Annotated in this window: 48 protein-coding genes and 4 pseudogenes; 25 read left to right on the top strand and 27 right to left on the bottom strand. The window is 59.2% G+C overall.

The window, feature by feature from the left end; genetic code table 11:
* Positions 1-149: 149 nt before the first annotated feature.
* Genes efeO (ACPZMI_RS09210) through efeU form a run of 4 tightly spaced genes read right to left on the bottom strand, consistent with a single transcriptional unit; the run spans position 150 to position 4359 of the window.
* Entirely contained in the window at positions 150-962 is an 813-nt protein-coding gene (gene efeO / locus ACPZMI_RS09210; RefSeq protein WP_426352077.1) for an iron uptake system protein EfeO, read from the bottom strand.
* 30 nt (positions 963-992) lie between these two features.
* Positions 993-2291 (bottom strand): iron uptake transporter deferrochelatase/peroxidase subunit, encoded by a 1299-nt coding sequence (efeB, locus tag ACPZMI_RS09215; protein WP_186664669.1) that lies wholly within the window; start codon positions 2289-2291, stop codon positions 993-995.
* A 17-nt stretch (positions 2292-2308) separates the two neighbouring features.
* The gene (efeO, locus tag ACPZMI_RS09220; RefSeq protein ID WP_186664671.1) at positions 2309-3517 is read right to left on the bottom strand and encodes an iron uptake system protein EfeO; all 1209 of its coding nucleotides are present in this window, start codon (positions 3515-3517) and stop codon (positions 2309-2311) included.
* Between the two features lie 2 nt (positions 3518-3519).
* Entirely contained in the window at positions 3520-4359 is an 840-nt protein-coding gene (gene efeU, locus ACPZMI_RS09225; protein ID WP_186719362.1) for an iron uptake transporter permease EfeU, read from the bottom strand.
* Positions 4360-4676: 317 nt separating this feature from the next.
* On the opposite strand from efeU, the pseudogene ACPZMI_RS09230 reads away from it, so the two are divergent.
* Positions 4677-4739 (top strand): annotated as a pseudogene (locus ACPZMI_RS09230) (hypothetical protein); the annotation flags it as partial.
* A gap of 113 nt (positions 4740-4852) precedes the next feature.
* Here ACPZMI_RS09230 and ACPZMI_RS09235 read toward each other — a convergent pair.
* Positions 4853-6223, bottom strand: coding sequence for a GntT/GntP/DsdX family permease (locus ACPZMI_RS09235; protein WP_426352078.1), 1371 nt, complete (start codon positions 6221-6223; stop codon positions 4853-4855).
* Between the two features lie 206 nt (positions 6224-6429).
* Here ACPZMI_RS09235 and ACPZMI_RS09240 point away from each other — a divergent pair, with 206 nt between their 5' ends.
* The 5 genes from ACPZMI_RS09240 to ACPZMI_RS09260 all read left to right on the top strand — a co-directional run bounded on the left by ACPZMI_RS09240 (position 6430) and on the right by ACPZMI_RS09260 (position 11925).
* Positions 6430-6942 carry a peroxiredoxin gene (locus tag ACPZMI_RS09240; RefSeq protein WP_426352079.1) on the top strand — a complete coding sequence of 171 codons (513 nt, stop codon included), beginning with the start codon at positions 6430-6432 and terminating at the stop codon, positions 6940-6942.
* A gap of 127 nt (positions 6943-7069) precedes the next feature.
* Positions 7070-7564 carry a hypothetical protein gene (locus ACPZMI_RS09245; RefSeq protein ID WP_186664679.1) on the top strand — a complete coding sequence of 165 codons (495 nt, stop codon included), beginning with the start codon at positions 7070-7072 and terminating at the stop codon, positions 7562-7564.
* Positions 7565-7921: 357 nt separating this feature from the next.
* A complete protein-coding gene (locus ACPZMI_RS09250; RefSeq protein ID WP_186664681.1) occupies positions 7922-8512 on the top strand; it encodes a fimbrial protein in 591 nt (196 codons plus the stop codon).
* A 52-nt stretch (positions 8513-8564) separates the two neighbouring features.
* A complete protein-coding gene (locus ACPZMI_RS09255; RefSeq protein ID WP_426352080.1) occupies positions 8565-9284 on the top strand; it encodes a fimbrial biogenesis chaperone in 720 nt (239 codons plus the stop codon).
* Between the two features lie 199 nt (positions 9285-9483).
* Positions 9484-11925 (top strand): fimbria/pilus outer membrane usher protein, encoded by a 2442-nt coding sequence (locus ACPZMI_RS09260; RefSeq protein ID WP_426352081.1) that lies wholly within the window; start codon positions 9484-9486, stop codon positions 11923-11925.
* A 237-nt stretch (positions 11926-12162) separates the two neighbouring features.
* On the opposite strand, the gene ACPZMI_RS09265 is transcribed toward ACPZMI_RS09260, so the two are convergent.
* The 6 genes from ACPZMI_RS09265 to ACPZMI_RS09290 all read right to left on the bottom strand — a co-directional run bounded on the left by ACPZMI_RS09265 (position 12163) and on the right by ACPZMI_RS09290 (position 22017).
* Positions 12163-13011: an EAL domain-containing protein gene (locus tag ACPZMI_RS09265; protein ID WP_186719358.1), complete on the bottom strand. Its 849-nt coding sequence runs from the start codon at positions 13009-13011 to the stop codon at positions 12163-12165.
* A 138-nt stretch (positions 13012-13149) separates the two neighbouring features.
* Complete coding sequence (locus ACPZMI_RS09270; RefSeq protein ID WP_426352082.1) at positions 13150-16407, bottom strand: ATP-binding protein; 3258 nt, start codon at positions 16405-16407, stop codon at positions 13150-13152.
* A complete protein-coding gene (locus ACPZMI_RS09275; protein ID WP_411384405.1) occupies positions 16367-16981 on the bottom strand; it encodes a response regulator in 615 nt (204 codons plus the stop codon). The genes ACPZMI_RS09270 and ACPZMI_RS09275 overlap by 41 nt, the downstream gene beginning before the upstream one ends.
* Positions 16982-17223: 242 nt before the next feature.
* The gene (locus ACPZMI_RS09280) at positions 17224-17691 is read right to left on the bottom strand and encodes a hypothetical protein (protein WP_426352083.1); all 468 of its coding nucleotides are present in this window, start codon (positions 17689-17691) and stop codon (positions 17224-17226) included.
* 69 nt (positions 17692-17760) lie between these two features.
* Entirely contained in the window at positions 17761-21402 is a 3642-nt protein-coding gene (locus tag ACPZMI_RS09285) for a transporter substrate-binding domain-containing protein (protein WP_426352084.1), read from the bottom strand.
* Positions 21403-22017: a response regulator transcription factor gene (locus tag ACPZMI_RS09290; protein WP_189657556.1), complete on the bottom strand. Its 615-nt coding sequence runs from the start codon at positions 22015-22017 to the stop codon at positions 21403-21405.
* A 354-nt stretch (positions 22018-22371) separates the two neighbouring features.
* Between ACPZMI_RS09290 and ACPZMI_RS09295 the strand changes: the two genes are divergently transcribed.
* The 5 genes from ACPZMI_RS09295 (at position 22372) to ACPZMI_RS09315 (ending at position 28297) form a co-directional block, all read left to right on the top strand.
* Positions 22372-23241: an EAL domain-containing protein gene (locus ACPZMI_RS09295; protein WP_426352085.1), complete on the top strand. Its 870-nt coding sequence runs from the start codon at positions 22372-22374 to the stop codon at positions 23239-23241.
* 111 nt (positions 23242-23352) lie between these two features.
* Positions 23353-23955, top strand: a complete 603-nt coding sequence (locus tag ACPZMI_RS09300; RefSeq protein WP_186664698.1) for a fimbrial protein — start codon at positions 23353-23355, stop codon at positions 23953-23955.
* Positions 23956-24007: 52 nt separating this feature from the next.
* Positions 24008-24703, top strand: a complete 696-nt coding sequence (locus tag ACPZMI_RS09305; RefSeq protein ID WP_426352086.1) for a fimbrial biogenesis chaperone — start codon at positions 24008-24010, stop codon at positions 24701-24703.
* Positions 24704-24707: 4 nt separating this feature from the next.
* Positions 24708-27215, top strand: coding sequence for a fimbria/pilus outer membrane usher protein (locus ACPZMI_RS09310; protein ID WP_426352087.1), 2508 nt, complete (start codon positions 24708-24710; stop codon positions 27213-27215).
* A 14-nt stretch (positions 27216-27229) separates the two neighbouring features.
* Positions 27230-28297: a fimbrial protein gene (locus tag ACPZMI_RS09315; protein WP_426352088.1), complete on the top strand. Its 1068-nt coding sequence runs from the start codon at positions 27230-27232 to the stop codon at positions 28295-28297.
* A gap of 335 nt (positions 28298-28632) precedes the next feature.
* Here the strand turns inward: ACPZMI_RS09315 and ACPZMI_RS09320 are convergent, their stop codons facing one another.
* From ACPZMI_RS09320 to ACPZMI_RS09335, 4 genes are all read right to left on the bottom strand, one after another.
* Entirely contained in the window at positions 28633-29616 is a 984-nt protein-coding gene (locus ACPZMI_RS09320) for a fimbrial protein (protein ID WP_426352089.1), read from the bottom strand.
* A gap of 383 nt (positions 29617-29999) precedes the next feature.
* Positions 30000-32198, bottom strand: coding sequence for a xanthine dehydrogenase family protein molybdopterin-binding subunit (locus ACPZMI_RS09325; protein ID WP_426352090.1), 2199 nt, complete (start codon positions 32196-32198; stop codon positions 30000-30002).
* On the bottom strand, positions 32195-33196 hold the full coding sequence (locus ACPZMI_RS09330) for an FAD binding domain-containing protein (protein ID WP_426352091.1): 1002 nt from the start codon (positions 33194-33196) through the stop codon (positions 32195-32197). The genes ACPZMI_RS09325 and ACPZMI_RS09330 overlap by 4 nt, the downstream gene beginning before the upstream one ends.
* Positions 33193-33720 (bottom strand): (2Fe-2S)-binding protein, encoded by a 528-nt coding sequence (locus ACPZMI_RS09335; RefSeq protein WP_426352092.1) that lies wholly within the window; start codon positions 33718-33720, stop codon positions 33193-33195. The genes ACPZMI_RS09330 and ACPZMI_RS09335 overlap by 4 nt, the downstream gene beginning before the upstream one ends.
* Positions 33721-33867: 147 nt before the next feature.
* On the opposite strand from ACPZMI_RS09335, the pseudogene ACPZMI_RS09340 reads away from it, so the two are divergent.
* From ACPZMI_RS09340 to ACPZMI_RS09355, 4 genes and pseudogenes are all read left to right on the top strand, one after another.
* Positions 33868-34014: pseudogene (locus tag ACPZMI_RS09340) on the top strand (MBL fold metallo-hydrolase); the annotation flags it as partial.
* 49 nt (positions 34015-34063) lie between these two features.
* Positions 34064-34621, top strand: a complete 558-nt coding sequence (locus tag ACPZMI_RS09345; RefSeq protein ID WP_288377503.1) for a nitroreductase family protein — start codon at positions 34064-34066, stop codon at positions 34619-34621.
* 51 nt (positions 34622-34672) lie between these two features.
* Positions 34673-34957 (top strand): hypothetical protein, encoded by a 285-nt coding sequence (locus ACPZMI_RS09350; RefSeq protein ID WP_426352093.1) that lies wholly within the window; start codon positions 34673-34675, stop codon positions 34955-34957.
* 32 nt (positions 34958-34989) lie between these two features.
* Positions 34990-35088: pseudogene (locus ACPZMI_RS09355) on the top strand (copper homeostasis membrane protein CopD); the annotation flags it as partial.
* A 70-nt stretch (positions 35089-35158) separates the two neighbouring features.
* On the opposite strand, the gene ACPZMI_RS09360 reads toward ACPZMI_RS09355, so the two are convergent.
* From ACPZMI_RS09360 to ACPZMI_RS09395, 8 genes and pseudogenes are all read right to left on the bottom strand, one after another.
* Positions 35159-37210: a TonB-dependent receptor gene (locus ACPZMI_RS09360; RefSeq protein ID WP_186709078.1), complete on the bottom strand. Its 2052-nt coding sequence runs from the start codon at positions 37208-37210 to the stop codon at positions 35159-35161.
* Positions 37211-37285: 75 nt separating this feature from the next.
* Positions 37286-37693 (bottom strand): DUF2946 family protein, encoded by a 408-nt coding sequence (locus ACPZMI_RS09365; protein ID WP_186664724.1) that lies wholly within the window; start codon positions 37691-37693, stop codon positions 37286-37288.
* A 33-nt stretch (positions 37694-37726) separates the two neighbouring features.
* Positions 37727-38103: pseudogene (locus ACPZMI_RS09370) on the bottom strand (DUF1543 domain-containing protein); the annotation flags it as partial.
* A gap of 70 nt (positions 38104-38173) precedes the next feature.
* Entirely contained in the window at positions 38174-39649 is a 1476-nt protein-coding gene (locus ACPZMI_RS09375) for a PepSY domain-containing protein (RefSeq protein ID WP_426352105.1), read from the bottom strand.
* A 5-nt stretch (positions 39650-39654) separates the two neighbouring features.
* Positions 39655-41808: a TonB-dependent receptor gene (locus tag ACPZMI_RS09380; RefSeq protein WP_426352094.1), complete on the bottom strand. Its 2154-nt coding sequence runs from the start codon at positions 41806-41808 to the stop codon at positions 39655-39657.
* Positions 41809-41879: 71 nt separating this feature from the next.
* Positions 41880-42269 (bottom strand): DUF2946 family protein, encoded by a 390-nt coding sequence (locus ACPZMI_RS09385; RefSeq protein WP_186709024.1) that lies wholly within the window; start codon positions 42267-42269, stop codon positions 41880-41882.
* Between the two features lie 297 nt (positions 42270-42566).
* On the bottom strand, positions 42567-42746 hold the full coding sequence (locus tag ACPZMI_RS09390; RefSeq protein WP_186664783.1) for a CsbD family protein: 180 nt from the start codon (positions 42744-42746) through the stop codon (positions 42567-42569).
* A 73-nt stretch (positions 42747-42819) separates the two neighbouring features.
* Positions 42820-43806, bottom strand: a complete 987-nt coding sequence (locus ACPZMI_RS09395) for a hypothetical protein (protein WP_186664786.1) — start codon at positions 43804-43806, stop codon at positions 42820-42822.
* Between the two features lie 197 nt (positions 43807-44003).
* Here ACPZMI_RS09395 and ACPZMI_RS09400 point away from each other — a divergent pair, with 197 nt between their 5' ends.
* Entirely contained in the window at positions 44004-45479 is a 1476-nt protein-coding gene (locus ACPZMI_RS09400; protein WP_411384401.1) for a PAS domain S-box protein, read from the top strand.
* Between the two features lie 977 nt (positions 45480-46456).
* Positions 46457-47167, top strand: a complete 711-nt coding sequence (locus ACPZMI_RS09405; RefSeq protein ID WP_426352095.1) for a hypothetical protein — start codon at positions 46457-46459, stop codon at positions 47165-47167.
* Between the two features lie 39 nt (positions 47168-47206).
* On the opposite strand, the gene ACPZMI_RS09410 is transcribed toward ACPZMI_RS09405, so the two are convergent.
* Both ACPZMI_RS09410 and ACPZMI_RS09415 read right to left on the bottom strand, forming a co-directional pair.
* On the bottom strand, positions 47207-47623 hold the full coding sequence (locus ACPZMI_RS09410) for a type IV pilus secretin PilQ (RefSeq protein ID WP_426352096.1): 417 nt from the start codon (positions 47621-47623) through the stop codon (positions 47207-47209).
* A 47-nt stretch (positions 47624-47670) separates the two neighbouring features.
* A complete protein-coding gene (locus ACPZMI_RS09415) occupies positions 47671-47976 on the bottom strand; it encodes a hypothetical protein (protein ID WP_426352097.1) in 306 nt (101 codons plus the stop codon).
* Positions 47977-48072: 96 nt separating this feature from the next.
* Here ACPZMI_RS09415 and ACPZMI_RS09420 point away from each other — a divergent pair, with 96 nt between their 5' ends.
* Both ACPZMI_RS09420 and ACPZMI_RS09425 read left to right on the top strand, forming a co-directional pair.
* On the top strand, positions 48073-48258 hold the full coding sequence (locus ACPZMI_RS09420; RefSeq protein ID WP_202885222.1) for a Rossmann-fold NAD(P)-binding domain-containing protein: 186 nt from the start codon (positions 48073-48075) through the stop codon (positions 48256-48258).
* Between the two features lie 28 nt (positions 48259-48286).
* On the top strand, positions 48287-48418 hold the full coding sequence (locus ACPZMI_RS09425) for a hypothetical protein (protein WP_426352098.1): 132 nt from the start codon (positions 48287-48289) through the stop codon (positions 48416-48418).
* Positions 48419-48534: 116 nt separating this feature from the next.
* Here the strand turns inward: ACPZMI_RS09425 and paaX are convergent, their stop codons facing one another.
* Together paaX and paaY are read right to left on the bottom strand one after the other, a co-directional pair.
* Complete coding sequence (gene paaX, locus ACPZMI_RS09430) at positions 48535-49458, bottom strand: phenylacetic acid degradation operon negative regulatory protein PaaX (protein ID WP_426352099.1); 924 nt, start codon at positions 49456-49458, stop codon at positions 48535-48537.
* Between the two features lie 77 nt (positions 49459-49535).
* Entirely contained in the window at positions 49536-50135 is a 600-nt protein-coding gene (gene paaY, locus ACPZMI_RS09435; protein WP_426352100.1) for a phenylacetic acid degradation protein PaaY, read from the bottom strand.
* A gap of 307 nt (positions 50136-50442) precedes the next feature.
* On the opposite strand from paaY, the gene paaF reads away from it, so the two are divergent.
* The 6 genes from paaF (at position 50443) to paaK (ending at position 56656) form a co-directional block, all read left to right on the top strand.
* Positions 50443-51216 carry a 2,3-dehydroadipyl-CoA hydratase PaaF gene (gene paaF / locus ACPZMI_RS09440; RefSeq protein WP_186664816.1) on the top strand — a complete coding sequence of 258 codons (774 nt, stop codon included), beginning with the start codon at positions 50443-50445 and terminating at the stop codon, positions 51214-51216.
* A 37-nt stretch (positions 51217-51253) separates the two neighbouring features.
* Positions 51254-52045 (top strand): 2-(1,2-epoxy-1,2-dihydrophenyl)acetyl-CoA isomerase PaaG, encoded by a 792-nt coding sequence (gene paaG / locus ACPZMI_RS09445; RefSeq protein WP_426352101.1) that lies wholly within the window; start codon positions 51254-51256, stop codon positions 52043-52045.
* Position 52046: 1 nt separating this feature from the next.
* Entirely contained in the window at positions 52047-53564 is a 1518-nt protein-coding gene (paaH, locus tag ACPZMI_RS09450) for a 3-hydroxyacyl-CoA dehydrogenase PaaH (RefSeq protein WP_426352102.1), read from the top strand.
* Positions 53557-54012: a hydroxyphenylacetyl-CoA thioesterase PaaI gene (gene paaI, locus ACPZMI_RS09455; protein ID WP_426352103.1), complete on the top strand. Its 456-nt coding sequence runs from the start codon at positions 53557-53559 to the stop codon at positions 54010-54012. Before paaH ends, paaI begins: the two co-directional genes overlap by 8 nt.
* Entirely contained in the window at positions 54005-55225 is a 1221-nt protein-coding gene (gene pcaF, locus ACPZMI_RS09460; protein ID WP_426352104.1) for a 3-oxoadipyl-CoA thiolase, read from the top strand. The genes paaI and pcaF overlap by 8 nt, the downstream gene beginning before the upstream one ends.
* 111 nt (positions 55226-55336) lie before the next feature.
* Complete coding sequence (gene paaK, locus ACPZMI_RS09465) at positions 55337-56656, top strand: phenylacetate--CoA ligase PaaK (protein WP_186664829.1); 1320 nt, start codon at positions 55337-55339, stop codon at positions 56654-56656.
* Positions 56657-56878 lie beyond the last annotated feature (222 nt).

Consider the following 56878-nt stretch of genomic DNA (forward strand, 5'->3'; position numbering starts at 1 on the left):
GGCGGGTTTTTAGAGGAAAAAAGGTGGAGAAAGGGGGAAGGCCGGGGGGAGTTTGAAATATATTTCATTCATTTGGTAGTTATGGCCGGTGCGAGGGGTTTTTTTGTTTGTGGGCGTGCCCGCGAACAGAACAACAGCGTTATTGAAGATCAGTTCAAACCCAACTTTCCGCGCAAGGTCGACAAGTCTTCAGCCAAGGTATTGACCGGCCCGACCATGGCCTTGCGATCACGCTCGGCCACCTTGTCGTAGGACTGGAACCCGCCATCCTTGGTCTTGTACTTGGCCAGCAGCGTGTTGACGGTGGCGAAGTTCTTGTCGACCTTGGCGACGAACGCCTTGTCCTGGGACTCCAGGTGGGTGCGGAACAGCTCGAAGATCTTCTGTGCGCCGTCGATGTTGCCCTGGAAGTCGTACAGGTCGGTGTGGCTGTAGCGATCCTCCTCACCCGAAACCTTGGTCGCGGCCACTTCTTCGAGCAATGCTGCCGCACCGCCGACGACTTTTTCTGGCGGGAAGGTCAGGGTGGCAATACGGCCCTGCAGGTCTTTCACGTCGGCGATCAGCTTGTTGGCAATCGGGCCTTGGCCGTCGGTGGTGTTCTTGTCGAACAGCGCGTACTCCAGGCGATGGAAACCGGTGAAGTCATCGGCCTCGACACCTTTTTCGTGATCGTCCACCCGCGAGTCGATGGCCGCGTCCAGGTCGCTGAACAGCTCGGCAATCGGCTCGACGGCTTCATAGTTGACCCGGGTCGTGGCATACAGCGCCTTGGCCTTGGCCAGGTCTCCCTTCTTCACCGCATTGGTGAACTGCTCGGTGTCGCTCACCAGCTGATCGACCTTCTCGGTGACATAGATCTTGTAGTCCGACACCGGCTGCACCAGGGTCAGCGGGTCAACCGCAGCATTGGCCAACAGCGGGGCAAGCGTGAGCAACAGGGCGAGGCGGGTCTTGTTCATGGCGATGTCCTGATCCGTTTCTGTGTCGTGTCATGCGGTTTTTATGGGTTTGGCAGCGTCGAGCAGCGAACGACCGATGAAATCGTGATCGTTCTTCACGCCGGGGAGGGCGAAGAAATACCCCCCTCCGACCGGCTTGATGTATTCCTCCAGCGGCTCGCCGTTGAGGCGGTTCTGGACGGTGATGAAGCCCTTCTCCAGGTCGGCCTGGTAGCAGATGAACAGCAGCCCCATATCCAGTTGCCCGTTCTTGTTCACACCACTGGAGTAGTTGAAGGGCCGGCGCAGGATCAGGTTGGGCTGGCTGGCCGCGGTGCGCGGATTGGCCAGGCGGATATGGGCGTCCAGGCGGGTCAGCTTGCCTTCCGGGTCCTTGGCGTAGTTGGGTACATCGGTTTCGCGCTGGCCGTCCATGGGTGCGCCGCTGGCCTTCTTGCGACCGAAGATCGACTCCTGCTCCTGCAACGGCGTGCGGTCCCAGCGCTCGACCAGATTGCGGATGATCCGCACCACCTGGTAGGTGCCATCGATCGCCCAGGCGGGCTCATCGCCACGCTGTACCCAGACCAGCTGGTTCATCAGCGCCGCGTCGCTGGAGTCGGGGTTGGCCGAGCCGTCACGAAAGCCCAGGAAGTTACGCGCACTTTGCTCGGGCTCTGCAGCCTTGCGCGGTGCCTGCGGCGGCACCGAGCCTTCCTGTTTCCAGCGTACGTAGAGCAGGTCAGGCAGGTTCTTGATGATGTCGCGCAGGGCGTGGATGTTAGTGTCCGGCGCGTTGGAGCAGAACTGCAACCCCAGGTCGCCATGGCAGCGCTCGGCTTCCAGCGCATCGTTGGGGAAGCCGAGCATGCGGCTCAGGCGCTTGGGCTTGGCACTGCTGAGGCCAAATCGCTCGTCGAACAGTGACTCGCCGACCGACACCGTGATGGTCAGGTTGTCTGGCGTGACTACCGGGCCGAGGATGCCCGAGTCCACAGGTGGCAGCTTCGGGTCGACCTGGGGGACTGGGCCGCCGGTCATCAGGAAGCGAATGCGCTGGTCCAGCGTGCGGAACAGGCGCTCGAGATCCTGCTGGTCCTGCGCCAGCACATCGAAGGAGACGAACATCCCGGCGGTAGGACGCGGCGTCACCACCCCCGGTTGATGCTCGCCGATCCAGGCGTTGCGCTCTTGCGTGCGGTCGCTGTGCGGGGCTTCGGTAACCTTGGCCGGTGAGGGGGCGGCCAACGCGTTGCCGGTGGCCATGGCGACGCCCGCGACACCAAGGCCAGCCAGCAGGCGGCGGCGCTCTTGGGATTGCGGGGCGTTACGGGTATCGCGGTCTGTCATCTGGGGCTCGCTTGTCTTTACTGGTCGGCCAGGCCAAGGGCCTGATCGATGGCCGCAATCGCATTGGCCAGTGCATCGGCATCGGCTGCGATCTGCTGTTTCTGCGCCTGCGGCACCTGGTCGTAGGGCATGTAGCCTTCGGCGCCGCGCAGGGCCTGCAGGTGCTGCTCGAACTGAGTCATGGCGCTATCGACTGCCGCCAACGGCTGGGAGCCGGTCCTGGCCAACAAGGGGCGCAGCAGATCGATCACTTTGCGCACACCTTCAAGGTTGGCGGCAAAGCCCTGCAGGTCGAGGTGGCTGTAGCGTTCCTCTTCGCCGCTGCTGCGGATCTGTGCAAGGTTGCGCAGGCTGCGCACGACCGCCTCGGTGAATTGCTGCGGCGCAATGGACTGGGCCAGCAGTTGCGTCTTGAGCTCGCCCAGGTCGGCCAGCAGCGCGTCGGCCACCGGTGTCAGCCCTTCGGTGGTGCGCTGTTGGAACAGGCTGTACTCGATGCGATGCAGGCCCGCAAACGCCGGATCCTGCTCACGCTGCTCGAAGTAATCGGCGCGGGCATTGATCCGGTTGTCCAGCTCAGCCAGCCGCTGGCTGGCGGGGGCGATGCGCTGGTAGATCACCCGCGCGGCGCCATAGGCGGCTTGCGCCTGCTGCAGGTCGCCGGCCTGAATCGCGTCCTTGAGCGCCTGGCCTGCCCGCACCAGGGCGCTGCTCTGGCTGGCCAGGTAGACACGGTATTCGGACAGCGGCCCGATAAAGGCGGTCAGTGCGGGCCGCGCCTTGGCGGCCGCTTCGGAGGCGGCGGTCGGGGTGACGGTCAAACTGCCACGCGGGTTGCTGAGCAGGCCGCAGGTGATCGCGTAGCGACCCGGCTGCAACGTGGCATTGATCACCTGTGACAAGCCCGGCGCGATGTTCTCGCGTTCTTCGATCACCAGCACGCCATCGAGGATCTCCCACTCCACGGCGCGCTGGGACTGGTTGACGATGCGGAAACTGTTGGGCCCGGCCGGGACGCTCAGGTCGTTCGGTTCGCACGCGTGATCGCGAATGGTGATCAGCGTTTCGTGCCCGGCGTTGGCCGCACGTCTGGCCTGGGCCTGGTGCGAGGCATAGAAGAACACCAGGCCCGCACCGACCATCAGCAGGGCACTGCCGGCAACCGCCAGGCGCAGTACACGGGGGGAGGGGGGCTTGCCGGCGGCGCCGGTCTCGTGACTGGTCATGCTTACCCTTGTTTCTGTGCAGCGTGGGAAGAAGGCTTGGCCGGCGCCGGCCAGAAGAACAGCACCAGCGCACCGACCAGATAGAGCAGGTAGGCCCCCAGGGTGCTCACTGTCGGGGTGTCCTGGTAACCGAACATCCCCGCCAGCACCGATCCGGTCGGGCCATCCATCGGCAGGCTGTGGCTGATATCGAAGACAACCCCCTGCAGCGCATTCCAGACCCCGGCCTCGTGCAGCGCCTGCACCGAGTTGGCGAGGATGCCCGCGGCCACCACGAGGATGAACAGGCCTGTCCAGCGGAAGAACTGCGCCAGGTTCAGGCGCAGGCTGCCGGAGTACAGCGCCACACCAACCAGGATCGCCACCACCAGCCCAAGCAATGCGCCCAGGGGCGCCGCAGGCCCTTCGCTCTGCTGGAATACCGCCAACAGGAAGAACACCGTCTCCAGGCCCTCGCGGGCGACGGCGAAGAACACCATGGCGATCAGCGCCCAGGCCTGGTGCTTCGAACCGCCGAGCGCGGCATCGAGCGAGACATGCAAATCATGCTTGATCGAGCGCGCCACTTTGCGCATCCACAGCACCATGGAGCTGAGGATCACCACCGCGACCAAGCCGACCAGCGCTTCGAAGAGTTCCTGCTGTTTCTGCGGGAACTCGCTGCTCATCAGCTCAAGGCCAGCGCCGACAAAAAGGGAGAGGGCTGCGGCGAGGAATACGCCGATCCACACGGCCGGCATCCACTGGCCACGGCCGGTCTGGCGCAGATAGCTGGCAATGATGCCGACAATCAGCGCGGCTTCGATGCCCTCGCGGAGCATGATTAGGAAGGGGACTAGCATGATTCTCCCGGGATGTCTGAAGGCATCGACCTCATGGCGAGGTCGCCGGGAAATCTACTTCAATGAGAATCATTAGCGCATGTGAATAATATTTTAACTTTTGCCATGTCCTCCCTGCCCAGGCTCGGGGAAATGGGCGTTGCAAGGCTGGAGTACAAATGTGCTCCGCCGCGATTGCCATGCTCAATGAAAGAACGCTGAGGGCGATTGACCACTTCCCTACCAGAATCGACCAGTTGAAAAGCGTGCGTCGCCAATCACCGCTGCTTGACCAGAGCCGCAAGGAAAATTCCGCCGAACACTCCTGACACCTGGGCATGTACGCGTTGATCCTCAACGAGCATGCCAGCGGGGCAGTGGACAGCAACCGGGTCATTCGCATGCTGCTCCTGCACGACATCGTGGAGATCGACGTCGGCGACTTCCCCATTCATGGAGGCTCGTCCAGAAGCGGAGGCTGCGCAGCCACTGTGGCTGCGCTGTCAGTAGCCGCTTACTGGAACCATTGCCACAGCAGCAGGGTGCCGACCAGCCCGACCACCGAGACGATGGTCTGCAGCACCGACCACACCCAGATCGTCTGCTTGAGCTGCAGCCCGAAGTACTCGCGCACCATCCAGAATCCGGCATCGTTGACATGACAGAAGAACACCGAGCCGGCACCGATGGCCAGTGCCACCAGCGAACTCTGGGTGGTCGCCAGGCCCGCCATCAATGGCGCGAGAATACCGGCAGTGGTGGTGGTCGCAACGGTGGCCGAGCCCGTCGCCTGGCGTAGCGCTACCGCGATCAGCCAGGCCAACAGTACGTACGACAGGTGCGCGCCGTTGGCCACCTTGCTGATGGTGTCGCTGATTCCGGCTTCGAGCAGGGTCTGTTTCAGCCCACCACCGGCGCCGATGGTCAACAACAGTACGGCGATCGGCGCCAGGCTCTTGCGCAGCACGCTGCCGACCTGGTCACGGGCCATGCCAATCGACCAGCCCAGGCAGATCACCGCAGCGATCACCGCCAGCCCCAGGGCAATCAGTGGCTCGCCAAGAAACTTGAGGGTCAGAGCCAGTGTACTTTGCGGTGCCAGGGCGATCTTGGCCAGCGTGCTGCCGAGCATCAGCAGCACTGGCAGCAGGATAATCAGCAGCGATACGGCAAAGCTCGGCTTGCGCCGGGTCTCGACCTTGGCGGTGAACAGCGCACCCAGTTCGGCGGGCTCCTGAACATCCAGGCGTTTCGACAGCCAGATGCCATACAGCGGGCCGGCGAGGATCACCGCCGGAACAGCGATGCACAGGCCCAGCAGCATGGTCATTCCCAGGTCTGCATGCAGGGCGCTGACCGCGATCAGCGGCCCCGGGTGGGGAGGCATCAAGGCGTGCAGGGTGGTCATCCCGGCCAGCGCGGGGATCGCCACCTTGAGCAGCGGCTGTCCAGACTGGCGGGCGATGACGAAGATCACCGGCACCATCAGCACCAGGCCAACCTCGAAGAACAGCGGCAAGCCGATGACCATCGCCACCAGCGCCATCACCCAGGGCAGCGCCTTGCCGCGGGCATGGCGCAACAGGGTAGAGGCAATACGATCGGCGGCCCCGGACTCGGCCATCAGCGCACCCAGCATCGCGCCCAGGGCAATGATGATCCCGGCCTCGCCCAGCAGGCTGCCGGCGCCCTTGCCGAAGGCCTTGGCCACTTCTTCTGGTGGCAGGGCCGCGCCCAGGCCCGCCACGAAGGTGCCGATCAGGATCGATAGGAAGGGTGGTAGCTTGGTGACGCTGATGAGCACGATGATGCTGGCAATGGCCGCCAGGCAACAGAGCACCAGGCGGGTGTCGTGGGAAAGCCACGTGGCATGAGAAAGATCCAACGGAAACCCCTTCTTGTAATGTCTTGTTACGTGTTTGGAAGGAATATACCCGATGGATTCATATAGACGACTAGCTGATCCGGTTTTTCAGGGCTGGAACACATGAAAGTTTTTTCAGAAACCGCGTAACTCTGCATCCTTGCCGCAAACCTGCTAAAACAGGCCGCCGCGCTCTGCGCAGCAGCCCCACCACCGAGGAGAGACCCATGATCAAGACCGGCGATTCACTGCCTGACATCACGCTGTACGGCTACAGCAACGGGGAGAGCGCCTGTGCGATCGGCCCGAATGCCTTTTCCATCCTCGAGCGCTGCAAGCAACGCAAACTCTTGATTTTCGCCTTGCCCGGGGCCTTCACACCCACTTGCTCCGAGCGTCACGTCCCCGGCTATGTCGCTGCGGCCGATGCGCTCTTTACTGCGGGTATCGACGAAATCCTCTGCGTTTCCGTCAACGATGCCTTCGTCATGAATGCCTGGGGAAACAGCCTGCAGGTGGGCGATGCGGTGAAGATGATCGGCGATGGCAATGGCGAATTCGCCAAAGCCCTGGGCTTGAGTCAGGACCTGACAGCCCGCGGCATGGGCCATCGTTCCCAGCGTTACGCGATGCTGGTCGAAGATGGCGTGGTCAGGCACCTCGCGGTCGAAGCGCCCGGCAAGTTCGAGGTCAGCGATGCCCAGAGCATGTTGAAGTGGGTTCAACAGCTCAGCGTTTAGCCGTTTGCGGCCCACACGTTCATGATGAGCGCCCTGCGCCAATTGCCGTAGGAACTTTCCTACATAAATAGCGCTCAGCCGTAGAGAAGATTCCCCTCGGCCATAGTGGCCTAATCGGGAGTGTTTTATGTGGGCACGTAATATTCAATTTGCATCGGCGATGCTTGCTGTCGCCTTGCTCAACGGCTGCGCCTCTATCATTGGTGACTCAAAGTATCCGGTTACTATTGCCAGTACTCCGCCGGAGGCATCTTTCGATATTGTGAACAGGTCGGGGCAGGTCATCTACAACGGCGTTACGCCTACGGTTGTCACCCTGCAGTCGGGTGAACGCTACTTCCGCGGTGAAACCTACACGCTGCGGTTCAAGAAAGAGGGATACCCTGACAGGCAGGTTGAGCTCGACTCGAGTGTCAGTGGATGGTACTGGGGGAACCTTCTGTTAGGGGGCGTCGTCGGTATGCTGATTGTCGACCCTATTACCGGAGCCATGTACAAGCTGCCAGATCGCGTCTCTACAGACATGGGAGCAAAAGTAAGCACCGCCCCTAACCCACTGCAGATATCGACAGTCGATGATTTGAGCCCCGAGCAGCGAGCCCAACTGGTACAGATCAAATAAGGACCTTTAGCTCGGTGCAGCGTCGTTCCTGTGCGGATTGGATGACGGTGCTCAGGGCTTGGGCTGGGCGGCGCTGATAGCGCTGGCCCTGCCCACCACCAATGGCCTGCGCGGAGAGATACTTGGACGTGGTCCAGCACTTGCGACGCATTGCACAGGGCCTGATTGATTGAAGGACGATCGGCAAATTCAGCGTTTGCCGAACACCTGGAGAACCGAAAATCAAAAACAAGATGCTTCTTCCGCCCGCCCAAGATGCCTCTTGTTCAGCTCTCGCCCCCACGATTCATACAATTTCCTTGCGCTAAATCAAGGCGCTATCTGCCTGATCCAACACTGCAAGGAAGTTTTATCCCAATGAAAGCAATTAAGTTTCTGATGCTCGCTTCGGCCGCGTGCGCTATCTCCAGCACCGCCATGGCAGCGGACGGCACCATCAACTTTACCGGGGAAATCGTCGCGGCTTCTTGCGTCGCTTCGGCCGGTGCGGGCTCCACCGTAGGTGGCGGTCCTGGCAAGCAGATCGTCGACGTGAACCTCGGCAAGGTGAGCATGGACGCCATCAACGGGGCAGGCGAAGGCAACATCGCTGCGGGCACCGCCATCAACCTCAACCTGGACTGTGGCAACACCGCCGCAGGCCTGACCACCATCAAATTCGGTTTCGATCCGATGTCCGGCTCGGGCGTAGATCCGAACAACAATAGCCTGCTGAAGATCACCGGCACCGCTGAAGGTGTGGGCATCGGCATGTTCGACGACAGCAACAAGCTGCTCAACATGTCCGGCAACGAGCAGTATTCCGCTCCGTTGATCGTAGAGGGTGAAGGCTCAGAGGCCAAGTACTCCGCCAACATGCGCCTGCGTGCTTCGTACGTGGGTAACGGCGCCAAGCTCAAGCCCGGCACAGCGAACGGCACCCTGCCGTTCACGCTGACCTACGAGTAATCGTTCCCAAGAGAGGGGGACGCATGCCCCCTCGCTTTTCTGCGAGTCACTGATGAATACCGGTCACTTTGTTCGAATCTATCTCTTTTTAATGCTGATGATGACCTCTGGCGTTTCTCTCGCCGGCATACAGGTCGGTGGTACCCGTGTGATCTTCCCTGCGTCGGATCATGAAGCCTCGCTTCAAGTTCGTAATGAGGGCACCGACGACATCATGATCCAGTCGTGGATCGAAGCTGGCCCGGAACAGGCCGATCGCGATATCCCGTTTGCGATCACACCTTCCCTGGCCCGACTGAGTCACCGCAAACAACAGATGTTGCGTATCTTCTATCAAGGCAAAGGGTTGCCCGAAGACCGTGAGTCGGTGCTCTGGGTGAGCGTGCAGGAAATTCCTCAAGTCAGCGAACTGGATAATACGCTGCAAGTTGCCTTTCGCCAGCGCTTGAAGTTGTTCTATCGCCCCAATGGCTTGCCAGGCACCGCTGACGAAGCGGCCAGCACCCTGAAATGGAACATTCTGAAGACAGCCGGCAAAACTATTTTGCTGGCAACCAACGATTCTGCCTTTCACGTGTCCTTCGCCAAAATCGCGATTGTTGCGGGCAACAAGGAGTACGCCGTCGAGCCAACCATGGTTGGCCCACACGATGCCCAGAGAATGACCATCAAGGACATGCCTGCAACAGCCGGTGGTGAGGCGACGATCGCCTGGGAGTCCATCAATGACTACGGCGCACTGATCGAGCACAAAGCCTCCATCAAGTTCTGACGCCGCCGCTGCGTACCTGCCTTTATTTCATCGCGTACTTCACATGGGGATTTCCCCGGGACGCTTCGTGCACAGGAAGTAGCGTTTTGACGGAATTCGACCTCATTCCATGAACATCAAAAAACACAACAGGAAGTCTCGGAAGGCGCACGCAAGAAAAATATCAGGCCACTACCTTTCGTGCCTGGCGGCTGCGGGCATGCTGGGGGCTTCCAGCGTCAGCGCTGCGCAATTCAACCCCATGTTTCTCAAAGACAAAGGCGCCAAAGTCGACCTGCGTTTCTTTGAGCAGTCCAATGGCGTGGTGCCTGGCGACTACAGCGTCGATATCTATCTGAACCAACGCCTTAACCGACGCGAGGATATTTCGTTTGCCGCAGACGAAGACGCCCCCAAGGCCGATGCACACCCGATCCTGAAAGTGGGCCTGCTGCGTGAGATGGGCATTGATATCGAACGCCTGCAACGAGAAGGCATCGTCTCGCAAGAGGCTACCGAGGACGATCCGGTCAATCTGCTGCGCCTGGAAGATGCTGCGGTAGAAATGGATGTCGCCAACTTGTCGCTGTCCATCAGTGTGCCGCAGGCGTATATCAAGCGCCGTTCGCGCGGGTACGTCGATCCTTCGCTGTGGGATGACGGTATCACCGCTGCGTTTAGCAACTATCAATTGAACCTCAACCGCAACAGTGGTGGCGGTATCCAAAGCGACTACGGCTATCTCGGCTTGCGCAGCGGCTTCAACCTGGGCCAATGGCGCCTGCGCAATCAATCGTCGATCAGCCAGAGTACAGGCACATCACGCAAATTCTCCAGCAACCGCACTTACCTGGAGCATGACGTCACTTCGATCAAAGGGCGTTTCGCCATCGGCCAGCTCTACAGCAATGGCGATATCTTCGACAGCAGTCGCTTCCGCGGTTTTCAGCTTGGCTCGGACATTGGCATGTTGCCCGACAACGAGACAGGCTATGCGCCGGTGGTGCGTGGTATTGCCGAAACCCATGCTACCGTCGAGGTGCGCCAGAACGGTTACGTGATCTACTCCACGACCGTCTCGCCGGGCGCCTTCGAGATTCACGATATCTACCCCGGCGGCTCCAATGGCGACCTGGAGGTCACCATCATCGAGTCCGATGGCCGTGAGCGCAAATACACCCAGGCGTATTCCTACCTGCCGGTGATGGTGCGCGAAGGGACGTTCCAGTACAGCTTGTCGCTGGGCAAATACGACAGTGAAGGCATGAAATCGCCCAAGCTGATGCAGGGTACGGCGGTCTATGGCGCCACCGACAACCTGACCACCTATGGGGGCATACTCAACTCTGATAGCTACAACGCCTTCAACGTTGGCCTGGGCCTCAATACCGGTCTCGGTGGCATGTCACTGGACATCACCAACAGTCAATCGCACCCCGATCACGGTGATGCGAAAACCGGTCAGAGTGCACGCTTTCTGTATTCCAAGACGCTCAGCAGTACCAATACCACGTTCACCATGGTGGGCTACCGCTACTCGACCTCGGGCTATCGCACCCTGAGCGAGCACATCCAGGAGTCGAGCGACGTCAACCAGGAGCGCTTTGTCAGCAGTCGCCCCAAAAGTCGACTGGACCTGAACATCAACCAGAATATCGGCCGTGGCTCGGTATTCGTCAGTGCTGGCGAGACTAATTACTGGAACCGCGCCGGTAGCACGCGGCGCCTGCAATTGGGTTACAGCGGCAACGTCGGTGATGTCAGCTACAGCATTACCGCGTCACATATTCAAGAGGCTGGCAGTTCACGCGAGTCCGACAATCAGTTGGCATTCGCCATCAGTATTCCGTTTGGCTCAAGTACACGGTCGCAGCGCGTGTACAGCAACTTCAGCCGTTCGAACAATGAGGGCGACAGCCTGCAAACCGGGGTTTCTGGATATCTCGACGATGCCGGAAAGCTCTCTTACGCCGCCCAGGCCGGTACCGCCGGCAGCGAACATTCCGGCAGTGTCGGGCTGGGCTGGGATGGGCCGAAGGCCAAAGTCTCGGGCAACTACGCCATGTCGGGTACGACTCGCCATCTGGACGTGTCGGCGACAGGCTCGGTGGTGGCCCATAGTGGCGGCGTGACCTTCGGACAGCCTGTGGGGGAAACCTTCGCCCTGGTGGAGGTGCCAGGAGTCAAGGGCGCCAGTGTAAACAATTCTTCCGCACGTACGGACAGTGCCGGCTACGCCATCGAAAGCTACGTGCAAGCCTACCGTTTCAACGACATCGGGCTCGACACCCAGACCTTGGGCACCGACGTGGATGTGCTTGATACCTCTACCCGGGTCGTGCCGCGCCGTGGGGCTGTGGTCAAGGCACGCTTCGAGGCTTCATCGGGGCGACGAGTACAGATTGACCTGAAGCTGAGCAACGGCAGGAAGCTACCATTCGGTGCCCGGGTCGAGGACGAGGGCGGGAAGTTGCTGGCCGTCGTCGACAACCTGTCCCGAGCACTTGTCTTTGGCATCAAGAATGAAGGCGACTTGAAAGTGAAGTGGGCGGACGGTGTTTGCCTGGCGCCTTACCGCTTGCCCCCTCAGGACAAAGCGCTGACCTACGACCAGATAAGTATCAATTGCAATGTGCAGGTTGATCAGGGAGTAAAGAGTTGAAACATGCATTTCAGATAATCGTGGCCATGCTTGCCATGACAACGAACAGTCCGGCGGTTGCTGATAATTCCGCCAAGTGCTATTGGTGTATTTAAGCAAGCCGCCGGTTTCAACGCTAACTATGCCCGCAAAGGCAACGAAAAGATGACGTCCGGCAGAGCGGACGCGGTGCTGAACGACATACTCAACCATAACTGACGCCAGGCAGGGCGCCTGGCGCCCTGCTCGGAACACGCTTCACGCTGCAAAGTCGTTGCCGTGCAGCGCAAGCCAACGCCGCAGGGCGTCAACCGACATGGGCCGCGCACGCAGATAGCCCTGACCAACCCCCACCCCCAGCTGCGCAAGGCAGCGACGCTGATCCTCGGTTTCTATCCCTTCCACTACCAGACGCAAGCCCAGTTCCTTGGCCAGACTCACGGTAGTGCGCACGATACTGCGCTGCCGCGGCGACTTGAGCAGCTCTCGAATGAGTTCGCCAGCCAGCTTGATTTCATCGAACGGCAGTTGGCATAGGCGCAACAACGAAGACTGACCCGTTCCGTAGTCATCGAGTGACAAGCGTACGCCGAGTTGGCGAAGACGTATGGCGTTCTGCACGCAAAAGTCGCTGAGGACCGCTGGGCCATCCTCGGTGATTTCCAGCGTTATCCATGACAAGGGCAGGGGGTGTTCGCGCAGTCGGGCAATCAAGCGCTCGACTGACGAAGCGTTGGCCAATTGAGGCAAGCTCAGGTTGAAAGCGACGGGGGATTTACGGCCATCGCGATACAGTTCGATCTGACACGCCAAGCCTTGATCGAGCAACGCATGCAGCAAGTCATCGAGCAGATGCTTGTGCGCCATCGCCGGGATGAATGTGGCCGGCGTCAACAGCCCTAGCTCAGGGTGCTGCCAACGCGCGAGGACCTCCAGAGCACCGACGGCACCGCAGCTCAGGTCGAACTGGGGCTGGACGTAAGCGCGGAATTGGCCATGAAGCAGGGCTTTGCGGATCTCGAGTGCATCGCACAGATCTGCCTGTGACGACGCGGTATGCTGCTGCGTGTCGGGAGCAGGTTTTGTCAGGTTGGGTGGGGTGTACATGGGTTGGAACCTGGTTCATATCATCCGCAAAAAGGGTATGCGAATGAGCGAACCAACCCTTCGAGACGGCTCTGCAATGAGGGCGGGAAAGTTCTTGAATGCGCTCAGGATGCCATCAGCGCATGGGGGCGTTCACAGTCATGGTTGCGCGAGGGTGCTATTGATGCCATCCAGGCATGCGAGCAAGGCTAGCCCGGTTTGCGCAACATTGTCGGCCAGCTCCTGCGCAGCCTGTTCCTCCAGCTCTACGCAATGTTCCAGCAGCGCCTGATGATTAAGTAGATAGGCAGTACCCTTGAGCTTGTGGGCGATGCGCCGTGTGGCTGGCAAGTCTTGCGCTGCCAGTGCCTGGCGCAACGCATCGGCCTCATGCTGGTTACTCAAGGTGACCTGTTCGGCCAACCGGGCGCGGATGTCGCTCTTCCACGAGGGGCGCTCGCTCGCCTGTGATTGACTATCACCAAACATGGGAATCAACTGGTTGAGCGCAGCCAGGTTGGTGGGTTTGGCCAGTACCCGGTCCATGCCGGCATCGCCACAGGCCCGCTGCACAGCCGGTTGTGCATCCGCGGTGAGCCCTATGATGCGGCAGGGCTTCAGCCCCCGACCTTGCTCCAGCCGACGAATCGCGCGGGTCAATTCGATACCGTCCATTTCCGGCATGTTGCAGTCGGTGATGACGATGTCGATATCCTGTTCGCTCCACACTGCCAGCCCTTCGAGGCCGTTACTCGCGGTGAGCGGGCGATGGCCCAGGTAGCTGATCTGCTGAACCAGCAGGTACTGGCTAGGCAGGTGATCCTCGACAATCAGTACGGTGAACAGCTCATCTGCCTGGCGAACGGAAATCTCGCTCGTACCCGGCAACGTCGCGGTATCGACGATCACCCGGTCGAGCTCGAGGGAAAACCGCATCGTGGTACCTTTGCCCATTTCGCTTCGCGCTTGCAGCTTGCCCTGCATGAGCTCGCACAGTGAATGGCTGATCGCCAAGCCCAGGCCAGCACCGGAGTTGGCATCACCGATCACACCCTCTACCAGGTAGAACGGCTTGAACACCAAGTCCAGCTGCGCGGCAGGAATACCCACTCCGCTGTCGGTAACACTGACCTCGAAGCGCAATTTGAAATGATCGACGGCTTGTACCGAACAGGTAAGTTCGACACTGCCGCGATCGGTAAACTTGATGGCATTGCTTAACAGGTTGGACACGATCTGCTTGATCTTCAGCGCATCGCCCCATACCTGCTGCGCCGCTAACGGATCGATGTGCATGCAAAGGCGCAGATGCTTCTGCCGAGCGAGCCCGGAAAATACATTGCCCACTGACTCCAGCAATGTCTTCATGCACATGGGCTCGGGGGTTAAAACCAGCTTGCCCGACTCGATGCGCGAGATGTCGAGAATGTCGCCGATCAACGCCAGCAGGCCGGTTGCCGATTCGTAGGCAATGTGTAGCGATTGATCGTTGAGTTCGGCATCGCCCTTGCGGGTCAGCACCAGTTCCAGCATGCCGAGGATGGCGTTGAGCGGCGTACGGATCTCGTGGCTCATGGTCGCCAGGAACACCGTCTTTGCGCGGCTGGCGCGGTCTGCAGACTCCTTGGCGTCCTGCAACTCATCCAGCAAGCGCTGGCGCTGCTGCAGGTCCAGGCGTTTGCGACGAATACGCCGGCGTTGCGCGAATATCAGCGCGCCCGCGATAATCAGCATCAACCCCAGCGCCTCGAAGGAGTGCCGGATATATGAGGCGATACCTTCCCAGTACCTGTCGTCGGTTGCCGAGTTGGCTCGCCAACGACCAATGATCTGCAGATTCTCGCGTGGTGAAATGCCCAGCATCGCTTTGTCGAGGATTGATATGAACACCGCCTGATCCTGCGGTGCTGCGAATACGATGCGTACGCCGGGTCCGGCGAAGACGCCACCGATCTTCAAGCTGTTTTCGTATTTGTAGGACAGGTAGTACCGCGCCACATTGGCGGGCGCCAACACCATGTCGGCATCGCCTTCGCGGACCAGTTTGAAGGCTTCGCCCATGGTCTCGGTCTGTTTGAACACCAGGTTCGGATACTGGTTTCCGAGCATTCTTCGGTCGATGTAACCGTCTGCAACCGCCACCACTGCATGGGTGTTTTGATCGGATGCATCGCGGGTTTCATCCTGACGCTGGACGAACAGGTAGGGCGCAGACGTCAGTGGCCGGGTATGCAGGTAGGGGAGGGAGGATGGCGGTGTCTCGGGAAGAATGCTCAGGGTCATCCGCCCTTGGCTGAGTAATTCATTGGCCTCGCGGATGGAGCTGACACGTTGGATCTCGAAGTGGATCCCGGCCTTGCGCCGAATGATGTCGAGCACATCGGACGCTACGCCATTGAAACGGCCACGGCTGTTGAAGAAAGCGTAGGGCGCCAGGTCTTCACTGACTGCCAGTTTTACCGTGGAAGCTCGCTCCAGCCAGGCACGCTCGGCGCTGGTGAGGCGATTACGGAAATCGGTGGGGTTGCAGTCTTCGATGTCACCCCAGAAGTGCTGGGCATTGATGATCTGGCAGCGGGTCAAGCCGCCCAGCGCACGATCCAGTATCCCCTTCAATACATCATCGCCCGGTCGGATGCCGAAACCTACTTCGATATCGGGCAGCGTTGCGCTCTGGTTGATCACCAACTGGCTGCTAAACAGTTGGCTGGACAGGTAATGCGTGGCGAGGGTGTCGCCGAGAAACACATCGTTTTCCCCGGTCATGACGGATGCCATTGCCTGGAACTCGGAGGCGTAGTGCTGGAAACGGCCGGTACCTCCGGTACTTTTGAATAGCGCAAGAACCATGGGGTTGGAGAATGCAATGCGTGTCTTCCCATCACGGCTGCTGTATTCACGCAAGTCACCCGCTTCGGAAAACAGCGCCAGTTCAGTCAGTATGTAAGGGGCACTGAGGTTGAACTGCTGACTTTTGGCCATCAGGCGACTAACGTTGTTGACCATATCGATGCGCCCGTCGCGCAACGCGTCATACATAGCGTCCCGGGTGGCAAAGGTGCGCAGCCGAATGGTAACGCCCAATCGCCGCTGCAGGGTCGCGAGATAGTCGGCCATCAGCCCTTCGAACTGGTGATTTTCTGTAAAGATGCGATACGGCGGCAGCGGTTCTTCGGTAACCCCCACGACCAGTACCCGCTTCTGTGCAAGCCACCGTCGCTCAGGTGCGGATAGCTGCACCTTCAGTTCATTGAGCGATTGACGGCCAACGGGCTGCAGGTCCTGAGCCTGCGCCAGGTTGCCAGAAGCATGGACCAAGAGCAGTACCAGCAGAACAGAGTCTAGACGGCGCAGATGTCGTTTCACAGAAAGGTAGTCAGATAATGGCGTGTTGGCGGGCGATTTCGGCCAGCTCAACCACGGAAGCCACGCCGAGCTTGCTTTGAATACTGACCTTGTGGCCACTGACCGTTTTGTTGCTCACGCTAAGACGGACTGCGATCTCGCCATTGGACATTCCCTCAGCCAGCATCCTGAGCACCTGCATCTCTCTGTCAGTGAGATCGTCGAGGGTTGTCGCGGGAGTGCTGCCAAGCAATGGCATGGCGGCTTTGGGGAAAAATATGTAGCCGTCGGCGATTGTTTCCACCGCTTGAACCAGCTTGCCAGTCGCCTCGTTCTTGCTCACAAAGCCACTTGCTCCTGCATGCAGGCAGCGGGCAGCGTAGCTTTCTTTGGCCTGGGAAGTGTACACAAGTACCCGGACATCGAGCTTTTCTCTCCTGATGCGTTTGAGCACGCTCAGGCCATCGATTTTCTCCAACCCAATATCCAATATGACAATGTCGGGTTTGAGCGACTCAATCATTCGCAAAGCGTCGACACCGTCGGCGGTCTCGCCCACTGCCTCGAAGCCACTGGGCTTGAGCGCGTGGCGGATGGCTTGGCAAATCAATGGGTGATCATCGACGATCAGGACTTTTTTACTCATATCATCACCGGGTTATGCGCGTTGACGGTCCGATTACAGCAGTGCGCTGCTTCGACATAATCTTATCTCACGATGCCCCCGACTCATGACTCATTTATCGCGGCAACGGATTTTCGAGAATTTTTCTCGCGCCAGACAAGACGTTTCTTGTGCCTGGGACAGATGCCTGCGTGCGAGGCGTAGTCACTATCTGCCAATGTGCGTCTGTAGAGCGCTCGTGTCGCCAGAACATGCATGACCTTCTATCCCGTTAATATGGGCGGTGGCTGATCTTTATCTTCGGCGGTGCTACCAAGCGTGGGGGCTTCGGCATCCTCGAGCAGATCAACTGTAGCCAAGGCCGAGAAGCGCTCCTTCAGAAACTGCTCGACCATACTGATCTGCGGGACGCGGGCGAGGTGGGTGCTCTCTACAGTGCCACACGACTGCTCTATCTGCACCATCGAGTCTGCAACGCCATAAATCATGGCATGGCGTACACCCGGCAATAAATTACCGAAACCGTACGTGGGAATGTCGGACTGCTGAAAATCCATCTCGCTCATGATCAATAAGTCAAAATGCATTTTATCGTTACCTGCCACGGAATAAAGCTCGTCAAACGAGCCTACCGGCAACACCTGAAATTGCCCAAGTCCGTTAAGCAGGCGTTCCAACAACAAACGATGGATATGATAAGGATTGAACACGATGATCCGCGCAACGGGCATGCCATTCTCCGAATGAAATAAATAGGGTGGACAGGTGCTGACGGGGTCAAACAGTCGGTAGTCTGGAATTCACGAATTTGCCGAGGCCTGGAGGAAGTCATTCAGATCACTGAGAAGCGTCTCGACGGACTGATACAGTTCATCGACGACTTTCGCAAACGCTGCATTGTCAGGTCTTGAACAAGCCGCTTGCAATTGATCACAGGCGGTGATCACGCGCTTGGCCATTATGATTCGTGCTACCCCCTTCATGCGATGGGCCAAGTCATATAAGCCGATATGGTCGTCCAAGGCGAACAACTTGAGAATATGCCGTAAATCTTCCTCGCTCTCGCTGATGATGTCATGCAGTAACTTATTCATGAGCCCGGTATCGTGACTGGCGAGTTGCGTCAGGTTGGTAATGTCAAAGCTTGTCTGATCTTGGGGACAATCGTGCGCTGGGTCGCGTGCGTCGAACGGCGTTGCCAGGTGTTGTAGGCGTTTTGCCAAGTCATCCAGGCTGACTGGCTTGAACAGACAGTCATCCATTCCTGCTGCCTTGCACATCTCCACTTCGCGCGCCTGCGCATTTGCGGTAAACCCTAGGATCAGGCAAGGGGGGCTGTCTGATGCTTTCTCCACGTGACGGATTTTTTTGGCCAGGTCGTAGCCGTTCAGGATGGGCATGTTGCAGTCTGTGAACACGACGTCGTAACCGCCCGTGCTCCAGGCACGAAAACCACTGACACCGTCAACTTCATCGGCGACCTGATGGCCTAGGTAGATGAGTTGTTGGGTGAGCAACAAGCGATTGGCCGGATGATCATCTACGACCAGAATCTTCAGCTCGCGACTCATAGGCATCTCCAGGATGCTGATCGCGTTCCTTATTTCGGGTGGTGCAGCTTCCACATTCAGCGTAAGTTCAACCTCCGTACCTTGTCCAAAAACACTTCGAAGATTCAAGCTGCCCCCCATCATCGAACACAGTGCCTTGCTGATATTCAACCCCAATCCTGAGCCCGCTGAAAGTGACGCGCTATCAGCACCGACCTGGCTAAAAGGTGTAAACAGCTTTGGTATATCTTCGGCCGCGATACCTACGCCGGTATCACGAACATAGACGCTCAATGACAATTGACTGGTGCTCCACCGATGCGCATTGGCCTCGACGGTGACACCGCCCTGTGCAGTGAACTTGATCGCATTGCTCAACAAATTGGAAAGGATCTGTTTGAATCGCAAGGGATCTATAAACACCTCGCATTCGGCCAACGTATCAACCTTGACCTCCACACTGAGACCTTTCTGCCGAGCGAGGCCGTCAAAAACGCGCGTGGTCGAAATGATCAGATCCTTCAGCACCACGCGCTCAGGTGCGAGCGTCAGATGGCCCGACTCGACGCGTATGATGTCCAATGTATTCCCGATGATACCTACCAGGCTCTTCGAGGAATCGTAGGCGACCTCGATCGCCAGTCGATCAAGCACTCCTTGCCGGGCTTTGATCATGGCAAGTTCCAACATGCCGACGACCGCATTCATCGGTGTCCTGATCTCATGGCTCACAGTCGCCACAAATTTCGTTTTAGCTTGGCTGGCACTATCGGCCTCGTGCTTGGCTTCGATGAGTTTCAAAAGTAACGCTTCACGCTCTGTGACATCGATCCATCCACCAATAACCCCCTTGATCACGCCATCATCATCCTGGTAGGGCACAATCCAATGGAACGCGGTAATCGAGCGCCCCCCCGGGAGGTACATTTTCATGTCCTCCGAATAGTGTTCGCCTTCCGCCATCACATGCAGGTATCGATTCTGAAAGGCGCTGGCGTACTCCGGCGGTATGAACGAATAGTCGGTCAGGAGCGTACCCGTGACATCGCTCGATGATTGCCCTGTTTCAGCCAGGTAACGTTGATTGCAGGTAAGCAGACGTGCAGATCGATCCCTGACATAGATAGAGTGCGGAAGACTATTGATCAGCGTCTCCATGAACTTCATTTGAGACCGCAGCGCTTTTTCAGCGATGGCGCGCTGGTTGATCAGTCGCCGAAGGTACAGGATCCAGGCAATGGCGACCGCGAGAAGAAGAACAGCCGACACTATCCAGCGGACGTAGATACTGCGCGCAGCGACCAGCTCGGTTCTATCGATAGCCACATCACCGCCCCATCGACTGGTCAATGCCCTCAGTCGTTCCGGAGTAAGTGATGCAATCGCAGCATCAAGAATCGAATAGAGAACCTTGCTTTCAGGGCGTGTCCCCAGCGCGAAGTGAGAATATTTGCCATCCACAACATTGACGATGCGAAAATCGTTCCTCTGCTCTTTGGCAAGCGCATACTTGGCCGTTGCAAAATTTCCGATACTGGCATCCACCTGCTGTGCTCTGAGTAACTGAAGAGAGGTATAGATATCGTCGGAGGCTACCGGTATGACGTCCGGGTATTTTTTTCTCAGATAATCCAGGAATTCAAGATTATTAGTGTTAAAAGCAACGCGACGCCCAGCCAGATCAGAAATCTGGGTGACCGATGTATCCGATGCTCGTGAAATCAGAACTCTCGGGGTTGAAAGAAACGCGCGGGTGTACAGGATTCCAATATCGGATCGAATACCGGATAAATTGAGTACGATATCGACCTCGCCCTTGGCGAGCTTAGTTCTGACCTCTTTTCCCGATGCGCACTCTACGATGGTAAAATGTAACCCGGTGACCTCGCTTATGTATTCGAACACATCGGCAGCGATACCTCGATAGGCATAGTTTCGATCGTGAAAGGAGATGGGCGGGTAGTCGGTGACTAGACCAATTTTCACGGGGGAACTTTCAGTAATCCAGCGCCGCTGTGCGGGAGTCAAATTCAGCTCAGAGGGCGGGGAATAGGTGATCGAAGCACCGGTCCAGCGCTGTATGATGCCTGCTTGTTTCTCTTGGTTGACAGCCGATAACACCAGGTTAACAGCGCGCTGCAGATGTGGATCGGTTCGACGAAACCTGAAGTGTGTTGTACTCGAGACGCCTTCGATCGGGCTCAAATACAGACCAGAAAAAAAATTGGTGTTGATCACGTGCGCGGCATCCAGTGCGCTACCCACAAAGCCATCCACCAACTCGAATTTGACAGCCGCAATCGCTTCCAGTGCGCTGGGATAACTTATAATTTTCGCGTTGGGGTATGCCTTTTGCTGGGCGGCCTGCATAGTCGATGACGCGACGGAAGACAAATGAAGCGTCCGTTGTGAAGCGCTGAGGGGCGGGATGGTTTTCTGTCGTGTCACGATCACATTGGGATCCACCCAGTAAGAAGACGATTCAATAAAGGACGCTGTAGGCTCTCGTTGCCGTCCCGCAGGCCCCAACATGTCGACTTCACCGTTAAGTAGGGCCGTCTGAGCCGCCGCTTCATCAACATATCGTTGCACGCGAACTTCCACACCTAGTGCGTCGGCGATCAGCTCAAGATAATCGGCCGTGATACCACCGTACTCACCCTTTAATGTTCTTATCTCTAGAGGCGGAGCTCCCGCCAGGGAGGTACCAAACCGGAGGGTTTTATTTTTCTGTAACCACGCCTTGTTGACAACGGTGTCCAAGTGTCTAAGGGGTACCATGTGCGATTGACCATTCAGCGGTAACGACTCGACGGCGTCGTTTGCGGCAAATGAATGCCATGCCAAGTTCCACAGCGCCAAGACGCACAGTAGGGCGGTTCGATACTTCATTTAAATTAAGTTATTTCGTTTGGCGAAATCAGCAAGGTAAACGACTGACCGTACTTCGAGCTTTTCGGCAAGTCGAGTTTTATAGGTGCTGACCGTCTTGTTGCTCAACAGCATGGCGTCACCGATTTCCTTATTGCTGAAGCCACGCGCCAGCTGCTGTAAAATAGCAAGCTCCCGGTTTGAAAGATTCTCGATCATCAACCGTTCGGATTTCTCGGTGTCCGTCCGACACACAGAACTTGTCGGCAGCTCGGGGAAGAACGGATAGCCACTCATGATGGCCCTGACCGCTCTACGCAGTTCCGCAAAATCGCCAGTTTTACACACATAACCGGCGGCGCCGGCCTGCATGCACCGACGAGCAAAAAAGCTTGGCTCCTGCGACGTGAAGATCAATACCTTGGTGGTCAGTCCATAGGTGCCTATACGCGTCAGGACCTCCAAGCCATCTAACATTGGCATTGCGATGTCCAGCACCAATAGCTGAGGGGCATGCTCGCGCACCATCTGCACCGCCTCAGCCCCATCCCCGGTTTCAGCGACTATATCGAATTTCTCTTCCTGCAAGAGCATACGTACGCCCACACGAATAACAGGGTGATCGTCCACAATCATCGCTTTCACATCTATTCCTCTGCACTGCCAAGCCACCAAGCCACGGAGAGCGTCAGGCTCTCGCCACGAGCACGCCAAGCATAGGTCAGATCTGAGCTACATAAATGTAGGAAATTTCTTACGGTATGCCGGTTCATTCTCGTGCTGCGCGGTCAAGCTCGTTCGCAGGGCGTGCCTACGCTCCAGCAGGCTTATCAGCAGCGCGAGCGGCATGAAACGGAAGAAGCCGACTCGTTTTTCATCTCGCGCCGCTTGGGAAATTTCCTACAGATGCACCAGCCTTTCCTGCTTACAGTGCCGCCATAACGATTTGAGCGCCCCTCTCACTCCTCTCCTATAGGGATTTGAAATACTGTGGAACATCAATTCCCAACATTCGGCAGAAGCGATCTGGGAGTCAGGGCTGCATCAGACTCTACGGAGTTGGAGCTACCTCTCGTCGCTGATATCAAGCGAGGCTTGGAGTCGCAGGAATTTAAGGCATTCATACAGCCCAAGATCCATCTGCTTGATCGTCAGGTCGTGGGCGGTGAGTTGCTGGCCCGCTGGAACCATCCTGTCAGGGGTGTTCTTGCCGCCGGGGAATTCATTCCCGCGATGGTGCAGCACGGGCTGGTCGATGCTCTGTTCTGGACGTTGTTCGAGCAGGGGCTGGCACTCCAGAAGCGGTTGGAGCACACAGAGGCTTTGGTGCCCCTTTCCTTCAATTTACATCCGGTGCAACTGGCAAATAATGACTTGGTAGGGAGGTTGATTGCAGAAATAGACAGGTGTCGTGTCGTTCATAACAGCATCGTGTTTGAAATCTTGGAGTCTGCGACGCTCCCCAGCAGTTCCGCTGCCTACGAAAATGCACGGCATTTGAGGCGCGCAGGATGTGGATTGTCATTGGACGATTTTGGCTCAGGGTACTCAACGCTGGAAAGGCTGATCGTATTGCCGTTTACCGAGGTGAAACTCGATCGGGCATTTATCCAAAGGATTCAGGACGATTTTCAGGCTGAGGCGATTATTTCCTGTGTACTTGAACTTACGGAAAAGCTGGGTATGTCAATGGTCGTCGAGGGCGTCGAAACAGCTGCACAATGCCAGCATTTGATGCAGATCGGAGTGCATTATGCACAAGGGTACTTCTTTGCCCGCCCAATGCCTTCTGAGATGTTCGTTGAGTACTGCGGTAGGTTCGGTAGAGCCGTCCCTAATGTAGGGTCTCGCGTGTTCTGAATTAGGGGAGCAGACAGGCTTCTGTGGCGCCCCGTTAGTCAATGTGAAACGTCGGGATCATCGTGCCGCGAACATGAATCATTGAAGCTTTTAAATAACATTGGAAAACTTATGAAATTTTACCTCAAAACACTCGCGGCCGTGTCCGCCGCTATTGTATGTGCCCAGTCCGTAGCAGCCACCAATGTGTCAGGTGGTGTAATCTCTTTTAGCGGTATGATCACCGACACAACCTGCACGATCAATGGTGGCAAGAGCGCCGACTTTACTGTCGCACTTGCGCCGATCACAGTCGCAGACGCGGGGACGACGGTGGGTCCGATCGCGAAGAACAAAAAGTCGTTCTCTATGACGTTCTCAGGGTGTAATGCGGCCAGCAGTAGTGCAACGACCCCCGCGGCGCCGACTACGCCGCTGATCATGTATTTTTCGTCAGCGGACAATATCTCAACCGATGGTAAGTACCTGGTGAATACCTCGGTGAACGAAAGCGACGCGGCGGTAGCGAAAAACGTTGGTTTCTCCCTGAGTTTGCCTGGAGCGCAGACGCCGCTGCAATTGAACACGCCGTTCAACACCGGGATTACTGGCGCAAAGAAGTCTCCCGAATCAGACACCTTGGTGTTCGACGCTTACTACTACAAAACAAATACTGCAGCGGCGAGGGTAGGGGTCGTAAGCTCCAGCTTGATTTACACCATCTCGTATCTCTGATACGCCCTTCGAAGATCCAGGCCGCGACCGCAGGCCTGGTTTGAGGCACATAATGTATAAGTTGCTCATAGGCGTGTGTTTAGTCCTGGGCTCGGCCTATGCCCAGGCAAACATAATCTTGAATGGTACGCGAATTATTTACCACGAACGCAAGGGTTTCGTATCCGTACAGTTGACCAGCACAGGGCCAGACGCCTCCTTGGTTCAGGCCTGGATTGACGACGGAGATGTCAACTCTACGCCTGAAACAGCGCACGTGCCTTTTCTATTATCCCCGCCGATCGTCAAAGTGCTTGGTCATGGCGGGCAACAACTCAGGATTGAAAAAACGGACGCAGCGTTGCCCAGCGATCGCGAAAGTATTTTCTATCTGAATGTGTTGGAGATACCTGCACTTCCGGATCACCTGAAGGAGCAAAATACATTGCAACTTGCGCTGAGAACGCGTGTCAAGCTCTTCTATCGTCCGGATGCCTTGAAATCCAGCCCTGACTTCAGCACTAAAAATATCAGGGCAGTGGCGCACGGTGCGGGTGTGTCTATTTTCAATGACAGCGCTTATCACCTGACAATTGTACGCATTGCGGTCAAAGACTCGAGTGTCGAACTTGCGGGTGCAAGTATGATTGCACCTCATGCTTCGTTGGATATACCGGGTGAGCATAAACCTGTGCCGGGCGCTCAATATGTATTGACTTATGTTGACGACCTGGGTGCGTACCGAGATGAAGTGGTCACGTTGCGGTAACTTGATGGCCCACACAAAAAAAACAAAGGCCGCTGTTTTTTTCAGTGTGTTGCTGGGTTCTTCAATCATGATGCATGAGGTGCGCGCGGAGTTTTTTGACACCTCGCTTCTGGCGGGCAGGTCGAAAGAATCAGATCTTTCTCGATTCTTGAACGATGTGGAATTGCCTGCTGGCCAGCATACATTGGATGTTTATGTAAATGAACTATGGAAGGGGCGCTTCAAGGTCCTGCTGGGCACTGCCCGTGAGGATGTGAAAATCACCTCTACGGCAATCTCGGATTTGGGATTGGATACGTCTCTGGTATCACCCGTCGTTGGTTTTAGTGATTGGATCCCGATCAGTCAGATTTCAGAGGGTGCAACCTTTACATTGGATATCAGTACACAGAGTTTGCGCGTGAGTGTTCCACAGGCCTATGTGCGACGTGCTGATGAAAGCTACATTGATCCGAAATTCTGGGACCCAGGGCTGCCAGCATTGATGGTCAGCTACAATGCGGTCTATAACCGCCTGCAAACACAACGTACCAAGGCCGTGACCAACGATATCTATTCGGGCCTGAATGTTGGCGTGAATATCGGTGGTTGGCAGTTTAGAGAATTTGGCTCGGTGCGTAAACGGTCCGCCGAGCAGATGCAGTATCAGTCCAACCTTCGCTACGCGCAGAAAAATATTGCGCCGTTAAAGTCGGTGGTAAAAATTGGCGAATTTTATTCTGGCGGAGACTTATTTGACTCTGTCAAAACCAAAGGGGTCGCTTTGTCTTCGGACATCAACATGCTCCCCCAGTCGATGCAGGCATTTTCTCCTGTTGTCCGAGGCACTGCCAGAACCAATGCACTGGTGATCGTGAAGCAGAACGGCAGCATTATCTATCAAGAAAACGTGCCGCCTGGTCCCTTCGTGATCGATGCCTTGCCACATACCGGTTCGGCGGGGGATCTGACCGCCATTGTCCAAGAGGCCACCGGAGAGATCACCTCATTCACAATACCCTTTTCGTCTGTGCCTAGCATGCTGAAAGCCGGTGTCAGTAAATACGCGTTGACGTTGGGCTCTGCGGTACAAGCCAATACGAACTATACCCCTGATTTTTTTCAGGCCACCTGGCAACGCGGTCTTGACAACCTCGCAACGGGCTACCTCGGCAGCACTGTCAGCAGCGAATATCAAGCCTACTTGGTCGGCGGCGCTTTTAATTTACCGGTGGGAGCACTCTCGCTGGATGTGACGCATGCGCGGACGAAGCTAAAACAGCAAGATTTCACCGGCCAGAGTATTCGAATCACCTACAGCAAACTGCTCGATGCCACGGATACCAATTTCACGCTGGGCGCTTTCCGTTACTCAAGCGCGGATTTCTATACGTTTGATGATGCGATTTATGCAACAGAAAACAATTTCAGCAAGGCTCGGAAAAAACACCAGGAACGCTTTGACATACATCAGAGCGAGGAAGCTGCTGTCATCGACATGAAGACCTGGGATTCGCTGACAGGCGCACGACCTCGTAATAACCTCAGCCTCAACGTCAGCCAACGGCTTCCCGGCGAATGGGGATCTGTATATTTTTCGGGAGTGCAACGGGACTACTGGGGCTCCGATAGAAAGAGCCGGGAGTATCAGTTTGGGTTTTCAAAATCATTCAGCCAAGTATCCGTCAACGTGTCTGTCAACAAGGTGCGTGATTCACATGGGCGTGACCAGACACGATCGTCTATTGGCTTTACCATTCCATTCGAAATGTTTTCCAATCGTGCCACGATCGCCAGCAATGTTTCATTTACCGACTCACGTTATTCACAAAGTAATACAAGCGTCAGCGGGACTGCTTTGCAATCTCAACGACTGAGTTACAGCGTAGCTGCGAGCCATGACCCTGAGAACCGTGCGGTCAGTGTGGGTAGTTCCTACCGCGCCAAGAATGCCACGGTCGGAGCGACACTCGGTGAAGCGTCCGATTACCGTCAGTTTGGTCTGGACGCACGCGGTACCGTGGTCATGATTCCAGGAAAAATTCTGGCCTCCAATGAAATAGGCAACACGATGATTGTTGTCGAGGCGCCGAAGGCAAAGGGCTTGGTTGTCAATGGTGATACCAGTGTCGTCACCGATGAAGATGGTTTCGCGCTTGTACCTTACGCAAGCCCGTACCGCTCGAATTCGATCGTGCTCTCCGAAGGCGAGCATACCTCGGGGGGGCGGGTCATCGGCAACGTTGCGCACAGCGTGCCGTTCGCTGACGCAGTGGCGAAGGTCACGTTCAAAACTGACGTGCGCCAGGCGCTTAACTTCCGTGCTGTACATGATAATGGCTCCCCATTGCCCTTCGGCGCCGAGGTGCTGGACCAGGCTGGGAACTCGATCGGTTATGTAGGCCAGGCCAGCACGGTATTTATAAACTATGAAGAACGCCCTTCGCGATTAACGGTGCGCATGCATGACAGTGCCTGCGCGATGAACCTGCCGGATGTACTCGCACCTCGCGCGTCCGTTTCGTGTCGATGAGTGGAGATGTGCTAATGTCTGCTTGGTCAAAAAATAGGTTGTGTTTTGCTATTTTGCTATTGAGCCTTATTTTCAACTGTGCCGCCAATGCAACGTGCTATGACGACATCACATCCCGAGGGCCCAATATTGTGCTGGACCTTTCGGAGCGCGTGAAAAAGAATATTTCTCCTACGTGGATGACGACGGTCTATACCAACTTTCCAAGTCGGTCGTTTAAATGTTCTGGGGGCGAAAATCTGAAGTACCAATCTGCTCTAAAAAAATCTGGCGGGGTATTGATCGGGTTTCAGAATGGCACCTATTGGATCCGGGTGGAAATCATCTCGATGCCAGAATCCATACCCATGAAATCGGGCTCACATCAAGGCGCCGAGGTGAACACACCCATTACAATGCGCTTTACCTTGGAAAATGGGCCTGGACCTGACGAGACAAAATTTCAAAGTAGCGTGGCGCTACTCAAAAATTTCGTAAATGTCGTCGACGACTCCGGCATGAGTTGGCTTGAATGGCTTGGTTCAATTTTCAGCTCGGCATACTATCTGGTGGCCGGGGCCCCCGATTGGAAAAGAAATATGTTCACTCAAAACTTGGAGTTGATCTACACGCCCACCTCTACTACTTGCAAACTGGACAACCCAGGGCTCACCGTCACTCTTCCAGATGTGAGCATTTCAAGTGTGACTGCTGTTCCGCGGGCTGGCTATACGCCATTCAACTTGAATTTTAGCTGCGCAAACCTTCATGGCAATGGGGTTGCGGACCGCGCTGTCGACATCTTCCTCTCCAGCAATGACCTGGGCACCCAAGACACTTATCTCATCGATCAACGGCCCGGTGCAGCGCAAGGCGTCGGAATCATGCTTGTTACTGCTGACGACCCCTCCACACCGGTGATATTCTCAAGGTCGTCAATTATACGTGGAAGGGGTACTTCGATACATAGCTTATCCCCCGGTAGCTATACGCCTGATCGCTTTACCGCCTCAATGGGTGCGTTCTACTTCCCTTTCGCACCGAACAAAGTGTCGATTGGTCCGCTCAAGGCATCCGCAATCGTCAATATTATTTATCCCTAGGCAAGCAGGCCTCGCCATGCTCTCAGAGCGTCCAACACTCTGGTAAGCGAGAGCAGCCGCGCACGTCTAAACAGATCGGGGAGGATGGTCCTATCGGCTCGTTATTGAAGGGCGGTGGTCAACTCATATCGAACGCAGTTTTTCAGCTTTCGCCTGAGCCAGTCCATCGCTGAGTTGATGAGGTCGGACCCAGTTGTAGTAACCCGTCAGGTACTGGCTAATCTGGTTGTCGAAGGCATTGAGACACCGTGGCGTTTGTGCGTTTCGCAGATGGCACTCAGCATCGCACAGGGGCAGGTCGAACAATCGCTGACCGACCTGGCATCATCACCCGGTCAGTTATAATCGAGGACGTAATTCAGTACCGCATCGGCTCTGCCGGGTTTAATCTTGGCGCTGCCTTTACGCGTATATTTCGCCTGGAACTCGAACGTATAACGCTCGCCATCTTCTTCACTTTTTATCCATTGCATCGCTAACCCGGCCCATTTACTAAACGGAAGCTTTACGCCCGTGGGGGTCGTGAGGGCGACACCAATGCCCTCTGCTCCTCCGGGGGTCAAGTTGAGCATGCCGGAGCCTTCGTTACTACCTTCAAAATATACTTTAACGGGTAAATTCGATCCCGGAAGAAGGCCCGTGCACAGTACGCTCAAGCCAACAGTGCGTGGTGTCTGTTCTTCGAGAAGTGCAATAGCTACTCTGCCAAGTGGGATGTCTTGACGTTTTTCACCCGTGCATCCTGAGAAATAGTTACTGGAGGTCAGCTCCACCTGCCCAATAATTTCTATTTCTGCGGCATCCCAGTCTTCAACCTGCGCGTGTACCTTGAAGTTTACGTTGAGATTGCCTTTCTCGATGCCACGGGCTGTACGTATGAGTTCTACATGCAGAGGCTCTGGTAGCCGCCCGATCATTCTTGGAGCATTCTGATAACTATTTTCAAAAGGTAGAGCTCTGTTCAATCGAAAATCTACAAGCCGAATTCCAACGCCGGATAAATTGGTTCGATAGACATCGTCGTATCCGTCCTCCAAAGGAGCATCCACTTTATAACTGTAGTGAATGGGGTTTATTTTTGTCGGACATTTGAAATCAATGAACCTGTTCACGGATGCCAAGGAGAATGCCTGATAATTCATGCGTTGGCCGATGGGGGCCAGATTCAGCGTTTTAGGCGTCATGGCTAAACTAAAGTACACCTTTTTTTGGTCTGTCGGTTGTGGCGACCACCAGCAACCGGCCGTGTTATCTGCGTTAGCGGTACCGCTGGCTACAATGGATAAAAGCGTCAAAATGATATGTGGCGCAAACTTCAACTGTTCACTCCTTGATCAGCCTGCAGACCGCAGGCCATGTTCATCTGGGGGGAGTCGATAAGACGCAAGCAGATACCGGCAGCCCACTTCACTTTCAGCCAGCCTTCTTTTTTGATGCCGAAGACCAGCACACGACACCAAATTCTAGGAATAAGGGTTGGAGACGGGAACAAGAAAAATCTTGAGTGATGAGGAGGAGGGTCTTGAATGCAATTGCGGTGTTTGCCTATTACCTTGATTCGGCTATCCGTAGAACCACCCCCTCATACGCAACCGTGGCCGCTGAGGTGGTCCTATAACACCTGAAGCTTGCGGGTGTTCGCCGACAAGGTCCGAGCGCGCTGCCGACAGCGCCAGGCGGATGGGGACCTGGCCCCACCCGATCAGAGCACTTTATCGAGCGTGATGGGAAACTCCCTCACACGCTTGCCCGTGGCATGGTAGACCGCGTTGGCCACCGCAGCGGCCACCCCGACGACGCCAATTTCGCCCACGCCCTTGGACCCGAGCTCATTGACAATCTCGTCGTGCTCTTCAACGAAGATCACATCGATATCCTCGATGTCTGCGTTCACCGGAATGTGGTACTCCGCCAGGTTGTGATTGACGATGCGGCCTAACCGATGGTCGGTCAGCGCTGCTTCATGCAGAGCCATGCCCACCCCCCACACCACGCCTCCGAGGATCTGACTGCGCGCGGTTTTCGGGTTGACCACACGCCCAGCCGCCACGGCGCTGACCACACGTACCACCTTGATTGTGCCAAGGTCTTCGTCGACGCGGACTTCCACGAATACCGCCGAATGCGTGGCGGTGGAGAACGGTTGGCGCCGGGCGCCGGGCTCGGCGTCGATCTGCACTTCGAACTCACCGTCGGGGGCGCTCGCCACGATGTCCGCCAAGGCCCAACGCTGGCTACCAGCGTGCAAGTAGCCATTGGCAAAAACGATCTGCTCCGAGGGGGTGCTGGCCACCTGGGGATATATGTTGCGCGCATGCTCCAGCACCTTGGTGCGCAGTACCTGACAGGCCTGGCGCACGGCCGAGCCCACCGACGACACCGTGAACGATCCGCCCTGAAGCGGTGCGGTGGGCAGTGAAGAGTCACCCAGCACGAAGGTGACATCCTCCACCCTGGTGCCGGCAGCGTCGGCTGCGATCTGTGTCATGACGGTATAGGTGCCGGTCCCGATATCGGTGGTGGCACTGCTGACGGTGAGGTGGCCCTTGGCATCGATGCGCGCCTTGGCGCTGGCCTTCATCTGCATGGCTTCCCAGACGCCACCGGCCATGCCCCAGCCGATCAATTGGTTGCCATTGCGCATGCTGCGCGGTTGGGGGCGGCGCTCATGCCAGCCAAAACGCTCGGCGCCTTGCTGGTAGCAGGCCAGCAATTCCTTGCTGGAGTAGGGCTTGCCCTCGTTGCCATTGTTAGCGGCGAAATTACGCCGGCGCAGCTCTACCGGGTCGATCTTCGCAGCACAAGCGAGCTCATCCATGGCGCATTCCAGCGCAATCATCCCGGACCCGGCCCCAGGTGCCCGCATGTCCAGCGGGGTGTACACATCGAGCGAGGCCAAGCGATAGCTGAGCGCGACGTTGTCGCATTGGTAGAGCATGCCGCTCCATTCCACCAGGTGCTCGGTGAAGTCCTCGAAGCGGGAGGTCTGGCCGAGCGCATCGTGAGCGATTGCCAGCAAGCGCCCGTTTGCGTCTGCCCCCAGGCGCAAGCGTTGCTCGGTGCGGGGCCGGTAGCCAAAGGTGAACATCTGCTGACGGGTCAGAGTCACGCGCACCGAGCGCTTCAGGTGCAACGCCGCCATCACTGCCAGCGGCAACTGGTACTGCGGGCGCAAGCCCGAGCCAAAGGCTCCGCCGACGAACGCCGCGCGTACACGAATATCGGCCTTGGGCAGGCCGAACACTTTGTGCAGGTAGTCCTGGCAGTTCTGCGTGCCTTGGGTCTTGTCGTGGATTTCCAGCGTGCCATCGGCCTTGTAGTGCACGGTCGACGCATGGGGCTCCATCGGGTTGTGGTGCTCGTTGGCCGTCAGGTAGGTCGCATCCACCTGCACCGGCGCACCGGCAAACTGCCCGGCGAAGTCGCCACGTGGCGCCGGTGTTTCGGCGGGCGCTGGATGCGACTGCTGGCAGGCGGACAGGTCTGTCTGGTGAGCCTCCTCGGCATACTCGATCTTGAGCAGCGAGCCGGCATACCGGGCCAGTTCGAGGGTTTGAGCGACCACCAGCGCTACCGGCTGCCCGCTATAGAGCACTCGATCATTGAATAGGGGCCGAAACGGCGAGCCCTCGGCAGAGTCGGCATCGCTATAGTCGTCGTCATAACTCGATATATGCGGACGATGGCCATGGTCGAGCACGGCGATTACCCCGGGTACGCGCAAAGCCTGTGTGCTGTCGATATCGAGTACCCGACCGCGGGCGATGGTACTGGACACGACGCTGCCGTGTAGCAGGCCCGCCTCGGGATATTCGCCCGCATAGCGGGCCTGCCCGGTGACCTTCGCCACACCCTCCACCCGGTCCAGGGGCGTGCCGACTACTGGTGTGCTTTTGATCATGGTCGTGCTCCTCCGTCAGCGGCACCGCGCGCCGCGTCATCCAATGCACGCACGATTGCTCGCTGAGCGAGCGTCACCTTGAAACCGTTGTGGCTCAGGGGTTGTGCACCTTGCAGCAACGTTTGCGCGGCGCGGGTGAAGAGTGCTTCAGAAGGCACCTGGCCGACCAACATGCGCTCGACAGCCAGGTCCCGCCAGGGCTTGTGGGCAACGCCGCCCAACGCCAGGCGCGCCTGGCGGATCACTTCGCCATCGAAGCTCAAGGCTGCAGCGACTGATACCAGCGCGAACGCGTAGGAGGCGCGGTCGCGTATTTTCAGGTAACGGTAATGGTGTTCGAACATTGGGGGCGGCAGCTCGATGCCTGTCACCAGTTCATCGAATGCCAGTTGATTGTCGCGCTCGGGGGTGTCCTGGGGCAGGCGATGGAAATCCGCGAAGGGTATCTGCCGCTCACCGGACGGCCCCTGTACGTGCACCACGGCTTCGAGCGCTGCCAATGCGACGCACATGTCCGAGGGATGGGTCGCGACACACGCATCGCTGGCGCCGAGAATGGCATGGATGCGGTTCATGCCTGCGCGCGCAGGGCATCCGCTGCCCGGTTCGCGCTTGTTGCAGGCGGTGCCGGTGTCGTAGAAGTAGTAGCAGCGGGTACGTTGCAGCAAGTTGCCACCGGTACTGGCCATATTTCTCAACTGCGGCGATGCCCCAGCCAGGATCGCGTCGGACAGCAGCGGGTATTGCTGCTCGATCATCGGGTGCCAGGCCAGGTCGGCATTGCTCACCCGTGCACCGATCAGCACGCCGCCGCCGGGCGTGGGGTGGATACCGTTCAGCCCGAGTCCGGAGATGTCGATCAGGCGCTTGGGGCGAACCACGTTTTCCTTCATCAGGTCGACGAGGTTGGTACCACCAGCGATGAAGTGCGAGCAGGCGTCAGCCAGGTTTACCGCTTCGCTGACCGAGTTGGGCTTGTGGTAGCTAAAGGGTGTCATGGATTCTGCCCTCGTTGTGGCTCGATCCCATCCCTCATCAACGGCAGGGCTTCTTCCACCGCCGCGACGATGTTGCCATAGGCACCACAGCGGCAAAGATTGCCGCTCATCTGCTCACGAATGGCCTCTCGGTTGTCGGCACGGCCCTCGTGAGCCAACCCGACTGCGGAGCAGATCTGCCCCGGGGTGCAGTAACCGCACTGGAATGCATCGTGGGTGATGAAGGCGCGCTGCATGGGGTGCAAAACGTCGCCGCTGGCCAGCCCTTCGATGGTCACCAGGTCGGCCCCGTCGCACATGATGGCCAAGGTCAGGCAGGCATTGACGCGCTTGCCATCGCGCAGCACCGTGCAGGCGCCGCACTGGCCATGGTCGCAACCCTTCTTGGTGCCCACCAGGTCCAACTGCTCACGAAGCAGGTCGAGCAAGGTGACCCAAGGATGCACCTGCAGTGTTCGGGGCTGACCATTGAGGGTCAGACAGATGGGGTGCGTTTGAGCCCCATTGGAAGAGATCGCGCTCATGGTGAGGTCCTCACGGTCAGGGTACGCGCAGTGTGCTGCGTCTTTGTTGTGCGACCGGGGCGGCTGAATAAACGTTCAGTCGGCTCGCCGAAAGCTTGATGTGAGGTGGCAGGGGCGGCACGTTGAAGGGCAGGGCGCATTGATCTGACCGAGCAGTCTCTGGCCCAAGCCATCAACCAGACTCTCCTGCGTCATGGCATCATTCTGGTTCCCTCATTCGCAGTGGGGCGCGCCCAACTGCTGATGTATTACCTCTACAAGCTCAAGCGTGACCGGCTGATTCCGGATATTCCGGAGCTCAAAGGCGGGCTACGGTCCGGATGAATACTTTCGAGGCTGAGCCATGAATATCTATGAGGCGATTCACGAGCGTCGCTCGACCCGTGCGTTCACCGCCGAGCCTGTCGAGCAGCATCTGATCGTCCGCCTGATCGAAGCCGCGGCACAGGCACCGAGCGCGATGAACCTGCAACCTTGGGTGTTCACCGTGGTACGCGACCAGGCACTTCTGGAGCAGGTATCGTCCGATGCGAAAGCGTACCTGGCAAAGCACTGTGGCGATCAGTTGCCTGAATCTTTGCAAGCGATGTTGAATGATGAGCGCTTTCAGATCTTCTACCACGCTCCTGCGCTCATCGTGATCGCTGCGAAGACGGCCAGTGAATGGGCCGTTGAAGAGTGCGCGCTGGCCGCGCAGAACCTGATGCTCGCGGCGCATGCCGAGGTCCTGGGCAGTTGCTGGATAGGGCTGGCGCAGCGTTATCTCGCCACGCCGGCTGGCAGGCAGGCTTTGCACTTGCCCGATGAATGCGCCCCTGTCGCGCCGGTGATTGTAGGTTATCCCTGCTCAGTGGCAGCTGATGTGCAGCGCAAGGCGCCGGAGATTCACTGGATCGGTTGACGCGCCGTGGACCTTGTATCTGCAGGCTCACCGCGCGAGCGAGGTCGCACCATGACCCTCTCTGAACGCTTTCCACTGGGGATTATTGAACCCGTCGCCAACCTCGTGCTTGGGTATGTGCGGCAAATTTCAGGGGTTGCGCAGGCGACAATCGCAGGAAGCATACGTCGCATGCGCGATACGGTAGGCGATATCGACATACTCATCGGAGCCGAGGCCGGCGCGGATATCATCGCGCAGTTCTTGCGCTTCCCAGACATCGCAGAAGCACTGAGCAAGGGGCCCGTGCGCGCCAGTGTCCGCTTGAAATCCGGGCTGCAAGTGGACGTTAGGTAAGTGGTGCCGGCCGTGCATGGAGCTTTATCCACGTACTGCGCACCAGCATCCTGGTTGAATGGTTTAGTGGGGTGGCGGCAGTCGCAGCGGTCTCACTGCTGGGTACACTCCCACCCACCCCGCTCAACTGATGCAAGTGATCGCCAGAACGCTAGCGTTTTGGCGTAACAGGCCACTCACCAGGCAGAACGCAGATCCCCTTTAGAAATCGAAGGTCATCCCGGCATACAGGGCCCGACCGTCACCCGGTGAATGCAGCGAGGCATCGGCGCCATCGGGGTCGTACCAGACGTACTCGTAGTAGCGGTTGGTCAGGTTCTTCAGTTGCAGGTCTACGCTCATGGTTTCGCTGAGCTTGTAGGTCGCGCCCAGGTTCATCAGCACGTAGCCGCCGTAGGTGCCCTGGGTGTTCTCACGCTCCAGGTAGTAGTTGGTCTGGCCGTTCGCCCAGGCGCTCAGTTGCAGGGCAGGGGTGGCCTGATAGCTGATGCCGGTGTTCCACAGGTGGTGCGGCACGTGGTCGATCTCCTTGCCTTTGCTGTCAGGCAGCGTGCTGCTGGGCTGAAGAATCTTCGAGTATTGCCAGGAGTACGACATCCACATCTCGGTGCGTTCGCTTGGGTGCAGGTTGACTTGCAGGTCGTAGCCCCAGCGCCGTGTTTCGCCGACGTTGTCCGACTCGCCGCTAGGGTCGTTGAGGCGACGGCTGACTTCACCGCTGGCATCCTGGCGCCAGTAGGCTACGCGGCCATCGACCCAACTGGCCGGGGTGAATTTGATGCCGGTCTCCCAGCCTTCGTTGATCGACGGGGCCAGGTCTTCATTACGCGGTGGCACCTTGTAGGCTGCTGCACCGGTACCGACCTGGAAAGTGCGGCCCCAGTTGGCGTAGACACTGGCGAAGCGCCACGGCGAGTAGACCACGCTGAGCTTGGGCTGCTTGATCAGCCCGTAGTCGTTGATGTCATAGTCTTGTCCGGTCATCTTGTTGGTGAAGTCACCACTGATCTTGTCCACCCGGTACGCCGGTACGATCTTCAACGATTCGAATGGCTCGATCTCCGCCTGCACGTAGGCACCGACCGTGTTGAAGTCGAAGTCCTGATCGCGTGTCTGCGCCTGGCGTACACGCTCCACGGTGCGATAGCGCTCGCTGCGGTTCTGTTGCTTTTGCACATCGCTGCCACCTTCCAGCGCAAAAGCGTGCAGCCAGTCCACCTGGGGGCGCCAGGTCAGCGAGGTGATGGCACCGTACTGGTCTTCGTAGGTGTCGCGCTCCTGCTGTGAGCTGGTGCGCCAGTACTGGGTCCAGCGGCGGTCGTCGAAGGTGTTGAGGTAGGTCTTGGCCGACCAGGACAAGTTGTCGGCCAGGTCCGTGTCGAAGTGCACGCTGACCTGGTTCATGCGCCGCGTGCCTTTGTCCGTGGCGTTGTAGGCGTTGCTCATGCGCGGATGATGGCGGGCATCGTCTTCGGTCAGGTAGCCGGCCTCCTGGGCTTCGGACTCGTAGTGGCGGGCGATCAGGCCAAGGCGGTAGCTGCCATCGTCAGGGGTGTAGAACCACTTGCCGCCGAAGCTGTAGCGCTCGGTGTCGGCATGGTCACGATAGCTGTCGACCTGCTGGCGGCCGAAGAAATAGTTCTGCGTCCAGTTGCTGGTCTCGATGCCCTTGGCCAGTTGCACCTCGCGGGTGTTGAAACTGCCGTAGCGCACGCGCGCCTTGTTGTAGTTACCGCCGGTACGGGTGTTGATATTGACGTTGCCGGCGATGTTGTTCAGGCCGTAGCGGGGGTCGCTGGTGCCGCGCACTACCTCAATGCTGTCGATGTCCATCGGGAACACCGAGTCGATGAAGGGCATGTTGCCGTCGTTGGTGTTGCTGGGGATGCCATCGATCAGCAACTTGACCGCGTTCACTTCGCCTTCGCCATTGAAGCCGCGAAACGACAGTTTGCCCGAGGTGGTGCCCTGGTTGAACTCGGTCAGCATCACCCCGGGTGCACGGCTGAACAGTTCCCAACTGTAGGTCACCGGCATTTTTTCGAGGATATCGCCGCCCAGGATGTCTACCGAACTGAGCACGCTGCTGGTGGCCAGCGGGCCGCTTTCGGTACTGGTCACGTTGACCGCGCCAAGGGTGAGGGTGGAGTTTTCAGCGGGCAGTGTTTCGGCAACTGCCAATGACAATGGGCTGAGGCTATAGAAAGCGAGCACGGGCAGGACGGCGCGAGCGGTGCAGCGGAATGCGGACATGAGTGTTTCCTGGAGACGGTCGGGCAGGGCTGCGCACCGCAGGTCACGGGGCAGCTATGGGCAAGTAACGACGGGTCAGGCCAGGGGAGAGGCTCGGGGGTTGAGCTTTGGCCACTGATCGCGTGGCAGTGGCAACCTGTGGCTGTCACCGAGCAGGAGTGCATCGGGCCAGAAGCGGGGGAGCAGGTGACGATAGTAGTCGCTGGCCAGCAAGGCATGCCCGGCATGGCCACAGCAGCAGTCGCCAGCCTGGTGTTTCATTTCCGGCTGATCGTCGAGTTGCGGCAGCTCGGCCTTGAGCTGGGCCAGCAGTGACTTGGGCAGGCTCTGTGCACCGTGCAGGCTGCAGAAGCTGCCGAGGATCAGCGATTGGCTGTCGATACGGGGTGTTTGCAAGGCACGGTCGAGCGGCATCGCCAGCAGGTTGAACAGCACGGCGAAGCAGGCGAACAGACAAAGATGTGCACGTGCACGTGAAAGCATGAGCCACCCGAACGAATGTGGCACGCATTAAGCCGCATCCGTTGCGGGCTGTACAAGTTCCGTGGTGCGCCTTTTTGTCGCAGGCGCTTGGCCTCGGCCTTGTCGGTAGCCGCCACCACCAAGTAACGATGCGCTTCGCCGAACACCTGCCGTTCATAGCCGCCCCGGTTCAGGAAGAACAGGCGCAAGACGCCAGGGCCAGGAGCCACTTGGCTCAGTTCGACACGATAGCCATCGACCCCGGCGACTTCCAGCCAAGAGTCGATGTGCAGGCCTTCGGCGCTGCCGAACCAGGCTTCGCGCAACTGGGGATGGAGCTGCTCCAGCGTTTCAGCTTGGGCGAAGACCACATCGTGGACTTCGATACGTGCTCCTGGGTGGCGTCCGCCAAGCATGACGATGCAGAGCATGATAAATCGTTAAAGGCAGCAAAAAGCCGCTGTGGTGTGAACACCACAGCGCTGTTCACCAAGCGTGCAATCAACGTAACGGCAGCTTGAACACCCTGCGCAGACGTCGCCAGCCCAGCACGACGCCACTGAGCGCGATTACCAGGCCACCGATGCTCATGGTAATGAGCAGGCTCTCTCGCAGCAGCGGCCTGGCCAGCAGAGGTTGCCAATCCCAGCTGTGCAGCAGGTTGAACAACCAGCGGCCGACCCGTTGCGTGCGGTCGAAGCTGACCACCACCTCGCCGCTGGCCGGGTCCAGGTATACCCACGTGCGCGCAGGGTCAGCGAAGTGCAGTCCCAACACGGGCAGTGGGCGCATCTGCAAGCCGTACATGCTTTGCGGATCACGGGCAAAGTAGTGGAAGTCGTAGGCGGTCTGCCAGTAATCCTCGACAGCGACTCCCGGCGCGATGGCCTGGGCGGCGGCCAGCAGCCGCTGCCTGGACAAGGCTCGCTTCGGTGCCATGCCGGCTTCGACCAGGCGGCTGTCGCCGCTGGCGCTGCGTGCGACCACGAACGTGACGCCAGCGAGCCGCTGCCATTGCAGCTCGACCGGAACGAATCCATCCTCCTCGGCCAGGCGCGCCATGACCTGGCGCAGCGGCATGGCGAAATCGTCGGGGCGCAATGGCCCTTGGCGCAGGGCCGACAGGTCGAGGCGCGAATGGCTGTCGGTCAGGCCCCAGGGGCGCATGGACATCAGCCCACTGAACACCCATAACACCAGCACCACGCCGAACAACAGCCCGCCGATGTGATGCCAGCGCAACCAGCCACCGGGGTAGGGGCTGCATGACCCGCTGCGATAGCGTTTGCGCAACCGCAGACGCAGGACCCCCACCGTCATGCCCAGGACCGCCATGAGCGTACCGAGCAGGGAGAGACCAATCACCAGCGTGCGCCAGCCATTGTCGAAGCCGAATCCCCCGCGCAAGGGATACAGCCAGTGAAGCCAGGCACCGACCCAGTTCCAGGCGCGCTCCTGGGCGGTGGCGTCGCGCACCACCTCGCCGGTGCGTCCGGACAGGTACAGCCAGGTACCGGCAGCATCTGCTACCTGCACCTTGTGCAAGGGCCGATCGCTGTCCAGGGCGCGTGAGTGTGTCCACATGTCCTCATCCACGGTCCCCAGGTAAGTCAATGCCGCGTCACCGGCATACTGTCGAGCAGTGGCCAGCGCCCAGGCAGAGTCGCTGCTGGCCAACTGATCACCGCTTGCAGCATCGAGGGTGACACGGCGGCCGTCGGCCAGTTCAAGCAGGTAATAGGGTCGCCCGCCCAGGCTGGTCAGGCGCAGGGCTTTCATTGGCTGCTGCGCCCAGCTGGCCGGCAACTCGGCGCAGCACCCTGCCGGCAACGCCGGCAGATGGCCCAGGCGCTCAGCCGGGGTCAGCTTGGGGTAGCCGACATACAGCATGACCACCCCGGAGACGAACCACAGCGCCATGAACAGGCAGGCGACGATGCCCAGCCAGCGGTGCCAGAGATACAACTGGCGCTTCAGGCCCATCAGTAGCGCCACTGCACAGCGACTTCCAGGCTGCGCGGTTCACCCAGGTAATACTGGGTGTTGGTCTGGTGGATGAAGCGGGCGTAGACCTCGTCGGTGAGGTTGCGCAGGCGGGCGCTGACTTGCACGTGCTTGTCCAGGTCGTGGGTCATGGACAGCCCGTAGACGGTGTAGGACGGTACCCAGGCGGTATTGGCGGTGTTGGCGTACACCGACGACACGTAGCGGGCGTCGGCGCCGACCTGCCAGCCCGGCGCCAGGTCGTAGGTCAACCACAAGTTGGCCACGCGGTCCGGGATGTTGACCGGGTTCTTGCCTTTGCGCGAATACACCACACCGCTGATGGTCTCATTGAACTCGTCGTACTCGGCATTCACCCAGCTGAAGTTACCTGCTGCCAGCAGCTTGGGCGTGACCTTGAACGAGGCCGCCAGCTCGATGCCGGTGGAGGTCTGCTGGCCAGCCTGCTCGGTGGTGTTTGGCACGGTCGAGGAGGGCACCGAGATGTTCTTGCGCACGATCCGGTAAGCCGCTGCGGTAGCCGTGCCGCGTCCGTCGAGGAAGTCGAACTTGCTGCCCACTTCAACCTGCCTGCCGGTGCTCAGGTCGAAGTCGCCTACCTGGCTGATCGAGGCACTGGTCAAGGTACCTCCCGGCGGCTCGGCCGAGGTGCTGTACTGGGTGTACAGGCTGATGCTGGAGGTCAAGTCGTAGACCAGGCCCAGGCGCCCGGTGATGGCGTCCCAGCGCCGGTCGAGCTTGGCGCGCGCCACATGGTCGACCACGTCGAAATCGATATGGTCATAGCGCAGCGCAGTGATCAATGACAGTTGGTCGGTCAGGCGGGTGCGGTTCTCGATGAAGGCCGAAGTGGTGTCGGTGGTAGTGGTGCGGCCCTTGGTCATGGGTGCGTCCATGCCGGGGATATCGAGGAAGTGCCCGGGCTCGAAGCTGTTCGGGTCAACCGTGTCGAACGCGCCCTTGGACAGTGGGTAGTTGGTCTGCTGGTTGGTGTTGTAGTCCATGCCGAATGCCCAGTCACTGGCCAGGCCGAACAGCTGGCCCTGGTGGGTCAGCTCGACCTTGTCGCCGTTGACCTCCTGGTCGTGGCGCTGGCGGTAGCCGCCGGAGCGGGCGATGCTGGTGTTGCCGGCGTTGTAGCGGTACACCTCGAGGTTGCGGTAATCGCGCTGGCCGTTGTAGTGGTAGAAGGTATTGCGCAGTTGGGTGTTGTCGTCGAAGCGGTAGTCGGTGATCGAGCGCAGCCAGCGGGTGCGCTGCTCGTAGCGACCGTCCTCGACGTTGTAGTTGTTGAAACGGTTGTGCTTGTCAATGTGCAGGGTGCCCACCAGTGGCTGCAACACCGGCGTGCCCCAGTACGGGCTGTCTTCTTTTTCTTCCAGGTATTCGATGGCGAGGGTGTGCGAGAGCTGGTCGTTGATATCGCTGAGCAGCGAGAAGGCCAGGTTGCCGGCACCGTTCTCCTGACGGTCGATGTAGCCGTTGCTGCTGGTGCGGCTGTAGTCGAGCCGCGCGTAGTGGCGTGGGCCGTCGCCGCTGTTGAGCGCCTTGTTGAAGCCGACCGAGGTTTCCATCGTGTCGTAGCGCCCGTAGCTGACGCGGCCTTCGAAGGTGTCCTCGTCGCGGTTGGCCAGCTTGGTGATCATGTTGAGGCTGCCGCCGACGGCGCCGCTGCCGTTGAGGAACGACGAGGGGCCGCCGAGCAGTTCGACGCGGTCGTAGATCCACGCGCCAACCGGGCGCGCCGTGGCGCCGTATTGCAGGTTGATGCCGTTGAACAACTGACTGACCTGGGCGCCATTGAAGCCGCGGTACGACACGTAGCCGCCCCAGCCGGGCGGTGCAGAGGCATTGACCCCGGGCAGGGCGTTGGCGGCGTCCTGGAAATTGCGCGCGCCGATGCGCTCCATGGTCTTGCGGTCGGCGACGCTGACCGAGGCGGGGTTCTCGCGGGCGCTGAGGTTGAGCCGCGAGCCGCTTTCGATGGGGCGGTCAAGGTCGAGGCCGGTGGCCTCCTTGGGTTGGTCGGCGGTGGCCGTGACGTTGCTGGCGGGCAGGGTCAGGGTGTCATCCTGCGCCCAGGCGCAGGTTGCGCTGCCAATGAGCAGCGCCAAAGTGGTCATGCGGAACATGCAAGGCTTCCTGGCTGAAATCGGTGAGCGCACGCTTGCTGCCGATCAGGCGGCACTCGGGCGTGGCGATGTCAGAACGCGAGAAGCAAAGCGGGGGACGCGCGGGGATTGACCAGTGGCCAGCGCTGCTTGGGCAGGCGTGGCGTGGGTTGTTTGGGTAAGGGTTTACTCGACTCGCGGGCAAGCAGGGCCAGCAGGCCGAAGAACACCGCCAGCAGGGTGGCGCTGAACAGGCTGGCGATCACGCAGTCGCCGCCGGCGGACAGCACCGGGTCGGTGGTGTCTTGGTCGCCCTTGAACACGCCGCTGCTGTCGGCCGAGCACCAGGCAGCGTCATCCAGGCCAGCCAGGCGCAAGCCGGCCATCTGCCCATGGCCCATGGCGCACAGCAACGAACCGAACAGGATGCTGAAGTACAGCAGCCAGGCAACGTGCGCTTTTTGATGGCGGGCCAGCATCATGGGCAAAGCTCGGGTGGTGGAGAGGGCTGATCGGCGACGAATTCTACAGGTTTTGCGGTATCTGAAAAGTAGGATGGTGCGTCAGCGAGCACTCAAATGGATGCATTAGAGCTGTGTTGATCGGGCATCGTGCCCACAGCCTGTCCTGCATTGGTCAGAACGCTGAAGGACTGGCATGAGCTGGTCGGTAACGCTGGCTACGCGCTGATTGGCATTCATGCTTGCGCAAGCCAGCAAAGCACGCAATGAATGAGCGGTCGTCCGCTGACGACCGCTCATTCACAACAGTTGACGAGGTTAATCCTTGGTGAGCGCATCCTTGACATCACCGACTACTTGCTGTGCTTCCCCTTTTTTCTCCTGCAGTTTGCCTTTTAACTCGAGGTCCGTGTTCCCGGTGGCCTTGCCTACGGCTTGTTTGACCTTGCCGACAGCCTCGTTAGCCATGCCTTTAACTTTGTCCGAAGCGCTGCTCATGATTTTTCTCCTGCGACAATCATCAGTGAAACGTGGGTTGGAAGAACCGTGCGTGCATCGGTTGAATTGCATGTCATTCAGCGATGACACGTGTCTTGCGTGACAACAACGCGAAGCGGCCGACTGCAAAGCTCAAGGCAGCACCGATCAGAAGCGTTACCAGGGTGCCCCAGGCGGCTTTCGATACGTTGCTAGCAGCGACTTGAGCAGCTTCGCGTGCCTGCTGCTCTGCCTGTTCTTTCAGAGCCTTCACCTGTTCAGCCGCCTGTTGATAAGCGCGGGCGTAGTTATCAACCACTTGCTCGGCCTCTTGCTGACTCTTTCCGGTGCGCGCAGCGACGATATTGACCAAGGCTTCCTTGTCTGCCGCACTCAGAGCAGGCTCACTGGCTTTGCGTACTCGCTCGAACCACTGCTTGAGCTGGTCGATCGTCAGGGTCGGGTTTTCGGCTGCGACTTGACCCGCAGACTCACCTTGGGCTTGAAGCTGATCGGTCTTTTGCTCCAAGGTCGAGGGGTTAAGTTCAGCCTTGCCGGACTGCTCAAGCGTTTTGTTCAGCTCAGCTTCCAGGCTGTCCCAGTCAAGCGAGATACCCTGTCTGTTCAGTTGCTCCTTGATGCCTTGGCCAACACCAGGCGCAGCTGCAGCGACGCCATCGGCTGCAAGCGACAGGCCTTTGCCGGCAATGTTGCCTGCGGTGCCGACCACGCTACCCGCCAAAGAAGCCAGCAACCAGGTAGCCATCAGCGTGGTCAGCGTCCAACTCAACAGGCCATGCAGGCCTCCTCGGGTAGGGGCGGTACGGCCGGCCACCCAGGCGCCGGCTGCCACGGAGATCACCGTGCTGATGAACAACCAAACCCCCGCGCCCGTACCGAAGCCGCGTAAGGGATTGCCTTCAGCCATAGGGTCAACGGCCCCGGCGCCGATGGCCGTTCCCAGCACACTGAGTATCAGGTAGCTGGCCAAGGCGATGGCGCCGCCTGCGAACACGGCGCTCCAGGATACCCTCAGCGTGCTGACAGCGTTGGCTGGGGTGGTCACATACGATTCCGTCATCTATGCATCCTCGAGAGTTTGGACTGGCAGCACCAGCAACTGATACCTCTGGTGCAACGTCAGGGCCAGTTTGCAGGTCTCATGCAAGGCTGTAATGGCGCATCTGCACCTGATCGACTAGTGCATTGGCACCACCCTTGGCCTGGTTGCAGCGATTAAGCTCCAGGTAACACCGACATGCGCAATGGAGAACTGCCATGAGTGACGCCGTGCTCGCACGCGAGACCAACCGCCGCCAGCTTCAGCAAATCATCGCCGGCTTGTCCGATGGTGTGATCCTGCTGGAAGTCGACCAATCGATAATCTGGGCAAACGAAGCGGCCCTGCGCATGCATGACGTCGACAGCCTGGAACAGCTGGGCAGCAACGCTGAGGCTTACCGCGAGCGATTCACGTTGCGTTACCGCAACAATCACCCGCTTGAACCCGAGCAGTACCCTATTGCCCGGGTGGCCGCTGGAGAGGTCTTCAGCGATGTGATGGTAGAGGTTACGGCCGTTGGCGAGGAGGAGGCGCGCAGCCGGGTACACAGGGTGCGCAGCATGGTGCTGGCGGACAGCAAGGGCGACGCTGAATCGCTGGTGCTGATCATCGCCGATGCCACTGAATGGGCCAGCGCCGAGCAGCGCTTCGAAAAAACCTTCAATGCCAACCCGGCGCCTGCGGTTATCTGCCGGCTCAGCGATCTACGTTTTATCAAAGTCAATCAAGGCTTTCTGGAAATGACCGGCCATGTGCGGGATAACGTCATCGGCAGGTCTGTCTATGAGGTAGATGTGCTGGAAAACGCCGAGCGCAAGGAGTTGGCGATCGAGCGCCTCATAGAGGGGGCAACTATCCCGCAGATGCAGGCTGAATTGCGCTTGCCGGATGGAGGCACGAAGCTGGTCATCGTGGCGGGACAACCACTGGACATGCATGAGGAAGATTGCATGTTGTTCTCATTCACCGACCTTGAGCCCAGGCGCAAGGCGGAAAATGCACTGCGTCAGAGCGAGGAGCGCTTCGCCAAGGCGTTTCGCCTGAGCCCCGTGCCTACCTTGTTGTGCAGCGCTGACAGGCAGCAACTGATCGATGCCAACGAAGCCTTTCTCGACACTCTGGGGTACACCGCGCAGGAACTGCTAGGCAAAACGGTGGCTGAAATCAATTTCATGGACGATAGCCGCATTACGGCTCAGGTGTTCGACGTGTTGGAAAAAACAGGGCGCATTGAGGGGCTGGACCTGAAACTGCGTAAAAAAAATGACGACCGACTCCACTGCGTCCTGCAAGCTGACACCGTAAGCCTGCAGGACACTCCATGCTACCTGCTAGTCATGATGGATATCACCGAGCGCAAACGTTCGGAACTCGAGCTGGTCGAGGCGATCGAGACAGTCATGCAGGATGCATCGTGGTTTAGCCAAACCCTGATAGAAAAGTTGGCCAATGCCAAGCGCATTAACACAGGCCGTTTGCCTGATGCGTCGTTTACTAACCTTACGCGAAGAGAGCGTGATGTGTTGGCACTCATTTGCGAAGGTCTTGCCGACAAGGAAATCGCAGCGCGGTTGAACCTGGCACTCAACACCGTGCGCAACCATGTAGCCACAGTGTATTCCAAACTCGACGTACACAGCCGTAGTGAGGCGATCGTCTGGGCTCGGGAGCGAAGATTGTTTGCAGGGTGAATGCGTGCGTTTCAAGATGCTTGGTTCGACAATGCACCTCATCGGTAGGGCTGGTGCGTTGTCTTGGCTTTCCAATAATCTGCGGCTGAAAATCGGTCTTTTCGGCGTCCCCAAGCCGCCCATTTCCGGCTGATGGGCAACTTGTTCAGAGTTTCCTTAACCGCTATCTGGAGCTCTACGGCCAAGTCCGTATGGCTGAGATGCGTCGCGAGAAGAATCTGCGTACCTTGGTTGGTCGTTGGTGCGGGTTCGAGTCGCAACATGAGCCGGTCCTTTGAACACGTAGGCTGGAGGGGAGGAGGGTGATGCCTGTTCGTGATCGGCTGATTGAGTCACGACGAACCTTCTTGACTGTCAAGTCGGCCCCAAGCTGCCGAGGCACGCTGTGCGTTATGGCGGTTCGTAGACTCGGCCAGATAACGACGTGGCCTCGCCGAGGTCTCAGTCCAACCGCAGACTCGCCGGAGTTCGCCCGTGGCGCGCTCCATGCTGCTCGACCAGGTAAGCCAAGAAATGGTCGGCGAACGTTCGCTCTGGATGTAGTGCTCGTAGACCTCATGCAGCTGCGCAGAAACACCTACGGTTCGTCCGTGGGTTTTCAGCGCAGGCTCTTCAGCACGCGGGGTGGCGGGGTCATGTTCGCGGTCGTTGGTGGTGAAATAGGCGTGCTTAGAACCTTAGGCGCGGCGTTACCAGCCTGCAGGAGCAGCGGTACACGCTGACCTGAAGAAAGACGGCACTGAATCAGATTCATCGGCAGCCACCTAATTCTATGGTTCACCATGAACGCCAAGGCCATACAAGGCTTATGAACATTTATTACATAGCACATGATTTAACATAATATACATTATGCGCATCTTCGTATGGAGCTGCCGGGGCTCTGGGTGGACAGATTTGAAGCCAGCTCTTGGCCTTGATCGCTGTGCTCCAGCTCCTACAGGCACCGCTTGGCGATGCGTTCCCCGCATGCTTGAATGCCCGCCTTTAGCAACGATGTTGCTTCCACTCGGCGCCGGAGAAACGGAATGTGGCTTTGTACAGATTGGAAAATTGACTGGAATGCAATCAGCGCCGTGGCGACGGCCGTCGCAGCAATCTTCGCAGTGTGTGTTTGGTATCGTGATAACCAGCAAAGAAAACGTGAACGCTCAGCGAGCGCGAAGCTCTTGGCTCAAATCATGAAAACACCAATCGGAGCTACGCGCGTCGAAGTTGCAAGGTTCCGATGCGACAATTTTTCAGCCGTCCAAATCAAGCGATTACTGATCGATGAGAATGCTCGAAAGACGCTAGGTGAAAAAGTGTCGTCAATTACGATTGATCTGCCGTCTCAGTTTCTAGATAAAGCAGACATATTCAGTGAAAAAATTAACAACGAATTGGCTAGCGCGTTTTTTCATGTGAACAACCTGAAGCAAATAGTCATGATGACCGCCGACCTACCCAACTCAGCCAAAGATGAAGACATTTCAAAGCATGTCGGATCGGTGATACAAAAAATCCAGCAGTCCGAGGATGCTACCCAGAACGCGCTTAACGCTCTTCAAGAGTTGGAATCGACCGGGCCCAAAAAAGGAATAACCCTACCCTTCGCGTTATACCTTCGCGGAATAACTCGACTAAATATTCATTTAGTTGAGTTATATAGGCGCATCTACCAAGCGCGGCGTCAGAAACAAAACTAGCTCGGTTTCAGTCTTCACGGTCGAACTGCTGTTGAACAGCTATTTGAGCCCTGGGATCTGCCCAAAAAACGGCACGCTACGCACAACGGTGCTATCCGTATCCGAGTACACGCCTCCCAACGCCACAGTTTTCCCAAAGCCCGAAAACACCCGGGACGTCAGCGACGTGGTGTTGATCGGTGGCACCCCGTTCATTGCCTTCGAATAATCAGGTTCATCCTTTGAAAGGATCACGTCCAGGAGCACGCCGGTATCGTTCACAAGCGGAGTGACATCGAGCGAAAGCGCAGCCTCTTTAAAAGAGACGGATGTAGCCCCGTCACCGGCCGACTGTTGGTATGGAACCTGAGAGCCTTTGATGATTTTCGCCTGATGCCGATCAGTGGTGAACACGCGCGGGCTGGAGATTACACGCCCCCTGCCCGCTTGCTCCATTGCGTTCAGCTCAGCATCCAAATTGAACGACCTGGATGTAATCCCAAACCCAGCGATAGCAGCTGGTGTTATGCGCTGACGCGAAGAAACTTACCGTCGACCGTGTACAGAAGACCGCGAGGACCCGTGACGAATTCAATAGCATCGTCCCAACTAACGTCCTTCATACGCATCGACATGGAGCCGGTAACGTCTTCTCCCAGGACTAGATTAAGCCCGCGATAGTCTGCAAGAAGCTGAAGTGCAGCAGATACCTGGATAGTTTGGAAATCAAACGTCAATGGTTGGGTAGTTTCAGAAGCATTAGCCTGCGAGAGAAAGGCTGAGAAGGATAATGCAATGATGAAGCGGCAAAAAATATTAGATGTAGTCATGAGAAAGAGTCCGGGAAAAATGGATTAATTGGTGAAGGGGGCAGCGCTACGCTAACCCCCTCCCCCAATCAATCCTCCAATCAAGACGCCACTGCCGTGTTCGTGCTGCTGCCGCCGAACTTCGACCCTCGCCCTGATTTCCCGGAAACCCGCGCGATACTCGCCAATCTGCACGCAGCACTGCTGGCCAGCAAACCGTCACGCGTGGTGTGCCTGTCCACCATTGGCGCGCAGGCCAGCCACCCCAACCTGCTATCGCAGCTGGGTGAAATGGAACAATAGCTGGGAGGCACTGTTCCTTGCGCAGGGAATGCAGAACCCGCTACCGCGCATGCAAATGCTGGATGGCTTCAATGCAGGCTGGATCGATTTTGAAGGCACGCCGCGCCAGGCGCGTACCGATCTGCAGACGGTGTTGGCGGGGTTGGTCGAACGCGGTTGAGCAATGCGCTCTGGCTGGTCCGCGCCCTGTAGGGCGCGCCAGCTTTCAGGTGTTGGCCAAAACAGTACGTCGGCCTCGAATCTTAAGATGTACCGTGATACGTACCACGTATCGTTTCAGCTCAAACCACCAAAACGACGATAGAAACTTTCACTGGCATCCGGTAGCGGTCCGTCCGCCGTCTCCAGCGTGTCATTGAGCCAGGCTTCGGCCTTGGGCGACACCAGGCGATAGAGGTTGCGGCACAACTGGCGCGCTGCGCGACCTTCCCAATCGCCGGGCAACAGTTCGTCAGGCAACTGCGGATCCCGCAGCAGCAAACGCCGGTATTCGTGGATCAACAAGGTGCGGGCCAGGAAGCAATCCTGCGCCTCCAGCGTTTCCTGCTCGCGCAGTGCCTGCCACAGCGGGCGGAACAGACGAATGAACTCACTGTAGTGCTGGCCCAGTTCGTCGATTCCCCAGCTCTCCTTGACCTGCGCACGCATGGCCTTGGAGGCGAGAATTTCCTGGGCATGGGTCTCGAAGACGATACTGTCTTCCTCGGCCTCCAGCTCGCGCAGGGTCGCCGCCAGATCCGCGCGATCGGCGCGCGGGCACCCCATCACGTTAGGAGCGATGGCTCCGAAGCCCTGCCACTCCAGCTCTTCACGTACTGCCTTGCGCCTGGCAGCGTCCAACTGCGAGAGCAGCACCAGTGTCCAGGCGCCGTCCCAGGCTGGCAAGCTGGCACTGTAGACCCGCTTGAATGCCTTCTCGAAGCGTCGTCGGCCGGTGCCGGTGAGGCTGTAGTAGCTGCGGCGACCGACCTTTTCAGCGGTCAGCCAGCCTTCTTTGGTCAGGCGAAAGATCGAGGTGCGAATCAACCGCTCGTTGATACCGAAGGGCTCCAGCAAACCGATCAGGCTACCCAGCCACACCGTGCCACCATGGGGTTCGACGGCATCGCCATACAGCGTGATGATCAGCGAGCTGGCGCGGATCGGCGTCTGCTCCTGGAAGCGGGTGATCAGGTGATTCAGGGGTACGAGGCTGCTCATGGGGGAACTGGGCGCGGGGAAAGCCCCGACTATACCTTTACCCCGCCCCGCCTGACCATGGCGCGACACGGCAATGCTCATGCGCCATGCCCCGCCTTCGGCCGCAGCCCCGTATCGCCCATGCGCGGGCGCCCGGGTTCGGCCGCACTCAGCGGCGGACACTCCACCATCGATGCCATGCAACGCCTGGCAAGTGCCTGGTACTCCTGAGTGCCGCGCTGCTTCCAGGCGACCTCCTCGTCGCTCAGTGCACGCCTGACCTGGGCCGGCGAGCCCACCACCAGGCTCTGCGCCTCGCAGGTGAAGCCCGCCTTGACGAATGCCGTGGCCGCAACGATGCAGCGTGGCGCGATGTGCGCACCATCCATCACCACCGCATTCATGCCTATCAGCGCATCCGCCCCCACTCGGCACCCATGCAGCACTGCGCCATGGCCAACATGACCATTGCGCTCGATGACCGTGTCACCACCCGGAAAGCCATGCATCACGCAGGTGTCCTGCAGATTGGCGCCCTCCTCAAGGACGATGCGCCCGAAGTCGCCCCGCAACGCAGCGAGAGGCCCGACATAACAGCCGGGGCCGACGATCACATCGCCGATCAGTACGGCATTGGGGTGGACATAGGCGGTGGGATGGACCACGGGGGTCAAGCCGTCGAGGCGATAGCAGGGCATGAGAGCGACTCAATGTGATTCATGACGTCAGAGGATCATGTATCACTTCAAATGAGTCAGTCAATTTTGAAATTGCTGTATCGCTTTGTGATTCGCCCTGCGCACCCACCGCAAGCCAGACCAAATCCCTATGTGCAAAGGGTCTCCAGTAGCCTCACCGATCACCACTGAATATTTAGATACGCCAATTTAATTTTGATATTGATATTTCGTATCGCTTTGAGCCTATACTTGCGCCACCACTGCAACCGATTCCAAGAACTGGCCGGCCCTGACCGGCGCCAAACGTGCAGCCTGAGGTACCACCATGCCAAGCAACCTCGTTGTGCAGGCCCCGGCGGACGGTGTCCGCCTGATCACCCTGCACCGCCCGCAAGCCCTCAACGCCCTGAATACCGAGCTGCTGGCAGAACTCGCCAACGAACTCGACGCCGCTGCCCATGACGAACACACCCGCGCGGTGGTCATCACCGGTAATCGCAAGGCCTTTGCCGCCGGCGCCGATATCAATGAGATGGCCGAGCGCGACCTGGTCGGCATCCTCAACGACCCACGCGTCGCCCACTGGCAACGCATCGCCGCCTTCCCCAAGCCCCTGATCGCAGCCGTCAACGGCTTCGCCCTGGGCGGTGGCTGCGAGCTGGTGATGTGCGCCGATATCGTGATCGCCGGGGCCGACGCACGCTTCGGCCAGCCAGAGATCAACCTCGGCATCATCCCCGGCGCGGGTGGCACCCAGCGCCTGCTTCGCGCGGTCGGCAAGCCCCTGGCCATGCAACTGGTGCTCACCGGCGAAACCCTCGATGCCCGCCATGCCTTGCAGGCCGGGCTGATCAGCGAAATGACCCAGCCCGAACTGACCGTCGAACGCGCCCTGCAGGTGGCCCGCAGCATCGCGCAAAAGGCGCCCCTGGCCGTGCGCCTGGCCAAAGAGGCCCTGCTCAAGGCCCAGGATACGGACCTCGCCAGCGGCCTGCGCTTCGAACGACATGCCTTCACCCTGCTGGCCGGCACTGCCGACCGCGACGAAGGCATCCGCGCCTTCCAGGAAAAACGCCCGGCCAACTTCATCGGCCGCTGAACCACTCGATTCCACCGACTGACGGAGCGCGCTTGCCATGAGCTTCCAGCACATCCTGTTTTCCATCGAGGACGGCGTCGCCCTCCTCTCGCTCAACCGCCCCGAGCAACTCAACAGTTTCAACGCCGACATGCACCTCGAGGTGCGCGAGGCCCTCAAGCAGGTGCGCCAGAGCGCACAGGCGCGGGTGCTGCTGCTGACCGGCGAGGGCCGGGGCTTCTGCGCCGGCCAGGACCTGTCCGATCGCAATGTCGCCCCCGGCGCCGAGCGCCCCGACCTGGGTCATTCGATCGAGCAGTTCTACAACCCGCTGATCCGCAGCCTGCGCGACTTGCCGATGCCAGTGATCAGCGCGGTCAACGGCGTGGCCGCCGGCGCCGGCGCCAATATTCCACTGGCCTGCGACCTGGTGCTGGCCGCCCGCTCGGCCAGCTTCATCCAGGCGTTCTGCCGCATCGGCCTGATTCCGGATTCCGGCGGCACCTGGCTGCTGCCGCGGCTGGTCGGGATGGCCCGCGCGAAAGCCCTGGCCATGCTGGGTGAGCGCCTGAGCGCCGAACAGGCCGAGCAATGGGGGCTGATTCACCGCGTGGTGGACGATGCCGAGCTGCGCGACGAAGCACTGCGCCTGGCGCGGCACCTGGCCGCTCAGCCCACCTATGGCCTGGCACTGATCAAGCGCAGCCTCAACGCAAGCTTCGACAACAGTTTCGACCAGCAACTGACGCTCGAGCGCGACCTGCAACGCCTGGCGGGGCGCAGCGACGACTACCGCGAAGGCGTCAGCGCCTTCATGGAAAAGCGTACGCCGACGTTCAAGGGGTGCTGAGATGAGCGCCTTGCACATTGACGCTCAGGTTGCGGTGATCGGTGCTGGCGCCATGGGTGCCGGCATTGCCCAGGTTGCAGCCCAGGCCGGGCATCCAGTCCGGCTTTATGACAATCGCCCGGGCGCTGCAGCGCAGGCCATCGACGGCATCGCCCGGCAATTGGCGCGCCAAGTGGAAAAAGGCAAGCTGAGCGCCTGTGAGCGCGAGCTGATCACTGCCCGCCTGCAACCTGCCGAGTCCCTCGAGGCCTTGGCCGATGCAGCGCTGGTGATCGAGGCGATCGTGGAAAACCTCGAGATCAAGCAGCAACTGCTGCACCAGCTCGAAGCCCTCTGCGCAGAAACCTGCATCCTCGCCAGCAACACCTCGTCGTTGTCGATTACCCGCCTGGCAGCGGGGCTTGCTCGTCCCGGGCAAGTGGTCGGCATGCATTTCTTCAATCCCGCACCCTTGATGGCGTTAGTGGAAGTCGTGTCGGGACTTGCAACCGAACCGGCCGTGGCCGATACGCTGTACGACACCGCCAAGGCCTGGGGCAAGCAGCCGGTGCATGCGCGCTCCACCCCTGGTTTTATCGTCAATCGCGTAGCCCGTCCGTTCTACGCCGAGAGCCTGCGCCTGTTGCAGGAAGGTGCAGCCGACTGCGCCACCCTCGATGCGCTGTTGCGCGAGGCCGGCGGGTTCCGCATGGGCGCGTTCGAACTCACCGACCTGATCGGCCACGACGTCAACTACGCCGTCACCTGCTCGGTGTTCGACGCCTACTACGGGGATTTGCGCTTCCAGCCCTCGCAGGTACAGAAGGAACTGGTGGCGGCCGGGCGCCTGGGACGAAAGAGCGGCCAGGGTTTCCATGACTACCGCGAGGGCGCCGAACGCCCGCGGCCTGCCGAATTGCGCAGCGCTGCCGAGGTCACGCGCTGCGTGGTCGAGGGCGACCTCGGCGTCATGCAGCCGCTGGTGCAACGCCTGAACGCCACCGGCATCGAGCTTACCCAGCGCGCCGGCCAGGGCTTGCTGCGCATTGGCGACGCCACCCTGGCCCTGTCCGACGGTCGCCTGGCCAGCCAGCGCGCCCGCGACGACGGCCTGCAGAATCTGGTGCTGATCGACCTCGCCCTGGACTACAGCAGCGCTACCCGCATTGCCATCACCTGGGCCAGGAGCACCACGATCGAAGCCCGCGATCAGGTTGTCGCACTGCTCCAGCGCGCCGGATTCACCGTCAGCGCCCTGGCTGATCTGCCGGGGCTCGCCGTGCTGCGCACGGTGGCCATGCTCGCCAACGAAGCCGCCGATGCCGTGCTGCAAGGCGTCGCCTCGGCGGCAGACATCGACCTGGCCATGTGCGCCGGGGTCAATTATCCACTGGGGCCGCTGGCCTGGGCCGAACGCATGGGCCTTACCCACACGTTGCGCACCCTCGAACACCTGCAACAGGCCTACGGCGAAGAACGCTATCGCCCTTCCCTGCTGTTGCGCCGCACCCATGCCGAAGGAGGCCGCCTGCATGACTGACACACCTCGCACGCCCCAAGCGCTGGCCCGCGCCTGTGCCAATGCCATGTACGCCCGTGACCCTGCGACCCAAGGCATGGGCATCGAACTGCTCGAGGCCGGCCCCGGCAGCGCCACGGTGCGCATGACCGTGCGCGCCGACATGATCCAGGGCCACGGCACCTGCCACGGCGGCTTTCTCTTCGCCCTGGCCGATTCGGCATTCGCCTTTGCCTGCAACAGCCACGACGAGGCCACCGTGGCCCTGGGCTGCAGCATCGATTATGTGGCCCCGGCGCTGCTCGGCGACCAGTTGACCGCCACCACCCACGAAGTGGTGCGCAAGAGCCGCACCGGCCTCTACGACGTGCGCCTGGAAAACCAGCGTGGCGAGCTGGTGGCGCTGTTCCATGGCAAGTCCTACAAGTTGCGCGGCAGCGTGCTGACGCAGGAGACGCAAGATGACTGAACCGACCCTCAACGACGCCCTGATCATCGACGCCGTACGCACGCCCATCGGCCGCTACGGCGGCGCCCTGAGCAGCGTGCGTGCCGACGACCTGGCGGCGATCCCGATCAAGGCATTGATCGCCCGCCATCCAGAGCTGGACTGGCACGCCATCGACGATGTGATCCTCGGCTGCGCCAACCAGGCCGGCGAAGACAACCGCAACGTTGCGCACATGGCGACGCTGCTGGCCGGGCTGCCTGTCGAGGTGCCGGGCACCACCCTCAACCGCCTGTGCGGCTCGGGCCTGGACGCCATCGGCAACGCCGCCCGCGCCCTGCGCTGTGGCGAGGCCGGGCTGATGCTGGCCGGCGGCGTCGAATCCATGTCCCGCGCCCCCTTCGTCATGGGCAAGGCCGAACAGGCCTTCGGCCGCAGTGCGCAACTGTTCGACACCACCATCGGCTGGCGCTTCGTCAACACCCTGATGAAAGCGCAATACGGCATCGATTCGATGCCCGAGACCGCCGAGAACGTTGCCGAGCAGTTCGGCATCTCGCGCGCCGACCAGGACGCCTTTGCCCTGCGCAGCCAGCACAAGGCTGCCGCCGCCCAGGCCAATGGCCGCCTGGCGCGCGAAATCGTCCCGGTCGAGATCGCCCAGCGCAAGGGCCCGGCCAAGGTGGTCGAACAGGATGAGCACCCGCGCGGCGACACCACCCTGGAGCAGTTGGCGCGCCTTGGTACGCCGTTTCGCGAAGGTGGCAGCGTCACCGCCGGCAACGCGTCGGGGGTCAACGACGGTGCTTGCGCACTGCTGCTGGCCAGCGGCAGCGCAGCCCGCCGCCACGGCCTGAAGGCGCGCGGGCGGATCGTCGGCATGGCCGCAGCCGGAGTCGAGCCGCGCATCATGGGCATCGGCCCGGTGCCAGCGACGCGCAAAGTGCTGGAACTGACCGGCCTTGCTCTGGCCGACATGGATGTGATCGAGCTCAACGAAGCCTTCGCCGCCCAAGGGCTGGCAGTGCTGCGCGAGCTGGGCGTTGCCGACGACGATCCACGGGTCAACCCCAACGGTGGCGCCATCGCCCTGGGTCATCCGCTGGGCATGAGTGGCGCACGGCTGGTCACCACTGCCCTGCACGAACTGGAGCTGACCGGCGGGCGCTACGCCCTGTGCACCATGTGCATCGGCGTCGGCCAGGGCATCGCCATGGTGATCGAGCGCCTTTGAGGCACCTCGACCAACGGACCGCGACCCACGCTGCAACGGGCAGTATGCTGCCCACCATGACACTCACGGCCCCTCGACGGGCCGGCGTACAAGAACAACTCGAGTGAAGCCATGAACATGTACCACGATGCCGAACGCGCCCTGCTTGACCCCATGGAAACCGCCAGTGTCGACGCCCTGCGCCAGCACCAGCTCGAACGCCTGCGCTGGAGCCTGCGCCACGCCTACGACAAGGTGCCGCTGTACCGCCAGCGTTTCGACGCCTGCGGCGCCCACCCGGACGACCTGAAGTCGCTCGAAGACCTGTCGCGCTTCCCCTTCACCGGCAAGAGCGACCTGCGTGACAACTACCCTTACGGCATGTTCGCCGTCCCCCAGGAGGAAGTGGTACGCCTGCACGCCTCCAGCGGCACCACGGGCAAGCCCACGGTGGTCGGGTACACCCAGAACGACATCGACACCTGGGCCAACGTGGTCGCCCGTTCGATCCGCGCCGCAGGCGGACGCAAGGGCGACAAGGTGCATGTCTCCTATGGCTACGGCCTGTTCACCGGTGGCCTGGGCGCTCACTACGGCGCCGAGCGCCTGGGCTGCACGGTGATCCCCATGTCCGGCGGCCAGACCGAGAAGCAGGTGCAGCTGATCCGCGACTTCCAGCCCGACATCATCATGGTCACGCCGTCCTACATGCTCAACCTGGCCGACGAGATCGAACGCCAGGGCATCGACCCCAACGACCTCAAGCTGCGCCTGGGCATCTTCGGTGCCGAACCCTGGACCGACGAGCTGCGCCGCTCCATCGAACAACGCCTGGGTATCAACGCCCTGGATATCTATGGCCTGTCGGAAATCATGGGGCCGGGCGTGGCCATGGAGTGCATCGAGACCAAGGACGGCCCGACCATCTGGGAAGACCATTTCTATCCCGAGATCATCGACCCGGTGTCTGGCGAGGTCCTGCCGGATGGGCAACTGGGTGAGCTGGTGTTCACGTCACTGAGCAAGGAGGCGCTACCGATGGTGCGCTACCGCACCCGCGACCTGACCCGCCTGCTGCCCGGCACGGCACGGCCGATGCGGCGGATTGGCAAGATCACCGGGCGCAGCGACGACATGCTGATCATCCGCGGGGTCAATGTGTTCCCCACGCAGATCGAAGAGCAGGTGCTGAAAATAAAACAGCTTTCCGAGCTTTACGAGATTCATCTGTATCGCAATGGCAATCTCGATAGTGTGGAAGTGCACGTGGAGTTACGTGCCGACAGCCAGTACCTGGACGACGCTACGCGCAAGGCGCTTGTGGGTGAGCTGAGCAAGCAGATCAAGACCTACATCGGCATCAGCACGCAGATTCGCCTGCAGCCCTGCGGGACGTTGAAGCGCTCCGAGGGCAAGGCTTGCCACGTCTACGACAAACGGTTGGCCAGCTGACTTTCGATTCGGCTGCCTTTTTCTGCCCCGGCCTCGTCCGGGGCTTTTTTTTGCGCCGTATTTGCCGGCCCTATCGAGGGAAGAGCCCGCTCCCACTGACTCCAGGATCAGCGAGCCGCCTGTGGGAGCGGGCTCGTCCCGCGATAGGGCCGGCAAAGACGGCGCAAAAAAAAGCCCCGGACGAGGCCGGGGCAGAAAAAGGCAGCCGAATCGAAAGTCAGC

This window comes from Pseudomonas wayambapalatensis (assembly GCF_049942315.1).
In the GTDB taxonomy this organism is placed as follows: domain Bacteria; phylum Pseudomonadota; class Gammaproteobacteria; order Pseudomonadales; family Pseudomonadaceae; genus Aquipseudomonas; species Aquipseudomonas wayambapalatensis.

Coding starts and splice junctions, on each gene's coding strand:
- ACPZMI_RS09275 (WP_411384405.1), bottom strand. CDS start 16,981: ATGAGTAAAAAAGTCCTGATCGTCGATGATCACCCATTGATTTGCCAA.
- ACPZMI_RS09290 (WP_189657556.1), bottom strand. CDS start 22,017: ATGATTGTGGACGATCACCCTGTTATTCGTGTGGGCGTACGTATGCTC.
- pcaF (WP_426352104.1), top strand. CDS start 54,005: ATGACTGAACCGACCCTCAACGACGCCCTGATCATCGACGCCGTACGC.
- ACPZMI_RS09335 (WP_426352092.1), bottom strand. CDS start 33,720: ATGAGCGCGATCTCTTCCAATGGGGCTCAAACGCACCCCATCTGTCTG.
- efeU (WP_186719362.1), bottom strand. CDS start 4,359: ATGCTAGTCCCCTTCCTAATCATGCTCCGCGAGGGCATCGAAGCCGCG.
- ACPZMI_RS09385 (WP_186709024.1), bottom strand. CDS start 42,269: ATGATGCTGGCCCGCCATCAAAAAGCGCACGTTGCCTGGCTGCTGTAC.
- ACPZMI_RS09390 (WP_186664783.1), bottom strand. CDS start 42,746: ATGAGCAGCGCTTCGGACAAAGTTAAAGGCATGGCTAACGAGGCTGTC.
- ACPZMI_RS09300 (WP_186664698.1), top strand. CDS start 23,353: ATGAAATTTTACCTCAAAACACTCGCGGCCGTGTCCGCCGCTATTGTA.
- ACPZMI_RS09280 (WP_426352083.1), bottom strand. CDS start 17,691: ATGCCCGTTGCGCGGATCATCGTGTTCAATCCTTATCATATCCATCGT.
- paaK (WP_186664829.1), top strand. CDS start 55,337: ATGAACATGTACCACGATGCCGAACGCGCCCTGCTTGACCCCATGGAA.
- ACPZMI_RS09350 (WP_426352093.1), top strand. CDS start 34,673: ATGACCCTCTCTGAACGCTTTCCACTGGGGATTATTGAACCCGTCGCC.
- paaI (WP_426352103.1), top strand. CDS start 53,557: ATGACTGACACACCTCGCACGCCCCAAGCGCTGGCCCGCGCCTGTGCC.
- paaF (WP_186664816.1), top strand. CDS start 50,443: ATGCCAAGCAACCTCGTTGTGCAGGCCCCGGCGGACGGTGTCCGCCTG.
- ACPZMI_RS09265 (WP_186719358.1), bottom strand. CDS start 13,011: ATGTACACCCCACCCAACCTGACAAAACCTGCTCCCGACACGCAGCAG.
- ACPZMI_RS09365 (WP_186664724.1), bottom strand. CDS start 37,693: ATGCTTTCACGTGCACGTGCACATCTTTGTCTGTTCGCCTGCTTCGCC.
- ACPZMI_RS09405 (WP_426352095.1), top strand. CDS start 46,457: ATGCCCGCCTTTAGCAACGATGTTGCTTCCACTCGGCGCCGGAGAAAC.
- ACPZMI_RS09250 (WP_186664681.1), top strand. CDS start 7,922: ATGAAAGCAATTAAGTTTCTGATGCTCGCTTCGGCCGCGTGCGCTATC.
- ACPZMI_RS09315 (WP_426352088.1), top strand. CDS start 27,230: ATGTCTGCTTGGTCAAAAAATAGGTTGTGTTTTGCTATTTTGCTATTG.
- ACPZMI_RS09255 (WP_426352080.1), top strand. CDS start 8,565: ATGAATACCGGTCACTTTGTTCGAATCTATCTCTTTTTAATGCTGATG.
- ACPZMI_RS09400 (WP_411384401.1), top strand. CDS start 44,004: ATGAGTGACGCCGTGCTCGCACGCGAGACCAACCGCCGCCAGCTTCAG.
- ACPZMI_RS09330 (WP_426352091.1), bottom strand. CDS start 33,196: ATGACACCCTTTAGCTACCACAAGCCCAACTCGGTCAGCGAAGCGGTA.
- ACPZMI_RS09425 (WP_426352098.1), top strand. CDS start 48,287: ATGCAGAACCCGCTACCGCGCATGCAAATGCTGGATGGCTTCAATGCA.
- paaY (WP_426352100.1), bottom strand. CDS start 50,135: ATGCCCTGCTATCGCCTCGACGGCTTGACCCCCGTGGTCCATCCCACC.
- ACPZMI_RS09285 (WP_426352084.1), bottom strand. CDS start 21,402: ATGAAGTATCGAACCGCCCTACTGTGCGTCTTGGCGCTGTGGAACTTG.
- ACPZMI_RS09360 (WP_186709078.1), bottom strand. CDS start 37,210: ATGTCCGCATTCCGCTGCACCGCTCGCGCCGTCCTGCCCGTGCTCGCT.
- paaH (WP_426352102.1), top strand. CDS start 52,047: ATGAGCGCCTTGCACATTGACGCTCAGGTTGCGGTGATCGGTGCTGGC.
- ACPZMI_RS09260 (WP_426352081.1), top strand. CDS start 9,484: ATGCTGGGGGCTTCCAGCGTCAGCGCTGCGCAATTCAACCCCATGTTT.
- ACPZMI_RS09240 (WP_426352079.1), top strand. CDS start 6,430: ATGATCAAGACCGGCGATTCACTGCCTGACATCACGCTGTACGGCTAC.
- paaG (WP_426352101.1), top strand. CDS start 51,254: ATGAGCTTCCAGCACATCCTGTTTTCCATCGAGGACGGCGTCGCCCTC.
- ACPZMI_RS09245 (WP_186664679.1), top strand. CDS start 7,070: ATGTGGGCACGTAATATTCAATTTGCATCGGCGATGCTTGCTGTCGCC.
- ACPZMI_RS09310 (WP_426352087.1), top strand. CDS start 24,708: ATGGCCCACACAAAAAAAACAAAGGCCGCTGTTTTTTTCAGTGTGTTG.
- efeB (WP_186664669.1), bottom strand. CDS start 2,291: ATGACAGACCGCGATACCCGTAACGCCCCGCAATCCCAAGAGCGCCGC.
- ACPZMI_RS09415 (WP_426352097.1), bottom strand. CDS start 47,976: ATGACTACATCTAATATTTTTTGCCGCTTCATCATTGCATTATCCTTC.
- ACPZMI_RS09305 (WP_426352086.1), top strand. CDS start 24,008: ATGTATAAGTTGCTCATAGGCGTGTGTTTAGTCCTGGGCTCGGCCTAT.
- efeO (WP_426352077.1), bottom strand. CDS start 962: ATGAACAAGACCCGCCTCGCCCTGTTGCTCACGCTTGCCCCGCTGTTG.
- paaX (WP_426352099.1), bottom strand. CDS start 49,458: ATGAGCAGCCTCGTACCCCTGAATCACCTGATCACCCGCTTCCAGGAG.
- efeO (WP_186664671.1), bottom strand. CDS start 3,517: ATGACCAGTCACGAGACCGGCGCCGCCGGCAAGCCCCCCTCCCCCCGT.
- ACPZMI_RS09395 (WP_186664786.1), bottom strand. CDS start 43,806: ATGACGGAATCGTATGTGACCACCCCAGCCAACGCTGTCAGCACGCTG.
- ACPZMI_RS09345 (WP_288377503.1), top strand. CDS start 34,064: ATGAATATCTATGAGGCGATTCACGAGCGTCGCTCGACCCGTGCGTTC.
- ACPZMI_RS09325 (WP_426352090.1), bottom strand. CDS start 32,198: ATGATCAAAAGCACACCAGTAGTCGGCACGCCCCTGGACCGGGTGGAG.
- ACPZMI_RS09380 (WP_426352094.1), bottom strand. CDS start 41,808: ATGTTCCGCATGACCACTTTGGCGCTGCTCATTGGCAGCGCAACCTGC.